This is a genomic window from Wujia sp., from assembly GCF_056872695.1.
In genome coordinates this window covers 1-50,465 of record NZ_DBMFCD010000015.1, presented here as the reverse complement: position 1 = coordinate 50,465, position 50,465 = coordinate 1, and the positions used below count along the sequence as shown (strand labels likewise).

The following is a 50,465-nucleotide window of genomic DNA, read 5'->3' as shown; positions in this document are numbered from 1 at the left end:
TTTCGGATTCTGAAGAAAAAAAGTCAGCATTTTCAACTCCGTTTTTGTCAGACTGATTTCACGACTCTTTATCAGGACTTTCATTTCTCCTGTGATAAATACGATATCTCCCGAAATCATCTTTCCGGCTTCCGTTTTCTCCTGTCTGCGACGGAAATATGCTTCTATTTTCAAAAGAAGTACCGAAAGACTAAACGGCTTTGTAATATAATCATCTGCCCCTGCTTCATATCCCATAACCTGATCCATCTCCTGATCTAGTGCTGTAAGGCAGATAATGTATGTATTATAATTGCATCTCATCCACCTTACCAATTCCAGTCCATTCCTATCCTGAAGATTCACATCACAAATGGTAATATCCACATGATTATCACTTGCAATTCTTTTCGCTTTTTTCACTGATTCTGCTGAAAATACCTCATATCCGGATTTTTTCAGTGAAAATGTAATCCCACGATTTAAATTTTCATCATCTTCAACCACGAGTATACCTGGCATAGCATATGCACCTCTCTTTATTAACTATATATTTCCATCGGTAAGCTTCGTCTATTTGTGTTGCCATGTCATTACATAATCTTTTTCTCCGGTAGCCTCATCGAAACCACTATGCTGAATCTCAAATCCTTCTCTCTTATAAAAGGATATTGCCCGTGCGTTCTTTTGGTATACGTTCAAGAGCAACTTATTCCTTTTATCCTTTGCATAATTCAGCAGAATTTTACCTATACCTTGCGATTGCATTTCACCAGAAACAAAAATGCCCTCAACATATTCATCATTTAATCCTATAAAGCCTTGTATTTCTGTATCACACTCATACACATAAACCTCTGCTAGTGACAGTGCTTCTTTTACTGATTTGAAATTGCCTTTCCAGTATTCGGCGGGGATAAAATTATGTGCCTTTATATTTGTATCCAACCATATATCTGCTACTTTATTTATATCATCCATTTGAAATTCTCTAATCATAACGGTGACTCTCCATAAACTTCATTTTCCTATGCATGTTTTCCATTTCAAAACTCTTCGTCTTCATCGATTTCTTCATCCGGTTGAATCTCACAAACAAATTCAATATTTCTTTTGCCGAATACATCTGTCAGATAAGTAATCTCTTCTTCATTCATTGTAAAAAATGGCCATTCATTCTCGCTGACAGTTATTTTCTCCTGTTCTGTTGTCGTTACCTCCAAAGTGATAACGTTCATGCTTCCCTTCACTGTTTCAAACAGTCTTGTCAATTGTACCTTTGCCAGATCCAGCACAGTCAACTTTCCACCATATACAGATACAAGGAAGCTCTTTGTCAAATAAATTCTAAAATCATTTAACCAAAGAGCGTCCGGCTGATTACATTCTTCGTCAATCTGCTCTGCCAATGGATGTCTGTATTTTTCAATCGCACGCACCTGTGTTAATACAAGCAAAATTCCAATCAATATTAAGATGCCTCCGATATCCAGATTCACAAAATATCCTTCCTTGAGTATTTTTCCATAGGTAAGCTTCGTCATACGTATAGCAATAAATTTGTGATTGATATACTCACTTACTATTTTTTTTACATTCTCGTCAATCACAACTTTCGTCATACCTTCCACTCTTGCCGTACCGTTCTCTTCCACTCTCTGCTTCAAATCTACGAACTGTTCCGGTTGCATCTCAACAATATAGCTTTCCTCAGCGGTTGTTACAAGGTAATATCCTTCATATTTATTTTCCGCCAACTTCTCCGGTACCCGAATAATATCAATATATGCTGTCTGATTCGCAGGATTAGATTCTTCCTGTAATACCTGCTCAAATGGTCGGACACACTCCATCTTTCTCTTTGTCTGAATCAATCCAAATCCCACCAATAATATTCCTATCACTAAGAGGATCATTCCAATTGTCCGCCCTATTTGATTTAATTTGTATTCTTCTTTTATATGCTTATTTGTATATTTCATGTCATGTATCCTCCTACACTTGATTTTTCAGTCCGGCAAAACGGAATTATAAATACTTCATATATTGTCGCTCCTTCAAACTTCGATTGTTAAACTTAATTCATTTATTATACCATATATCGGCAGCTTTGCATATCCATATCTTATGTCATATTTCTGCGATACAAAAGAACTAATTTATGAAAACGTGCGACACTGTTGCACGTTTTCATAAATCTAGCATATTAAATACAGCTATCATTCCTCACAAACTCCATATATAATACCCTCGCACCGGCTGCTTGATCACGTTTCGCCGTTCCAGCTCATACAACACACTGATTGTCGTCGATACACCAAGTCTTGCCTGTGCGATCACATCATCCACATGTACCGGATCTAAGCCTAGAAGGTCATATACGGTCCGTTCTGCGGTTGTCAGGTTATCCCGTGTTTCACTTTGTTTTTCAGCACTACCGGATGCAGCACCGCTAACATCATCCATATTCAGGCGTTCCTCCCCCCACAGATCAAGCAGGATATCCTTCGGTCTTGTCACGCACATCGCACCCATCTGAATCAGGTGGTTTGTACCCTCACTGAATGCATCTAATACTCTGCCCGGCAGAGCGTACACCTGTTTTCCCTGATCAAGTGCCAGATCTGCTGTAATCAGAGAACCGCTTTTCTTCTTGGCACAGGATACTAAAACACCATCCGACAGTCCGCTAATGATCCGGTTTCTGAGCGGGAACTGAAACGCAAGCGGCGGTACATCCAGACAATATTCGGACAGAATCAATCCCCGTTCTTCAATCTGCGCGAATAATTCGATATTCTCGCGCGGATATGTGACATTGATCCCGCAGCCAAGCACTGCAATCGTATAGCCACCTGCTTCCAGACAGCCGCGATGTGCCTGACCATCGATACCCCTGGCCAGTCCACTCACAATCTGGATTCCCGCCTTCGCAAGCTCCCTCGCAAAGATACGTGTCGTTTCTTTACAGTATGTATCTGCATTGCGTGCACCCACAATCGCAACCGACTGATTATAATAATTGATGCTCTCCCGAATTTTGCCACGCGCAAATAAAATCTCCGGTTTATCGTAGATATTTGTAAGCTTCTCCGGGTATAACGGATGCCCCGGATATAAGATCCGGATGTTTCGTTCCTTTAATCGTCCGTATACTTCATCCAGATAATTTGAATTTTTGCGAAGTAAAAGCGTCTGATATTCCGCCGGTTCAAATTGCTTCGCCAGCTCCTTCTCAAGCTCCGGTACCGATTGCTCCATAGCCTGCTCGGCCGTACCGTACCGTAGAATCAAATAATATTTTACTTTTGATGATATCTCATGATTTCCATATAGCCAAAGCCTTGCCATCTCACTTCTAGTTTCCATACAGAACCCCCTTTGCAAATACATCCTGATTGCGGTAAAATGCCGCTTCCTGCAGATGTGCATTTTCAATCTCTTCACTGCCAGCCAGATCCGCGATTGTGCGGGCAAGCTTCAAGACGCGGTGCACACCTCGCACAGATAATTCCTGTTCTTCAAAAAGCTGAAGCACCAGCCTTTTTCCTTCCTCCGATAACGTGATATATTCCTCCAGATTCTTTCCATCAAGCTGTGAATTAAACAACAGTCCGGTTCCAGCAAACCGTTCCTTCTGCATCTGTCTTGCCTGTTCCACCCGTGCCCGGATTGTCTTTGAAGATTCCGTTTTCTGTTTGGAGAAAAGCACCTCCTGCTTTACGCCTTTAACCTCCATCCGGATATCGATCCGGTCAAGCAACGGTCCGCTTACCTTGCTTTGATAACGGCGGATCTGCTGTTCCGTGCAACTGCATCTACGATAATCCGGGTAGTTTCCACACGGACAAGGATTCATCGCCGCCACAAACATAAAATCCGCTGGGAATTCATACGACGCCTGCACTCTCGATATCCGGATTCTACGGTCTTCCAAAGGCTGGCGCAGCACTTCCAACACGGGTTTGGAAAATTCCGGAAGTTCGTCCAGAAACAGCACCCCATAATGTGCAAAGCTCACCTCCCCTGGTGTCGGAACCCTGCCGCCACCGATCAGTGCATATTCCGAGATTGTGTGATGTGGTGCCCGGAACGGACGTCTGTGTATCAATCCCCCTTCCGGCGGTAACATTCCTCCGACACTGTATATCTTTGTCACTTCCAAACTTTCTTCGAAGCTCATCTGTGGCAGGATCGTCGGCAGACGCTTCGCGAGCATGGATTTCCCTGCGCCGGCAGCACCGGTCAACAACACATTGTGAAATCCTGCCGCAGCAATCTCCATCCCCCGCTTGATGCTTTCCTGTCCTACTACATCAGAAAAATCAATATCATACAGATATTCCGATGTATCCACAGCCGGTTTTCTGACATTCGTATTGTCATATTCTTTTATTCCCTGGATATACTCCATGGTCTCCTGCAGGCTTGAAACACCTATAACCGATATCCCTTGCACCAAAGCAGCCTCCTGCACATTTTCTTTTGGAACAATGCAGCTTGTCATACCTTCTTCTCTGGCGCAGATAACCATCGGAAGAACGCCCGGAATCGCTTTTATCGATCCGTCCAGGCTCAGTTCTCCGAGCACCAACGTCTGTTCCATCGGTAATTCCGCTGTTACGCCAAGTGACAGAAGCACGGCTGTTGCAATCGCAAGGTCATATCCGGAACCATCTTTTCTCATATCTGCCGGGGATAAATTGATTGTGATGCGCTTCGGTGGCAAATGAAAGCCTGAATTCTTAAGCGCAGTCCGCACGCGTTCCGATGCCTCCCTGACAGACGATGACAGATATCCAACCATGGTAAATACAGGCAGACCATCATTCACATCTGCCTCCACATCGATCATCCGTCCGTCCACACCGTGAACCGCACAGCTTTTTACTTTACTAAACATATTCGCTCCCTTCTTCTCCAAGGGCGCTGACCAAGTTTATAGTATAAAAGAAAAGAACATCTGTCAACGAACAAAGTCTGAAACTTTTGTGAACGTTGCAAATGTTCTTTTCTATGATAGGTACCACTATTTATCAATACTTATTTCTTTTTCTGTACACTGTATCCGAATTTGCCAACATAATCACCAAGCGTAAAATACTGTCCGTGGGAATATGCAATCAAATCTGTCTTATTCAGGTCAAACTTTCCTGTCTCATCCATATATTTCTCATCCGCAAGTACGGCTGTTACCTCAGCTAAGAACATATCATGGGAGCCAAGCTCAATTACCTGTGTGACCTTACACTCAATATTGACCGGGCTTTCTTCAATGACAGGTACCGACACTGTCTGTGCCTTGCCCTTCGTCATCTTCATCTCCGCGAATTTATCTACATCTCTGCCTGATTTCACACCACAATAGTCCATCGCATAGCACAGATCCTTCGTCACTAAATTAATGACGAACTCTCCGTTTTTCGTGAGTAATTCATGTGAATATCTTGACTTTCGTACAGAGATCGATACCATCGGTGGATCGGAATTGATGGTTCCCGTCCATGCGATCGTGATAATGTCATCGATTCCTTTTCCATCACCGGTTGTCACCATAACCGCCGGTACCGGATACAACATATTTCCCGGTTTCCAAACCTGTTTTGCCATTTTCTGCCTCCTGTTTTTTTATCTATTCAGGTTAATCAAAATACAATCATTCCGTTATTCCAGCAGACTCCGGATCTCCTGCATCTTGTAGTCCATCGCCGTAATCGTATCTGCGCACTTCTTTAACTCCTTCGCAATAATCTCCGGATGCTTCAGATTGTCCTTCTTATACTTGAGCTTATGATCAAGACTCGCCCAGAAATCCATCGCGATTGTCCGGAACTGCACTTCGACTTTCATATATTTTTTCTCATTTGACAAGAAAATCGGAATTTCCACGATCAGATGCAGACTGCGGTATCCGTTTGGCTTTGGATTCCGTATGTAATCCTTTACACATACAACCCGGATATCGTCCTGCTTTGTCAAAAGCTCTGATACCGTATAGATATCCTCCGGGAACGAACAAATCACACGTACACCTGCGATATCCGTCAGGTTTTCCTCGATATTTTCTATCGAGATTTCCAGACCTTTCCGTTTCATCTTTTCCACAATGCTAAGCGGTTTTTTCAACCGGCACCGGATCGACTCAAACGGATTTCGATTGTACTGTGATGCAAATTCCGTATTCAATACCTTCAGTTTTGTTTCTATCTCCATCAAGGCACACTCATAGTGCATCATAGACTCTATAAATGGCTGCATCGTCTGCAGCACCTTCTCCGGGTTGTCGGAGTTCATCAGAAGCTCCATACTCATATCTGTACTCCCGTTCATGTTACACACCTCTATTCTTACGAATCGTCTTCATAAATAATTCTTTTAATTTCCGGTCATAGTCCCTGCCAATCTTATTCAGCGCTTCATGGCTGACAAATCCGCCTGCCATCGCAGCATGTCCACCACCGGAACCGATTCCATCCAACGCCTGATAGATTAGTTTTCCTGCATCCACATCTTCCCGTTCACTGCGCACAGAGAACTTAATACCATCCGAATTGATTGAATACACAACCGCTACATCCACCACATCCAGCGACAATATAAAATCCGATATAATCGCAACTAAGGAATTCGGACACTCAAACGGAATATAGGTGAATCCAACATAATCGAACACTTCAATATGCTCGATTGCTGCACCATACGCCTTTAAGTCCTGAAACTCTATCGTGGAATTGTACATACTGTTCAGTTTTTCCGTACTGATATAATCGAACAGATATGCCATCATATCCATATCAAACGCAGTTGTCCCGCGCACAAAATCCGCCGTATCCATCTTGATACCATAAGCAAGTGCGGTCGCTACATCCTCATCCATCGGCACACCGCTTGTCTGAAAATACGACGCAACAATACTGGCACACGCACCTACGATCCGGATATCCTCGTACTTGTAATCTTCTGTCTTCACAAACACCGGATGATGATCAATACACGCCACCTCATTGCCCGGAAGATCTGCCGTATTTGCATTCGGTTTCTGACAATCGACATGCACGATATAGTCCTCTGCCTGCATGTCCGGGATATCGTCATACGAATAAATCTCAATTCCGAACGTATCCATCATTTTTCTTGTATTAAACCGGTCAATACTGCCAACATAACAGATTGTTGATGCAATCCCATAATGTTCCAGATACCGCTTCAGACCAAACGCACTCGATATTGCATCCGGATCCGGGAAATTATGTGTCTGTAAATATACTTTATGTCCTCTCAGAAGTTCAACTAAAGCCTTCTGTTTTTCTTCTGCCACTTGCGCCTCCCGTTAACAATCAAAACACAGCAATACATACGCTAATATAAGCATTGCCGTCACTAAAACAAACTCACAAAAACCACTGACAAAATACGAAAGTATCATGCCAATCGCCATAAATAAAATTGAATATCCAAATAATGCCTTCAATGCCGCCTCTTCATCATATTTGTTCTACTACATACTATGAGACAAACGGAGTGAAAAGACGTAATTTCGTTCAAATCCTAGTTATTCTCACTTGCCTGATCAATCGCTTCTTTGATTTCTGGGCTGTCAATATCCACATCTGCTTTCTTACCCATGGCTGTTGCAATCTTATCGACAACCTCTGGAATCATGTCGATCACCTTGCTTACCGTGTCACCCTGCTTGACTGGAATCATCTTCGCATGTCCGTTCTGGATCACAAGTACCGCAGTTGGAGACATCTTACCGCCCATTCCGCCTCCAGCAGAGTTGGAACCGCCGTTTTTGCCAAATGCACCGGCAGCTACACCAAAATTCACATCCACCAATGGTAAAATAATTGTATCGCCTACCTTCGTTGGCTCGCCAACAACTGTCTTCGTTGTAAGCAGGGAATCCATCCCCTGAAATAAAGAACCAACTGTCTGATTAAAATCATTTGCCATCACTCATTACCTCCAATTTCTATATTATCTTACTGATTCATTACTTTCTTTGCAACTTTTAGTGTCCTCCAGATATTGATATTCAAGACAATCCGGAGCAGATATCCAAGCCGGATTCGGCCTTTCAGCTTCACATCCAGTTCCAACACCTTCTGTTCAAAATCCGGCTGCATTGACAGCCCTTTTTGATATACAAACGGCAGTAAGCTCAAATATCCGGTCACCTGCCCGGTCTTGTATGGCTCATCCATGCCGTAATGCACATAGCCCTTTACCTTGCGTGGCAAAATATGTTTCAATGTCCGCGGAATATATTTTTTCAGATATTCACGTGTCTTTACCGTACACGACAGATTCCAGAACTTCTGCAATCGCCGGAACTTTTTCTTCGCAGTCGCTGTCTTTTTCTCGATCTTGTCAGTCACACGCTCTGCGACCTTTCCTGGTGTGTGATTTATCACAAATGTCCAGACTTTCTTAATCTTCTCCCACACCTTCCGGCACAATATCTTCAATCTGCCCGATTGCTTCTTTTCTTCTTCCGACAGATCGTCCGGTTCGTCCAGATCAAAGATTTCATGCTCTGGTGCTTCCTCTGTCTTTGTTTCTATATCATCCTCATTTATGTCTGTCTCTGGAAGTGGTATCGTCGGAATCTCTGTAATAGTCCCATCTGACTCATCCGTTTTCTCCGATTCACTTATTATCTTCTGTGAACTATTTTCTATACTATCCTTTCGCTTTACCGGTTTCTCACAGATTGCATCATCGTCCTCATCCACGTCGATATCATCCCACGCGTCGTCGAATCCCTCATCAGCGAGATGTTCCACCTCACGCTCTGCTTCTTCTGCCTTCTTCTTTCCAAGCCTAAACCATAACAGCCGTATCTCCTGTTTCAGTTTATCCTTCTCCCGGCTCTGGTCATACAACACCCGGACACTTAAGATCAGATACCGTACCTTTGCTTTTGCCTGTAATGTCTTCCCACCCTGATACGAGATATCTGCCTGATACCGGATCGGGCAAAATAAAATCAGCATCACAAGCAAGAGAAGCATTCCTATGATACCAAGGAGGATCCATCCGATTATTTTTAAAATAAGTAACAATACATGCAGCATTCCTTACCTTACTCCTACCTGTGGTTCTTTCACTTCTATCAAAAGAAAAAATCCTCTACCTTCCATTCTTCCCCGGTTTCATCATACATATCCTGTATGATCTGCAATACGAGCTGTTCTGCCACTTCTTTGCCTCTTGCAAAGCCGACAACCCGTATCCGGGAATCCAGCTTCCTATATGGTTTTTGTAACAACTGATTATATGGATAAATCTCCAGCAATCCATCCTGCAATAACGGCAACACGATCACATACAGATTCCGGACAGGCTTATGCCGCCTGATTCTTTTCCTGATCCGTGCCTGTTTTCGCTCTGTAAGATTGTATGTATAACATTTATCAGCAAAAATCACGATTACTCCTCTATCATCTCTGAAATCAGCTTATTACATGCCATAAGTTCGCTGTCATCCTTACAATTCTCAATTACATAATCAAAATAATCCCGGATCTCCTGCTGTGTATTCATGAAGATCGGCATTGCAGCAAGAAGCTTACACATCATACTACGGTAAACCGGTCTCTTCACACTCGAAAACAAATCGCCAAGTTCCTTTACAAGTGCTTCCTTCTTTGCTGTGATATACGCATGATCTGCGGTTTCTGTCTTTCTAGAAACCTTGTCAAGATCAATAAACAAGCTTGTAGAAAGCAGCTTGCTTACCTTATCCAGACGGTCAAATGTCTCTGTCAGTGCAAGGCTTTCAATCTGCTCGGCTTTTCCAACGCGAATCTCATCCAGCACTGCTTCCAATATCACGATAGATTCATACACGCGCTCCTGCACACCTTCGATTGTGAAAAACTCATCCATCACCTCATCCGGTAACTGATCGATCGTCTCTGCCTTTACACACGCCTTGATAATGCGAAGTGCTGCTGCATACCCCGGTACATCTTCTTCGTTCTTCTCATATGCTGCATCAATCGTAAGTAGGATCGTATACACATCATTTATGACTTCCTGTAACAGCATAAACGCTGACACTTCGTTGTTGATGATCGTCGCAGCCTGATTCAGACGCTTCGTCAGATCTTCAAACTCCGGCAGCGTGAGTGCCGCATAATCAGCCTCTGCAAGATCGGTATAAACATGATACAAAAATGGATACTCCGTCTCAAATCCCTTTGGCTTCTTCAAAAGCACTGCACTGCGCAGCATATCAACAAACTCATCCACAGAGGTTGTCTCGCCCTCCTCATAGATATTGAGTGTTGAATTGACAATATCATAAAACTTATTCTTCGTCATACGAACCGGAAGCTGCGCCATCAGAAGCTGTAATTTACTGTTTATAACAACCGTATCATTCTCTGCAAATACATAGGCAAACATCTTCTCAGAAAGCCCTTTTGCATCAACCGGTGCCACTTCATCACGCACGGCAGCCTCCACACGGTTTAACACATACTCATAAATCTCATATGCATCCGTGTAAGCGGTCAGAATATGCATCTTATATTCTACATTGCTACGAAGCTGTGCGATTGCTTCCATAGAATCTTCGTCCACTGCCTCGCGCTTAACCAGATGACGGTCTAACAAGCCTGTCAGAAGTGCAAAATATTTGCAGACATCCGTGTTCTTGTCATCCTGCTCATCACAGACTTCCTTCATCGTGTAATAATTCATGCTTCCTTTTACAGTCGCATAGCAGTTATACTGTCTTCCAAGCAGTTCTGCATATTCTGGAAGTTTCTTGTCTAAGTCTTTGTCTCTCTGTATATCTGTCACTAATTTCTTACATGTTGCTATCATTATATCAGTCTCCTATTTCACATGCTCATGCGTAAATAAATGTTCGTTACAATACTCATAATTTCCGTTACATTTTGAGCAGAACCGAAACTCCAGATCATCGCCATCCCGCTCCGTTCTTCCACAGATTGCACATTTGTGCTTCGTGATGTTCGATGGATATCCCATCTGCTGTGCCTTGTGACGCCGGTCTGCCTCTCCGTTTACCTGTCGAGAGAGATTCTCCACGCGACGATCATAATCCCGTTTTCTTCGTTTCGCTGCCGCCTTGCTGTTCGAGCTTCGCATACCGACACCCCGCCCCATAATCAGGTAGAATATAAAGAAATTCACCAGATACGCAATGATGGAACCACGGTTCAACGTACTTGTGGTTGGCCGCATAAATTCATATGCCATCAATCCCATATCTATAACTGCGACCCAGAAAGCACGGATTGGAATGAAAAACATAAACAACACACGTGCATCCGAATACATCAGTGCAAACGCTAAGAACAATCCATAATCAAAGTAATACATTGCCCATATTCCAACATCCATCATGCCAAGAATGGAACCATTTGCATAATAGTAAATACTGATGCCTAACATGATGACCGTATTCCAGAACCATGCACCAAATATATAAAGGTTAAACATAAATGTTCCCATGGCCTGTTCGATCTGTTGTCCAAACAAAATCAATATAAATATCATCAGTATTCCAACTAAATTCAAATCTCCCGGTGGTGAAAATACCCATGTAAACAACCTCCAGAACTCATGCTGTTCCAAAATCGCATATGGTGAAAAAACAAGCTTGAATGCAAACGTCGGAACAAACGCCCACAAAACATACGAGATTGCCATCACAACCGCAATCTTGATTGGGAGATTGCGGATTGCGAATCTTCCAAATTTTTTTTCTAACTTTGCAAAAAAACTCAAATTAAATTTTCCTCACTTTCACTTTGCATATCAATTCGATATTATACCCTATATACATAAAAAAAGCAATCGCCACGCGCGGATTCTCCGTCTGTGGCAATCACTTTTCTCATACACTTCTATCCCATTTTCACCAATCTGTTTCTATGACTGTTTTTCTTTCTCCGGCGGGATCCGGATGATCGTTCCAAGCGGCACCCGCAGATCGTAAAGCTCCCGGTTATACTGCATCAGATCCGCAATATCCGTATCAAATTCCTGGACTAAACTTCCAAGTGTCTCCCCAACCTTCGCCGTATAATAACGCCTCTCTTCTTCCTCGTACACCTCTGTCGGAATACAGATTTCATCTCCCGGCTGCAGATTATAGACATTGACATATGGATTCTCTTTCAGGATATCAATCAGGCGGACACCATACAGTTTTGATAATTTGTACAGTGTATCTCCGGCAACGACTTTGTGTACCGTTCCCTTGCATTCATGCTCCATACCGCATATCTCCATACTCATTTCTGATTATTTTATTCTTAATAGGTAGAAAATGTTCACAATTTTTCTGTTGAAATTCATGATTCTTTCCTATATAATGTCAGATGTCGAAAAATACAGAAATATGAAATGGGAAATAGTAAAAGAGGTAATTATTAAATGAAGAGATTAGGAATCGATATTGGTTCGACCACAGTCAAGGTTGCTGTGATTGACGAAGAACATAACATATTATTTTCGGAATACAAGCGTCACTTTGCAAATATCAAAGAGACATTAAAGGAGCTTGTAGAACATGCCAGCAAGGAGCTTGGAAATGTTGAAGTTGCTCCTACGATCACCGGTTCCGGTGGACTTGCATTGGCACAGGTCATCGGGATTCCGTTTGAGCAGGAAGTTATCTGTGTATCGGAGGCTCTGACCGACTATGCTCCACAGACGGATGTTGCCATCGAGCTTGGCGGCGAGGATGCCAAGATCATTTATTTTACAAATGGTGTGGAACAGCGTATGAATGGTGTATGTGCCGGCGGTACCGGTTCCTTTATCGACCAGATGGCATCCCTGCTCCAGACGGATGCTTCCGGACTGAATACATACGCGAAGGACTATGATACGATCTATCCGATTGCTGCGCGTTGTGGTGTATTTGCAAAGACAGATATCCAGCCGCTCATCAACGAAGGTGCAACAAAGCCAAACCTTGCAGCTTCTATCTTTCAGGCGGTTGTCAACCAGACGATCAGTGGTCTTGCCTGTGGTAAGCCGATCAAAGGAAATGTTGCATTTTTAGGTGGTCCTCTCCACTTCCTCGACCAGCTCAAGGAAGCATTTGTGCGGACACTGAACCTGACACCGGAACATATTATCGCACCGGGACATTCGCATCTGTTCGCGGCTGTCGGTGCAGCACTTCAGGCAAAGGAAGAGACACACTATACATTGGATGAGATCAGCGGAAAGCTCACAGCCGATCTTAAGATTGCTGTGGATGTTGACCGTCTCCCACCACTGTTTGCATCGCAGGAAGACTACGACGCTTTCATCAAAAAGCAGGAGAAAAATAAAGTATTACGTTCCGACCTTGCCACCTACAAGGGGAAATGCTTCCTCGGTGTCGACGCCGGTTCCACAACAACCAAGGTCGCACTTGTCGCTGAGGACGGCAGTCTGCTCTATGATTTTTACAGCAGCAACGATGGCAGTCCGCTTCGTACAACCCTGCGCGCCATGAAAGATATCTATACAAAGCTCCCGGATGACGTGGAGATTGTAGCCGGCTGCTCTACCGGATATGGAGAAGCCTTAATTAAGTCTGCTCTCATGCTTGACTATGGTGAGGTAGAAACAATCGCCCACTACACTGCCGCTGCATTCTTTGATCCGGACGTGGACTGTATCTTAGATATCGGTGGTCAGGATATGAAATGTATCAAGATCAAGAATGAAGTCGTCGACAATGTCATGCTGAACGAAGCATGTTCCTCCGGCTGTGGCTCTTTCATTGAGACATTTGCCAAGTCGTTAAATTACGATGTGAAGGATTTCGCAAAGATTGCACTTTTTGCTGAAAGTCCGATTGACCTCGGAAGCCGTTGTACCGTATTTATGAATTCTAAGGTAAAGCAGGCACAGAAGGAAGGCGCAAGCGTCGCCGACATCTCTGCAGGTCTTGCTTATTCCGTTATCAAAAACGCCCTTTTGAAGGTAATCAAGCTGACTGATCCGAAGTCACTTGGCAAGAATATCGTCGTACAGGGCGGAACCTTCTATAACGATGCGGTTCTTCGAAGCTTCGAGCTTATCTCCGGCAGGGAAGCCATCCGTCCGGACATCGCCGGTATCATGGGTGCCTTCGGTGCAGCCCTGATTGCGAGAGACCGTTACGAGGAAGGCGACCAGACGACCATGCTCTCCAAGGAGGCGATGGAAGCACTCACCTACGAGACGAAGATGGCTCGTTGTAAGGGATGTACGAACAACTGTCTCCTTACGATCAACCGTTTCACAGGCGGCAGACAGTTCATCACAGGTAACCGTTGTGAACGCGGTCTTGGTTTAAAGAAAAACCAGCACAACATGCCGAACTTATTTGAATACAAATTCAACCGTTTGTTCTCCTACGAGCCACTGACCGAAAGTGAAGCATATCGTGGTGTCATCGGTATTCCACGTGTCCTGAATATGTATGAGAACTATCCGTTCTGGTTTACATTCCTGACGAAGCTTGGCTACCGGGTACTGCTCTCTCCGAAGTCATCGAGAGACATCTATACCCTTGGTATCGAGTCTATCCCAAGTGAGTCGGAATGTTATCCGGCAAAAATCTCACATGGTCATGTTATGTGGCTGTTGAAGCAGGGAATCAAGACGATCTTCTATCCTTGCATTCCTTATGAGCGCAATGAGACACCGGATGCAAACAATCACTACAACTGCCCGATCGTCACAAGTTATGCAGAGAATATCAAGAACAACATGGAAGAGGTTTCCGCACCGGATGTCACCTACATCCGTCCGTTCCTTGCACTCGATAATAAAGAGGCATTAAAGGATCGTCTGCTACGTGAATTCTCGAAATATACAAACGTCACAAAGGAAGAAATAAACGATGCAGTTGAGGCTGCTTATGCAGAAGCAGATGCCGTCAAAGCGGACATTCAGAAGAAGGGCGAAGAGACAATTGCTTATCTGGAGAAGACCGATAAGCTCGGTATCGTGCTTGCCGGTCGTCCATACCATCTGGATCCGGAGATCAACCATGGACTTCCAGAGCTTATTAACTCGTACGATATCGCTGTTTTAACAGAAGACTCTGTTGCTCATCTTGCCAAAGTAGAACGTCCTTTGATCGTATCCGATCAGTGGATGTACCACTCCCGTCTGTACAAGGCGGCAAACTACGTCAAGTCAAGCAGGAATCTGGAGCTGATCCAGTTAAACTCCTTCGGCTGTGGTCTGGACGCTGTTACAACGGACTGTGTCAACGATATTCTGACAAACTCCGGTAAAATCTATACCGTATTAAAGATTGATGAGGTCAGCAACTTAGGTGCGGCACGTATCCGTATCCGTTCGCTGATCAGTGCAGTCAATGTCAGAAGAAAGCATAACTTCACACCATGTCCGATGCCAAGCAATTATAACCGTGTAGAATTCACAACAGATATGAAGGATTATACCGTATTGGTACCACAGCTCTCCCCAATTCATTTCAATGTATTGGCTCCGGCAATGCGCCATATGGGATTAAATATTGAGATTCTTCCGGATGCAACTAAAGAAGTCATTGATACCGGATTAAAATATGTGAACAATGACGCCTGCTATCCTTCTTTGATCGTTGTCGGTCAGATGATGCATGCCATCACATCCGGCAAATATGACATCAATAAACTGGCACTTATTATGACACAGACCGGTGGCGGCTGTCGTGCAACAAACTACGTTGGCTTTATCCGTCGTGCACTTGCGAAGGCCGGCTACCCACAGATTCCGGTGATTGCACTCTCGGTACAGGGCTTTGAGAACAACTCCGGTTTCGTATGGAATATGAAAACGGTCAAATGCGCGATGCAGGCACTTGCAATCGGTGATCTGTTCATGCGCGTTGTCTACCAGACTCGCCCATACGAGAAAGTAAAGGGTTCTGTCAATAAGCTGCACCGCAAATGGGAGCATGCAGCCATCCGTTGCATGGAAAATGGCGGTCGCGGATTCAGTAAACTGGTACATGATATCGTCAAAGATTTTGACAACGTACCTTTGAATGAAGATGTCAAGAAGCCACGTGTTGGTATCGTTGGCGAGATTCTTGTTAAGTTCCTCCCATCTGCCAACAACCACTTAGTAGAGCTTCTGGAGGCAGAAGGTGCAGAGGCAGTTATGCCGGATCTGCTGGACTTCTTCCAGTACTGCTTCTACAACAACAATTACAAATACGAATATCTTGGAAAGACGAAAAAATCTGCAAGAAATGGTAATCTCGGTATCGCTGCACTTGAAGCACTACGCCATCCGGTAGTTAGTGCCTTAAAGAAGAGTAAGCGGTTCCATCCACCTGTACATATTAAGACTCTGGCAGAATATGCCCGTCCGATTGTATCCATCGGTAACCAGACCGGTGAAGGCTGGTTCCTGACCGGTGAGATGGTTGAGCTTATAAAGAGTGGTGCCAGCAACATCGTATGCTGCCAGCCATTTGCCTGTCTTCCAAACCACATTGTCGGTAAGGGTGTTATCAAATCCCTGCGGCATGCATATCCGGATGCGAACATCGTTGCAATTGATTACGATCCGGGGGCATCAGAAGTTAACCAGGTAAACCGTATTAAGCTGATGCTTGCAACGGCAAGAAAGAACATGGAAGAAAACGATAATAAATAAAGCACAAAAAAGAAACGGTTTTCAAATCGAAAATCGTTTCTTTTTTGCTTAAAATATGACAAAGACTCTCTCTTCTATCACAGTATATTTACATTCCAATATCTACAATCACGAATCTAACAGAAAATCCGCTAATATCACATTGCTTACATCAATACCTGCATCTGTCAGATAAATCCGGTCACCTTCGACCGCCATGAATCCCTCGCTGATATATTTATTCAGAACGCTTCCGTATACCTCATAAATATCTTTGTTAAAACGCTCCTTAAAATCCTCCCGGCTCACGCCACAGGTCATCCGGAGCCCAAGGAACATGAATTCTTCCATCCGTGAATCTATGTATATATTCGTCACATTCTCCCGCAACATCCGCGTCGTGTCGTTATACAATAGTTCCATGTTATCTGCTTCAACAAACTTATCAGACAGATTCTCCATCAACTCAATATACTTGAAGATATCGCGCATGTTATTAAACCGTTTTCCCTGGAAATATGAAGATGCACCGATACCAAGACCAATATACTCTCCACCTGTCCAGTAAACCATATTATGTTTACACTCATACCCCGGCTTTGCATAATTGGAAAACTCGTACCGATCATAGCCATGTGCTGCCAACAATTGTTTTGTAATCTCATACATCCGGCGATCCACCATCTCGGGTGGCAGTTCACTTAAAATCTGTGGATCTTTTGCAAACGGAGTTCCCTCCTCAATACTTAGGGAATACGCAGATATATGCTCCGGGCCGAACTCGATCACGCGGGACAATGTATCAACATAGGTATGGATTGTCTGCCCCGGAAGTCCGGACATGATATCAATATTAATATTCTGGAATCCTGCACGTCTCGCCGCATTGTAGCTTGCCACAAACTGATCGAAATTATGGATCCGTCCAAGCTTTTTCAGCATATCGTCGTCGCAGGACTGTAACCCGATGCTGATCCGGTTAATGCCTGCCGCCTTATAGCCATTTAACTTCTGATGGCGCAATGTTCCCGGATTTGCCTCGATTGTCACCTCAGCATTCTTCTCCACATGGAAATACCGGCGGATAAATGCCATAATATTTGTAATCAGGGATTCATCTAACAATGACGGTGTTCCACCCCCGATAAAGATACTTCGCACCCCATAATCTGCAACGATTGGCGCATACATCTTGATTTCCTGACACAGGCAATCAACATAGCGAAGCATCGTTCCATAGCTCTCCCCATCAAACGACAGGAAATCGCAGTATTTGCATTTTACGACACAAAACGGTATATGAACATATAAGCTCACATATTTTTTCATTCGTTATCCTACTCCTCATCTAACTTCAGTACACTCATAAACGCCTTCTGCGGAATCTCTACATTTCCAACCTGACGCATACGTTTCTTTCCTTCCTTCTGCTTCTCCAAGAGCTTTCTCTTACGCGAGATATCGCCACCATAGCACTTTGCAAGCACATCCTTACGCATCGCTTTCACTGTCTCTCTTGCAATAACCTTAGAACCGATAGCTGCCTGAATCGGAATCTCGAAGAGCTGTCTCGGAATTTCCTCTTTTAACTTCTCACACATCTTTCTGCCTCTCTCATAAGCGGTATCCTTGTGTAGGATAAAGGAAAGTGCATCAACCTCTTCTTTATTGATCAGGATATCCAACTTGACAAGATCCGAACGCACATAGCCCTTCATCTCATAGTCAAACGATGCATATCCACGGGATCTGGATTTTAATGCATCAAAGAAATCATATATGATTTCATTCAATGGCAGATCATATTGTAAGAGTGCCCGCGTCGTCTCCATATATTCCATGCTCTTGTATACACCACGGCGTTCTTGACAAAGCTGCATGATCGCACCGACATATTCCGTCGTTACCATAATCTCTGCACTGACAAATGGCTCCTCCATATATTCGATCGTCGAAGGATCCGGCAGGTTCGATGGATTTGTGAGCTCCATTACCTCGCCATCCGTCTTATGCACACGGTAGATAACGCCCGGTGCTGTCGTCACTAAATCCAGATTGTATTCACGCTCTAAACGCTCCTGAATGATTTCCAGATGAAGCAGTCCAAGGAATCCACATCGGAAGCCAAAACCAAGTGCAATCGAAGTCTCCGGCTCATAGCTTAAGGATGCATCATTTAACTGTAATTTTTCCAGAGCATCTCTCAAATCCGGATATTTTGCCCCATCCGCCGGGTACAGACCGCAGTAAACCATCGGATTTACCTTCTTGTAACCCGGAAGTGCCTCTGCACATGGGTTGTCCGCATCGGTAACAGTATCACCGACTGTTGTATCCTTTACATTTTTCAGACTGGCGGTAATATATCCAACCATCCCCGCTGAAAGTTCATCACACGGGATAAACTGTCCGGCTCCGAAAATACCGACCTGTACAACCTCTGCCTCCGCTTCGGTTGCCATCATACGGATATTCGTTCCTTTTTTCACTGTACCGTCGAACACACGGCAGAAAATGATAACGCCCTTATAGGCATCGTATAAGCTGTCAAAGATCAGTGCCTTCAAAGGTGCATCCGCATCGCCTTGTGGTGCAGGAATCTTTGTTACAATCTGTTCCAATACTTCCTCGATATTCGTACCATTTTTGGCTGAAATACGAGGGGCATCGTGTGCCTCGATTCCGATTACATCCTCGATTTCCGCTACAACACGGTCCGGGTCCGCCGATGGCAGGTCGATCTTATTGATGACCGGCATGATTTCCAGATTGTGATCGACTGCAAGATAGCAGTTTGCAAGTGTCTGTGCTTCAATGCCCTGTGCAGCATCGACGATCAGAATCGCACCCTCACAGGCTGCCAGACTCCGAGATACCTCATAGTTAAAATCCACATGTCCCGGTGTATCGATCAGATTGAAGATATATTCCTCTCCATCCTCTGCTTTGTAAACAATACGCACAGCCTGCGCCTTGATCGTGATTCCACGTTCACGCTCCAGATCCATGTTATCCAGCACCTGATTCTGCATCTCCCGGCTTGTCAAAAGCCCGGTCTTTTCAATAATCCGGTCAGCCAGTGTTGATTTACCATGATCAATATGTGCTATAATACAGAAATTTCGTATTTTGCTCTTATCCAAATGTGCCATGTACTTTTATAACCTCATAATTTCCGATTTTCTGTCACCACAGAAAATGTGATGACCTTCCTGCGCATCAATGCGCTCTTAATTGTCAAAAGTATACCACACTTTCCTACTCCTGTGCAATCAACACTTTATAGAGAATTGCCCCAAGCGGCCGCATCGCATTTTTTGCTTCTGCAACCGTATTCGTCTGTGCTCCAACCTCAATCAGTGATGAACGCGGCATTTTATTCAGGTTAAAACAATACCCCCGCACATAGATGCGCCGCATCAGATCTCCATACATTGCTTTACCTGCAAGATGCATCTGAAGGCTGAATGCCAGATTATCTATTTTATATGGATTATATAAATAATCAATATCTCCGTTTTCATTTGTCCGGCTCACACCATTTAAAAACATGATCTGTGCTGTTGGGACACCATCAATATCACGCACAAGCCGTACGTCATTCCGCACTCCATCCCGGTGAATATCAAGTACAACCTCTATGGACGGATACTGTTGCAAAACTGCATCCACGCCGTCACTTGCATAATCATATGCAAGACTTCGATCCTCCACCCCATCCACAACATCATATACGGTACGATCATGATATACCGGTATTCCATAATCTTCCTCTAAAATCCGTGTCAGTTCATCCCCCAGTCCGATTACTGTATCCTCGGTCACCCCCGGCCGGCTGTCCGAAAATGTTTCGCTTCCATGTGTATGATAAATCAGAATCTTATACCCACCAGAATCTGGATCAATATGCAAATCCTTCGACAGCAATGTATTCGCGGCTAATTCCTCATCTGTCACATTGGTTGAACTATCAATCGTATAACAGTTTCCTACCAGAAAATCCCGGTTCTGTAATTGTTCCATCGAATATGTAATGCCACCAGAAATCGATAACGGTTCTGCCATAGTTTCTTCTGTCACTGCGTCTCCCTCGGAAGCAACAGGTACCTGTTGTTCTGTGGTTACATCTGGTTCCAAATCTCCTGTCTCACACGAAAACGCTGTCTCTGTATCGATTCCTGTCGAAATCGCAACCTTATCCCACCGATTTTCCATCGTATCGGTTTCCATATCCGCAAGCACTGGTACAAACAGATCACGCAGTCCGGAATCAACAGATTCCACATGCAATACAGGAGCGACCGTTTCCTTGAAAAAAGTCTGTGCTTTTCCGGACAATGCCATTGTATCCATACGAACCAGCACGCCCAGACACAACGCACAGACAAAGCATGACAATATAATTTTTACATATTTTCTCTTCATACCATAAATATATGCACTTACACCGGTATATTATGTTAGAAAACGATTGATTGCCTCCGATATCGTATAACTGACTCTTCCTATCAGTTCATCAATATTTTTCGGTGTCACAAACATAGAAGAAACAGTTGGTGTCTGGATAAATTCTACAATTTCCCCCTCATACTGCTGAAGAATGGATACGGGTAATTTTTCCAACAGACCTTCCATGGCATGACTGATCATTGCAGGCATGGAAATTACTGTCGGAACACCAATTGCAATCACTGGAACGCCCAAAGATTCCTCATTTAATGACAACCTTCGATTTCCGACTCCAGCCCCTGGTGTAATGCCTGTATCACATACTTGGATTGTCGTATTTAAACGTTCTGCTTCTCTCGCAGCAAGTGCATCAATACAAATTACAATATCCGGACTAATCTCCCTGCACAGCGATTGAATGATTGTACTTGTTTCGATTCCAGTCTGTGCCATGACACCCGGACAAAGTGCAGAAATCTCCATAGAATGATCCACAAATCCCTCGCGAAGCAGATGTCTTGTAATATAAAGATGATCTACAACACTTGGTCCAAGTGCATCCGGCGTAATATTCCGGTTCCCCAGACCAATCACAAGAATATGGTCTGCCCCATGAAACAACTCTTTTAAGACATCATGCAGTGCCAGCACAAACGGCATATGGATATTTTCATCCTCCGAGCAAAGTTTCGGACTTTCCAATGTAATATAATTGCCAATCGGTTTACCAAGTACATCCGCGCCTGCTTGATTCAAAACACGAATATGTGTCTTTGTCAATCCATATTCAATATCTTCATATGTTTCTACACACACACCCGGAATATCATTTTTCTCTGAGATATCTTCCTTTAATTCCAGGGCAAGATCGGTTCGTACATAATTTTCCAGCATAAAAAATACTACTCCTTTTTTCTGAGTAGTATTTCCATTTTGATATAACTTATGTACGCCATATTCTTAACAAGACTGAACCGGATTGTCTACCGCAAGCGCAATCGCCTGCACACACTCCTCCATTGTCTTTCCATCACAAGGGATTGTAAGCTGTGCATATTTCTCATAATATGGTTTGCGCTCTGCATACAGATCTGCCAGTGTCTTTCCCGGCTTCATCGCGATACCACGCGTCGAGATATTGTTCACACGACGGATGATTTCCTCGCAGCTTACATCAAGATATACGATCAGCCCCTGCTCGCCTAGGTGATTCATAGCTTCTTCCGAAAAAATAGCGCTCCCTCCCGTCGCAATCACGGATGCTTCCGTGTTGATATCCCGCAGCACCTGATTCTCAATCGCAAGAAATGCATCGATGCCTTTCTCATTGATGATATCAACCAACGTCTTTTCTTCCTGTCTCTGGATCAGCAGGTCTCCATCAATAAAATGATAATTGATTGCCTTTGCGAGCAGTACGCCGATTGTACTTTTTCCACTTCCCGGCATACCGATTAATACTATATTTTTCTTCATCTTTTTTTCCTTTCAATTTAATGTCTGTTTATCAGGCAAATAAATAAGCCGCTCTGCCTGCAAGCAGTCTCGCTGCTTATTTACTTGCCTGAATTATTATGTCACATCTGATGCCTTACAACCCGATACTCATCGCCGTTCTTATAATAAGGGCAGGTATAATGGCTGTCCCCATACAACCGTGCAATCTCATCCTCGTCCATACTCACGTCACAGACATATTCCTCATATTCCTCGTCATAGATCAGATACGCACATGTATCGCAGCTCGTCTGTATCTCTGTTTTTTTCTTCTTATTCTCCATTATGCAAACACCACCTGTTCATCTGTAATCCGGCAGATTTCTTCCCAGCTGTCCTTTGCCACATCATCATAAACCGCAACCGTCACGAATCCGGCTTTCTTCGCTGTATACATAGCCCGCAGACTGTCCTCAAATATCACACAATCCATCGCAGCGATCTGCATATTTGCACAGGCAAGCTCATAAACTGCCGGTGATTCCTTGCTTGCCCCCGCCATCGTACAGCTGACGATCGTATCAACATCCGCCATAAGTCCGGTACGCTCTAATACCATCTCACTCAAATTGATTTCATTTGCCGTTGCAACCGCCACCTTATAACCATCCCGTTTCATCCACTTCACAAGCTCGTAGGCATATGGCTTTAGCGGAATCGTATCCCGGTATTCCTCGATCACCATATTCTGAAAATCATCAAAGATTTCCTCAGCGGTCTTCGGAATGTCAAACCGTTCTTTAATAAAATGCGCCGCCTGAATGAGTGTCATCGTTGCCACCTGATGATGAAACTCCGCATCCGGGCAGATACCATATCGACCGATATACTCCACATCCAGCGTCCGCCACATCGGCATACTGTCAATCAGCGTCCCGTCCATATCAAAAAGCACACCCTTCTTACCTTGTAAGAGTGGTGTCAGTTTCTTGTATAAAGCCTCAAACTGTTCTGTCTTTTCAAGCATCTCCTGCACCTGTGCCTTAAGCGCTTTGGTCGCTGTCTCAATCTCTTCCTGTGCGAAGATTGCGGATACCACCGCGACACCTGCCACATCACAGCCAACTAATTGATCGATATTCTCTGCACTGACACCTCCGATTGCCACAACCGGAATCCGCACAGCACGACAGATGTCCCGCAACGTCTTCAAAGAGAGTGCTGTTACATTCCTCTTTGTCGTTGTTACAAATACTGAACCGGAGCCAAGATAATCGGCACCCTGTTTTTCGGCAAGCAGTGCTTCCTCTACATTGTGTGCGGATACACCGATGATTGCCGCATCTCCAAGGATAGCACGCGCCTCTTCGACCTGCATATCGCCCTGTCCTAAGTGTACGCCATCTGCCTGACAGGCTTTTGCAAGTGCGACATTATCGTTGATAATAAGCGGAACACCGTATCTCTGTGTCAGTTTCTTAATCTCCGTTGCCTCCGCAAGAAATGTATCTTCGGAAAGTTCCTTTTCCCGCAGCTGTACGATCGTCGCTCCACCCTTGATAGCCGCTTCCACAGCATCACACAGGGTTGCATATCGTTCTTTCCTGATTGGTTTTGTATCTGTTACAGCATAGACCTGTAACTGTTCTTTATTTATCTTCATTTTATGTTTATTCTCCAGATTTTTACCTGACTTTTCTCTTTTACTCTCACGCCATTTTCCCGTAAAAATCGTTATAAAGATCTGACGTTTTCCTGTATCTGCCATCCATGGTCGATTGGTCCACTCCCTCTGCCGAGATCAAGACCTGACGAAAGTGCGCCACTAAGATAACTTTTGGCATAGCTGATACTCTGCGCAACCGAATATCCTTTTGCCAGTCCACACGCTATTGCAGAGGATAAAGTACATCCGGTTCCATGTGTATTCGGATTGTCGATGCGTGAACCGTGGAACCAGACCACTTCGGTTCCAACTAACACATCACTGGCATCCTCAACTGCATGTCCGCCCTTAATCAGCACCTGGGAATGAAATCTGTCATACAGGCATCTTCCCGCCTGTTCCATATCCGCTTTAGACTGAATGGTCATTCCGGTAAGCAGCTCTGCTTCCGGGATATTCGGCGTAATCAGTGTCGCAAGCGGAAGAAGCATCTCCGTCAGACAGGAAATCGCATCTTCCTTTAACAATCTGCTTCCGCTTGTCGCAACCATCACCGGATCCACAACTATATTTTCCGCATGCCAATCATTCAATGCTTCTGCAATCGTTTTTATCAGGGCTTTATCGGATACCATACCAATCTTCACAGCTTTCGGCGGAATATCCAAAAACACTGCGTCAATCTGCTTCCGCAGAAATTTCGGTGTCACATCCATAATACCGGTAACTCCCATCGTGTTTTGCGCAGTCAGCGCTGTGATGGCTGACATACCATAGCAGTCATTTGCAAGCATCGTCTTTAAATCTGCCTGTATCCCCGCACCACCGGAGCTATCCGAACCAGCAATAGAAAGCACTGGCGCAAGGCTCCGATTGGTTAATTTCTTTTCATCCATCTATTATATTACTCCTTAAAAAATAGAGCTGTCTACGACAGCCCTATTATTATACACGATTTATGCGCCTACGACAAATGTAAGTTCTGCCGTCACTGCAACTTTTCCATCTACCTTTGCGACAGCCTTTCCGGAACCGATCGGTCCCTTCTGGTCTATAATCTCACATTCCATCTCGATTACATCGCCCGGCGTGATCTGTTTCTTGAATCTTGCATTCTTGATACCACCGAAAAATGCAGTCTTTCCTTTGTGTTCTTCCTCGGACAAAATCGCAATCGCACCAACCTGCGCAAGTGCCTCGATCACAAGTACGCCAGGCATGACATGCTGTGTTGGAAAATGTCCCAGAAACTGCATCTCATTCACGGATACGCATTTCACACCCTTCGCCCATTTGCCCGGTTCAAAATCTGTAATTCGGTCAACTAACTGGAACGGATAACGATGTGGCAAAATCTCCTGTATCTGATTTGAATTTAATTCCATCTTCTTCTCCTTTGTCCTGCAATCTACGTCTCAAACTTCTTCAGCAGAATACTTGCGTTATGTCCACCAAATCCAAGAGAGTTTGAAAGTGCATATTCTACCTGTACATTTCTGCCTTCATTTGGAACGATATCCAGATCACATTCTTCATCCGGCACCTGATAGTTAATCGTTGCAGGAATAAATCCATCATGCAATGCAAGTGTTGTGATAACCGCTTCTACCGCGCCACTACCGCCAAGCAGATGTCCGGTCATAGACTTTGTAGAGCTTACCATCAGCTTATATGCATGCTCACCAAATGTTGTCTTGATTGCCATTGTCTCACCTGCATCATTTAAGTGTGTGGATGTACCATGTGCATTGATATAGCCAACCTGCTCCGGCTTGATTCCTGCATCCTTTACTGCCATTGCCATACACGCTGCTCCGCCTGCTCCATCCGGACATGGTGCTGTGATATGGTATGCATCACAAGTCGCACCGTATCCGACAACCTCGCCGAGGATTTCCGCACCACGCGCCTTCGCATGCTCATACTCTTCTAATACAAGGGCACCGGCACCTTCACCCATGACGAATCCGGCACGCTCCTTATCAAATGGAATCGAAGCACGATTCTTATCCGTTGTTGTATTCAATGCCTGCATCGCTGTAAATCCACCGATTGCCATATCCGTGATTGCTGCCTCAGAACCGCCACAGATCATGACATCTGCATATCCATCACGAATATAATGGAAGCTGTCACCAACTGCATTATTGCCGGATGCACAGGCAGTTACAACGCAAGTACAGATACCTTTAAATCCAAAACGGATTGCGATATTTCCGGCACCCATGTTCGCGATTGTCATCGGAATATAGAATGGGGAGATCTTGTCGAAACCACGTCTCTCACCAGTCTGGTAGTTTTTCTCTGTGACTTCCATGCCGCCGATACCGCTGGAGAAGATGACTCCACAGCGTTCCGCATCTTCCTTCTCCATATCCAGTCCACTCTGCTTGAATGCCTCATCCGCCGCAACAACAGCGTACTGCGCATAACGGTCCATACGTCTGGCATCCTTCTTGTCGATTACGGCTGTTACATCCAGATTCTTTACCTCTCCGGCAAGCTTCACTGCATGGTTTGTCGTATCAATTCTTGTAATCTCATCAATTCCGCAGACACCTTTTTTTACATTTTCCCATGTGGTCTCTACGTTATTTCCCAAAGGGTTTACAGTTCCTAAACCTGTAATCACAACTCTTCTGCTCATTTTTCCCTCCTACATTGCCATACCGCCATCTACACAGATGACCTGACCGGTAATATAACTTGCATCATCACTTGCTAAAAACCGGACAAGATTTGCAACATCTTCTACCTTGCCAAGCTTCTTCATCGGAATACTCTTTAAGTTCTCTTCCACAACAGCCTCCGGCAGATTTGCTGTCATATCTGTCTCAATAAATCCCGGTGCCACCGCATTTACGGTGATGCCACGGGAACCGATCTCCTTCGCAACAGATTTTGTCATACCAATCAGTCCTGCCTTGCTGGATGCGTAGTTGACCTGTCCGGCATTTCCACGGACACCGACCACGCTGCTGATGTTGATGATATGTCCGCGCTTCTGCTTGAGCATAATCTTCGATACATGCTTGATGCACAAAAATGCACCCTTTAAGTTCGTATCAATGACCTGCTCGAAATCTTCCTCTGTCATCTTCAGCATCAGATTATCCTTCGTGATACCTGCATTGTTCACTAAGATATCAATACTTCCATATTCTTCCTTTACCTTTGCTACAAGTGCCTGCACATCTTCATTTTTTGCAACATCCGCCTGAATCGCAGATGCCTTTACACCATAGGTCTCACACAACTTTACTGTCTCTTCGGCACCGGCTGCGCCATGTGCATAACAAGTTACGACATTGGCACCTGCCTGTGCAAGTGCAACACAGATTGCACGTCCGATTCCACGGCTGCCGCCTGTGACAATGGCTGTTTTATTCTCTAATGTCATAGATTCCTCCATCTTTTATTACCACTACGCGAAGTACAATAACCTGCACGTATATCCGCGTACCGCTTATTTCCCAAGTGCTTCAAGCACCGCATTTAATGAATCAATATCTTCTACAGAATACGTAGCAAAACTGCGGTCGATCTTCTTCACGAATCCGGAAAGTGTCTTTCCCGGACCAACCTCGATGAAAGTGTCGACACCCTGCTCAATCATATACTTAATAGAATCCTCAAAATATACACTGCTCTGTACCTGTGTCTCAAGCATCTGAGGAATTGTCTTATCTGCTGCAAGCTCCTTACCGGTTGCATTGAACAGTACCGGGAACTTCATCTCTCCGAAATGCTCGTTCTTAAAACGCTCCGCAAGCTTATCCCCCGCCGGCTTCATCAAGGATGTATGGAATGGTCCGCTGACTGCGACAGGCACAATTCTTCTTGCACCCTTCTCCATCATCAGCTCTCCGGCTCTTGTGATAACCGGTGTATCACCGGATACAGTTACCTGAACCGGTGTGTTATAGTTTGCAACCTCAGCGATATGGAACTCGCTGTCTGCAAATTCATCCTCAGCCTGCTTGCAGCATGCCTTAATAGTCTCACGGTCGAGACTCATAACAGCGATCATACCGGTGTCTCTACCGGTAACTGCCTCTTCCATCGCTTTACCACGGTATGCAACAAGATCGATTACCTGCTGTTCCTCGAATACACCTGCCGCATAGAGTGCAGAATACTCACCAAGCGAAAGTCCGGCTGCAATCTCCGGTACGATGCCCTTTGCTTCCAGAATCTTTGTCACGCCAACCGCAAAGGCTACCATACATGGCTGCGTGTATCTTGTCTGTCCAAGCTTCTCAATTGGACCATCAAAACAACACTCCTTCACATCAAAATCCAGCTTTACATTGTCAAATACTTCGCGGAACTCCGGATATGCCTCATAGAGATCTTTTCCCATTCCAACATGTTGTGCACCCTGGCCAGCATATAAAAAACCGATTTTCATAATTTCCTCCTGCTTATCTTTCACAATTCTGACTAATTCAGATTCATATTTTATAAGATCGTGCGGGACATAACATTTGTCCCTCTTTTCATATTTTTATTAGATTCCCTCCTTTGCAAGCTTTGCAAGCTCTGCAAGAGAATCCTCGTACAATCCCTTCAGAATCTCAGCTACCGGCTTGATCTCCTTTACAAGACCGCACACCTGACCAGCCATCAGGGAACCATTCTTTGTATCGCCATCTAAGACAGCCTTACGGAGAGAACCAAGAGTAAGCTGCTCTAACTCTTCTCTTGGAACGCCCTTGCCTTCCATCTTCAGATATTCACGCGCCATCTGGTTTTTGATCACACGTACCGGAGCACCACTGGATCTTCCGGTCACCGCTGTACCATTATCCTTCGCCTTGATAACTGCCTCTTTATAATTGATATGAATCGGGCACTCTTCACTGGCAAGTAATACAGTTCCGATCTGTACGCCGATTGCGCCAAGTGCAAATGCAGCAACCATACCTCTGCCATCTGCGATACCACCAGCTGCGATAACCGGGATATTGACTGCATCAACAACCATCGGTACAAGTGTCATTGTTGTCATCTCACCAACATGTCCGCCACTCTCGCCGCCTTCCGCGATCAGGGCATCTACACCCATACGCTCCATACGCTTTGCAAGAGCCACACCGCTGACAACCGGAATCACCTTTGTGCCAACCGCTTTCCAGTCCGCCACATATTTCTCCGGACTTCCGGCTCCGGTTGTGATCACATCTACCTTCTCCTCGACCAGCATCTTCGCGATATTGTCGACATCCGGATTCATCAGCATCAGATTTACACCGAACGGCTTATCTGTCAAAGCACGGCACTTCTTAATCTCCTCACGGATACGCTCTGCGTCAAATCCACCGGATGCAATCAGTCCGAGTCCACCGGCATTGCTGACAGCGGCCGCAAACTCGCCAAGTGCGATGTTCGCCATTCCACCCTGAATAATCGGATACTTGATTCCAAGAAATTCATTTAATCTCATCTTTATCCTCCTCACACTATGCCCAATTTTCTATTTCATAATTGTGCTACGCATAAGCACAGTACCTTCTATAATTGATCTGAAACAAATTTTATCAAAATTCCAGATACGCACCGCCCCAGGTAAGACCGCCGCCAAATCCTACGCAGATCATCTTCATGCCCGGCTTGATCATGCCCTTCTGGTTCATCTCGGAAAGTGCGATTGGAATACTTGCAGAACTTGTATTTCCATACTCATCCAGATTGATATAGAACTTGTCCATGCTCTGTTTACATTTCTTTGCCACAGACTCAATGATACGCTTATTCGCCTGATGACAGACATACAGATCAATATCATCCGCTGTCACACCAGCCTTATCTAAAAGCTGCATGACGGTCTTTGGAACTGTGCTGACTGCAAACTTAAATACTTCACTTCCAAGCATACTGACATGACGAGGCTGTAAATCCTCGTTGCTGCACTCAAGGACAGAATCATCCCCCTTTGCGCCAAGAATTCCGAAATACCGGTGTGTATCCGAAAGCTCAACAACGGCAGCACCCGCACCATCTCCAAACAGAATACAAGTACTTCTGTCATTCATATCAAGAATCTTGGATAAGGTCTCACTACCGATAACCACGCCATATTTCTTGTCACTCTGAAGCAACATACCTCTTGCAATCTGTACACCATACATAAATCCCGAGCATGCTGCATTGATATCAAAACAAGGAATATCCTGTGGAAGTTCTAATTCCTTTTGTACCATACATGCCATCGAAGGTGTCATATGATCCGGACGAATCGTCGCTACAATCACAACACCGATCTCAGACTTGTCAATGCCTGCATCCTCGATTGCCATCTTTGCAGCAGCAATCGCCATATCCTGATTCTTCTCTTCGGTAATAAAATGTCTTCTGCGAATACCGGTACGGCTGGAGATCCACTCATCATTTGTATCTACAATCTTACTTAAATCATCATTTGTCACTACGTGTTCCGGGGCATAATGTCCCATACCTACAATATGTAAGCCTTCTTTCATCTCATCTTTCCTCTTACTCTCTGTCACTCTCTTTCTGCAGATTTCTCTTAGATTACATGCAGATATTTATTGTCGATCGTTCTGAATTTCTTATAACGATGCTTCGCAACTTCATCCGGGTTCATCTTGATGTATTTGTCAAGCTCTTTCTTGATTGCACGATCAGTTGCCTTGAATACAACCTTATGATTCAGATGTGCACCGCCGATTGGCTCCGGAATGATATCATCGATTACGCCGAACTCTTTCAGATCCTGTGCAGTAAGCTTCATCATCTCCGCTGCTTCCTCGCTCCGCGAAGAATCTTTCCACAGAATCGAAGCATAACCTTCCGGGGAAAGAATGGAATACACCGCATTTTCAAGCATCAACACACTGTTTGCCACACCGATGGCAAGCGCCCCGCCGGAGCTTCCCTCTCCGGTTACAACTGCGATTACCGGCACCTTCAGTGCACTCATCTTCGCAAGATTTACTGCAATGGCACTACCCTGTCCATTGTTCTCTGCTTCTAATCCCGGATACGCACCCGGTGTATCGATAAATGTAATGATCGGTCTGCCAAACTTCTCTGCCTGTTTCATCAGACGCAGTGCCTTGCGGTACCCTTCCGGTCCCGGCATACCGAAATTACATTTCATATTCTCTGCAAGATCATTTCCCTTACGATGTCCGATGACCGTCACAGGGATTCCATGATAGGTTGCAATACCTCCATAGATACTTGCATCCTCCTTGCCAAGTGCATCCCCTTTTTGCTCGAAGAAATCATCAAAGATTGCATCGACATACTCCGTGATCTTCGGACGTTTCTTGTGACGTGCCAGATATACCTTGTCATGGCTGTTCAGGTTCTTACACATATGTATCAGATCATGACGTTCCCGCTTCAGGACATAAACCTTTGCCTCATCTACCAGATCACTTGACATGATCTCTTCGATTTCTTTATCGATTTCCGCAATTCTCTCATCTATCTCTTTAATCATGATTATCTTCCTTTCTTCGCATGCAAACGTAAAATATGGGAGATGACTTCCCGCATCTTATCTCTCGGCACAATCTGATCTACAAATCCATGTGCCATCTGGAACTCCGAACGTTGGAATCCATCCGGAAGCTTCTGACCGATCGTCTGCTCGATTACACGCGGTCCGGCAAATCCGATCAAAGCATCCGGTTCTGCCAGTGTAATATCTCCTAATGTTGCGAAGCTGGCAGTTACGCCACCGGTCGTCGGATGTGTCAGATAGGAAATATATAACCCACCATGTTCACTGAACTTCTCGATTGCCGCACTCGTCTTCGCCATCTGCATCAGGGATAAAATGCCCTCCTGCATACGGGCCCCACCACTTGCAGTAAATATAATAAGCGGAAGATGTTTTTTGTCCGCGTATTCCACTGCATTGGTAACCTTCTCACCGACAGCCATACCCATACTTCCCATCAGAAACTTGCTGCTCATGACAGCGATGACTGCTTCGTTTCCATCAATCTTACCAACGCCGGTATAGACTGCCTCTTCAAGTCCTGTCTTTTCCTGCAGACGCTCGATTTTCTCCTCATACTCCGGCATGTCTAACGGATTGGAAAATGCCACTTTACAGCGAAGCGGCTTAAACGTGCCCGGATCTACCAACAGCCGCACACGCTTCTCTGCGGAAACCACATAATGATATCCACATGCGATACATACATTGTAGTTGTCCTTGATCGCAGACTTCTTGAATTCCTGCTTACACTTTGGACACACCGTTACTTCTTCCTCTGCAGTAACTGCTGTCTGCTCCGGTGCAGCCTCAGCTTCTGTTTTCGATGCTTCTTCTGCTACCTGTGTCTCTGTCCCAACCGCATTATTTTCCACTGATTCCTCTTTCTTCCGAAATAAATTACTCACCTGAAATTTCATCTTTCATCTCCACTTTTCTTTATCTTTTTATCTTTATTTAACCTCTCGCACACACTATCCGGTGATTCCGACTGCCTCCTTCGCAAGGCGGTCTGCCTCTTCATTTCCTTCCACACCGGAATGCCCCTTTACCTTTATAAATGTAACACGGATCTTGTCCCGTACCTGCTGCATATACTCATAATACGCAATCGTTCCGGTCTTGTTCCGCTTCCAGCCTCCGGTTGCCCACATCTCGATCCCAAGATAATCATAATAAATCGCCAAATCTGGTAATTCTTTTTCCACTGCAAGCTTCACTGCCGCCATCGCGCCCAGTATCTCACCTGCTACGTTACGCATGGATGCCATCTCCGGATCATCACCATGTCCCTGCAGGACATACCGCTTGCCATGATCCATCAGGAATCCACCATATCCATATACCTGTGTGGCATTGTTGTAAGAACCATCCACGAACGCATATACCATATTCTCATCGATATGCTTTGATTCTTCCGTCACACTTTCTATGCCCACAAATGCCTCTGCCTCCTGTCTCGTCGGAAAGCTCTTGTATATTGCTCCCGGAAACCCTTTCACAAGCGGTTCGCAGGCAGACCACGTCTCATATACTCCCGGTCGAACACCTCTTTTCACAGCATAAAATTTCTTTACCATTTAATTGCCTTTCTGACCTATCGTTATTCACAATCTTTTACATTATAGTACATTTTCATAATAAATGCACACATTTTTTACTTTGCACGAAAAAAAATGCACAAATACCATCTTTCCATTGAATCTCGTTTTACCATATGTTAACATATTTATTTGACTGAAAAATAATCACAAAGATAAGGAGAACGATTTATGCAATCGAATACAACTGAAATTTTCAGGGATGCCCCGGTTCCAAAAGCCGTGTTAAGTAATGTCATCCCCTCGATCATAAGCATGATCATGGTTTTGATCTACAATCTCGCTGACACGTTTTTTATCGGACAAACAAAAAATGCACTGATGGTAGCTGCTGTGTCTGTAGCAACGCCTGCTTTCTTATTATTCATGGCTGTCGGCATGTTGTTTGGTATCGGCGGAACATCCTTTATCTCCCGCATGCTTGGAGAAGGTCAGGAAGCACGTGCAAAGCATGCCTCTGCCTTCTGCTTCTGGACCGGTCTGGCTGTCGGAATTATATCCATGATCCTGATTGTGATTTTTGCCGAACCTGTCTGTAAAGCAATCGGCGCAAGTGCAGATACGGTAGAATATGCAACACAATATCTCCGGATCGTCGCCATCGGAATTCCGTTTCTGATCATAAGTAACGCATTCAGCAACATCATCCGTTCCGAAGGACGGGCAAAAACTGCAATGTCCGGTATGATCATCGGAAATATGGCAAATGTAATCTTAGATCCGGTCATGATCTTGCTTCTCGGCTGGAATGTTGCCGGTGCCGCGATTGCAACCGTCATCGGAAATATTTTATCCGCGGTCTTTTATGTATCGCATCTTCTATCAAATAAATCACAGTTGTCGATTCGATTACAGGATTACAAAGCAGGGGACAAAATTGCAAGTTCCGTATTTGCCATCGGTATCCCGGCATCACTGAACAGCGTGCTTATGAGTGTCAGCAATATCTTCATCAATAATCTGATGGCTCACTATGGAGACATGGCAGTTGCTGGACTCGGTGTCGCCATGAAGGTTAACATGATCGTTGTCATGCTGTTGATCGGACTTGGTACCGGAATCCAGCCACTCCTTGGCTACTGCTTCGGTGCCAGAAACCGGAAACGGTATTTTGCCGTATTGAAATTTTCCATTTTACTTGCTTTTATATTAAGTGCAATCATGACCTGTGTCTGTTACTTTGGTGCTGACGGATTGGTCAGCGCCTTTTTGGAAGATGCAGACGCATACGATTTTGGATTCCGGTTTTCCCGTATTTACATTCTATCCGGTCCGATCCTTGGACAATTATTTGTATTTATCAACGCAATCCAGTCCACAGGTGCCGCACTCCCTTCACTGATTTTGTCGATCAGCCGGCAGGGACTTTTATACTTGCCAATCCTGTTTATCATCAACGCAACGACGGATTCCGCCAGACTGCTTGCATTGGCGCAGCCGGTCACGGATTACCTTGCAACCGCACTTGCGATTATCCTGTTTGTGATTACGTGCAGGAAATATTTTCCAAAGAGTAAGGCTTCTATACAATAACTAAACACAATAGCAAAACAACAGGATAATCCATTTACAGACATACAAACCACATACATTTAAGCAAAAAGGATGCTGCAATTCCTTACAAATTACAGCATCCTTTTTATTTATCCGAAGATCCCTGTTCCCGTTACAGTTTTTGCAAAACGGACTCTTCAATTTCTATATCCATGCATCTATTCTATGTCTATGCAACACCCGGGAACTCTGCCTTCATATCTTTATTTACTTCATCGATATGTAATCCCAGATAACTGTCCGGAACTACCTCATACGCCTTCCGCATATCGTCGATACAAGCCATCATCGAAAGTGGAACTCCGATGTACATATCGTCTACGGAAATTGCCACATCACCGGTATTCAGAGAGATATTGTTACGGTCTTCCTTATACGGTGGTGCTGTCAGAAGCTTCGTTACCGCCTCACTGAAGAACGGCATGATCGCCGGAAGGGAAATATACTTATGATTTGTAATATTCACTTTAAATCCCGGCTTTAAGATACACAGCTTCTTCTTTGCGGTCTTCTCACTGGCACCTTCGACAAATGCCTTCGCAGCCCGATCCATGATCTCGGCACGCGTCTCATTTGTCGGAGACACAAACATCATATTAAGCTCAGCCAAAGTCGGGCGCTTATCCGCAAACGCAACCGAGATCATCTTCTCCGGTGCATACATACCGACACCGATCAGAATATTCTTATAGACACGTTCCATCTCCTGTTTTACAGGTACGATACGTCCATTATCAATATTGGATTCATTGTCCGCGAGCAGCTTAACAATACCCTTGTACAACTCATCCACACGATCCTGTGTGATATAATCTGACGGCAGATACTCCTGCTGCTTTGCATCCTTCAATAAGAATCCGGTAATCCGCTTTCCGTTTGCTGCGAGATCCTCCACCGCATTCTTTAAGTCCTCATTAAACTGTGCATACAACTCTTCGAGCCGCTCTGCCTTCGCACGGAGAAAACGCACAATATCGCCGAACATATCTTGATCGTTCATTCCATCAATCAGCATATTCCGCTGCAGAGTCAGACATTCTTTGACACATGCATCATAATATCCGTTCTCTGTCTCACGCTTTGCCGACGGGAATGTGAAGAATCGTTTCGCAACGATATCCTTGATTGACTCAATGATACGACTGAACTCTCCGGTTGGCTGGTACTGTTTCATAAGTCCGGAAAGCCGTTCGATATCCGCAATCATGCCACGGTCTTTCTCACTGCTTCCAATACCGCCACAGCCGATAATATCCATCACCGCATATGGGCCTTTCTTCTGCATAAACCACTCGAGTTCCGCATTTAACGTATCAAGTACATGATTCTTCAGAGACTTGATCATAATTGGAATACGATCTTTCATGGATGCAAGCTGACGTCCCATATTCTCGCGCAGGCCATCCTGATTTTTCTTGATCATTTTATAAATCGGTTTCTCAAACTGCCTGATCGGAATAATTCCATTCACCGAAAGCTTGATCTCATCCCCCGGTTGTCCAGACAGGAAAGCATCAAGTTCACCAAACACCTTCTGTCTTGACTCCTTCGCCTGCGGATCATCCTCTGCAAGCTCATGCAGCTTTTTATACGCCTCAACAAAAATCTCATACTCACAGATATTCTCGATCTGCCTGATTGGAATCTTATAATCGGATTCGTTGATAATCTTGTAATAGCCGCGGTCTTCCCCATCGAAAAATACATCACGCAATAGCTTGCCCTTTGCACCATCCTCGCCTTGTCCGACATGTTTCACTGATGCAAGCTTTGTCAGGAAATACGCTACATCACTATAGATAACCCCATCCGGAATATATCCCTGTTCATCCTTCTTTCCGGATATAAGCAGACAGGCATCAAATATATTCTCACGGATCGTAAGTTTGTGTGTCGTGCTTTCAAATGTATAGCGTTCGTCTTTGTCCTTACTTGTAAGCCGCATATAATAATCGACTTCTTTCAGTGTTGCATAGCCATTTGCATTCAAATTTGCGAGCAGATCCGGATTCGATACGATCTCCCGTTTGCTGTAAAGCACATCTGGCATCAGCAGACAGGCTCCGACGCGGACACCATTCCATTTCTTGGAACGGATATAAGCCCGGATATTATAGGTAAGATCTGTCAGGATACCACCACTTGTACCGCCGGCGACGCCCGACACGATAATGATATCGAGCTTGCCTGACTTCGAACGGGTATGTGCCTCCTCAAGCTTATCAAACAGCAGAACACGCATATCCTCATATGCATTGGAAAACATCAATCGTCCAATCTGACGGTTGCCCTTGGCTCCATCCGTATCAATGTTGATCTGTGGGAAGTCCTCACGCATCCAATTCGCAAGATTCGGATGCACCGGATTCTCCTTGATGCCTTTGACCAGAAGATTTTCCAGATTCGGGCGATAGATACTGATAATCTCCGTTGCATTCAGACCGATACCATCCCGGCTTGCCTCAATCATATTCTCCATCGCCGGGATATCGGAATCCACCATCAGATATTGGATGTTATCGTCCGGTGTAATCTCTCCCATCAGCATCCCCTTCATATCGCAGACAACCTGACTGCCCATGCCTCCAAGTCCGATCACAAGCAGATCGCCGTTGTAGCGCTGCTCGTTATCCAGTTTCTCGAAGATACGAATGTCTTTTAACTTTGTAAATTCCTCTTTTTGTGTGTCAATTAAAATCATGTTACCTTCTCCTTTTATATCAACGCTTCTCCCAATATTGATACAACTTTAAACCCCGGATTCACAATTCATTGATTCTCTAGTTCTTGCGGAATTCTTCTAATTCCAGTCCCTCGTTATGCTCCAGCATCAGGCGGATAGACCATTCATTTGCAAACAGCAAAAGTGGATTGTCCTTCATATCCTTGACCTTCTTGCAGTCGCTGATTCTTGACAGCTTATTCAGATCCGTAGAAGGATCCTTTACCCATCGGATATAATTATATGGAAGCGGCTCTAAGCGGATGTCACATCCATATTCATTTTCCAGTCTGTACTTCAATACATCAAACTGCAGCACACCAACCACGCCGACAATAATCTCGGACATTCCAAGTGTATAATCCTGGAACATCTGGATTGCACCTTCCTGTGCAATCTGTGTAACACCCTTGATAAACTGCTTACGTTTCATCGAATCCAAGTGCACCAGTCTGCAGAAATGTTCCGGTGCGAAGGTCGGGATTCCCTCGTACTGGAATTTCTTTCCCGGCGTACATAACGTATCTCCGATAGAGAAAATACCCGGATCGAATACACCGATGACGTCACCTGCATACGCCTCATCAATAACCTTACGATCCTGTGCCATGATCTGCTGTGGCTGGGATAAGCGGAGCTTTCTGCCACTCTGCACATGATAGACTTCCTTGGTTGCATCAAACTTACCGGAGCTGATCCGCATAAATGCGATACGATCGTGATGCGCCTTGTTCATGTTCGCCTGAATCTTGAACACAAAACCGGAAAATGGCTCTGTAACCGGGTCGATCAGACCTGCATCCGACATACGCGGAAGCGGACTCTGTGTCATCTTCAGGAAATGCTCCAGAAATGTCTGCACACCGAATGTTGTCAGTGCGGAACCGAAAAACACCGGAGATAACTCTCCTTTATCCACCTGCTCCTGATCAAACTCATCGCTTGCGCCATCCAGAAGCTCGATTTCATCCATCAGCTGCGCATAAAGCTCATCACCAACGGCATCTTTTAGCGCCGGATCCGTTACATCATAATCAGTTTCTGCCGCCGACTTCGCACCACCGACAGACACTGCCTGAAACATCGATACTTTCTTTGTATCCCGGTCGTAAACGCCCTTAAAACGCTTTCCGGCACCGATCGGCCAGTTGATCGGGCATGTCCGGATTCCGAGGACATTCTCAATCTCATCTAATAGCTCAAATGAATCTCTTGATTCAAGATCCATCTTATTGATAAATGTAAAAATCGGGATATGACGCATCACACAAACCTTGAACAGCTTGATTGTCTGCGCCTCCACACCTTTTGATGCATCAATCACCATGACCGCGGAATCTGCCGCCATCAAAGTACGATAGGTATCCTCCGAGAAATCCTGATGTCCCGGCGTATCCAGAATATTGATACAATATCCGTCATAATTAAACTGTAACACGGAAGAGGTAACAGAAATACCTCTCTCCTTCTCGATCTCCATCCAATCGGAAACCGCATATTTGGAATTTGCTTTTCCCTTTACCGAACCAGCTGTGTTGATCACGCCACCATAGAGCAAAAACTTCTCTGTCAGGGTAGTCTTACCGGCATCCGGGTGGGATATGATTGCAAATGTTCTTCTCTTCTTAATCTCTTCTTCTAATGATGCTCCCATCTGTTCCTCCACCTTTAAACTCACTTCATGCTATTATAGCATTTTAGAGATGGCTTTCAAAGTCTAATCTGAAAGATTTTTCAACTTATTTTGTTTTTTTGCATAAAAATACAGCTCCTGATTGTATGAATTGCACACACCAAACTCCGTACACGGACAATACACCGTCTCACAGGCATCGATCAACGCTTTCGCCTGTGCCAGCATCGTATCCTCCGGCATTGTATAGGCCGGGATTTCCAGTACCTTCGCACAGAGTGCCTTCGCAACCGGATAGTCCCGGTCATGTACAGGTATAATCCCTGCCGCACACGGAATGCCCTGTCGCTGCAGCTTCCGGTAAAGCGGGATTCCATATCCGCCTCCGCCAATCACAAAGGTTTGAACCGTCCCCTTTTGCTTCGGGAACTCAACACTGCCATACGCCGCATCGTAGACGCCATCCTGCATCGCATAGAGCTCCTGTATATATTCTGTCGTCATCACCTCTTCCGGTGTTCCGACCCGGTCGACTCGATGTTCCTTCACACAGACAACACGGTCCGAGATCTTCTGTGCCAGGTCGATCTCATGCAGGGACATCACAACTGCCATCTGCCGTTTCCGCGCAAGTGTCCGAAGCAGCCACAGAAAGTCCGTCTTATAGCGGATATCCAGATAGGAGGTTGGTTCATCCAACACCAAGATCTCCGGCTCCTGACAGATTGCTCTTGCCAGCATCACACGCTGGCGCTGTCCATCGCTGATTCTCTCAAAATCCTGATCCCGAAGCGCTTCGACCTGCACCTGCCGCATCGCTTCTTCGATTTTTTCTTCATCTTCCTTTTGCAGCATCCCCATCTTCCCGGTATACGGATACCGGCCGGTCGCCACAACATCATAACAGGTATATCGTTCCGGGTGAATCCGCTCGGTCATCACGATTGCCATCTTCTTCGCCAGTTCCTTCGGTGCATAGGCAGACAGTTCTTTCCCATCAACGCTGACCGTTCCTGCAATCAGGGAAAGCTGACGGATGATACTTTTTAAGATTGTCGATTTTCCGACACCGTTTGGTCCGATCAGAGTCAGAATCTCTCCTTTTTTCACGTGGAGATTCACATGGTCTATGAGTGTCCGCTTCTGATATCCTACACTTGCCTCTTCCGTAACCATATAATCATTATCACTGTGCATAGCCATGTCTTCGCCCCCTCTCCTTCACCATCATATAGATCACAACCGGAGCTAAAAAGACCGCCGTCACAGAGCTGATGGATAGCTCAACCGGTGCAAATATTGTCCGTGCCAACAAATCACAGAGCACACAGAACACGCCACCGCCAAGAAAGCTGACCGGTATCATCACAACCGGCTTTGTCGTTTTTACCATACTCTTTACAAGATGCGGCACCGCGATTCCGACAAACGAGATTGGTCCTGCAAATGCCGTCACACAGGCGGATAATAAGCTGGATAACAAAATCAGCATCACTCGCAGCGGACGGATCGATACACCGACATTTTGCGCATAGCTTTCTCCCATCTGGTATGCCCCGATTGGCTTGGATAGAAGAAACGAACCGGCTACCGCCACTCCAACAACGATTATCATGATCTTTACATGCGCCATGGATATTCCGGCGAAGCTGCCAAGCGACCAGTTATGCAGATTCACGATATTCGAATCATCTGCAAAGGTTACCGCAATATCCGTGATTGCCGAACAGATATAACCGATCATCACGCCACACACAACCAGCATAGACATCTCCTGCACCTTCTTCGATACCGCCAATACGAAAAGCATCGAAAGGAGCGATCCGATAAATGCCATCGCGATCATAAACCATGAACTCATTGTAAACCCATGTGAGACACCTACGATCATCGCAAGTGCAACAACCAGCTTCGCCCCGGAAGAGATTCCGAGCACAAACGGACCTGCAATCGGATTTCTAAAAAATGTCTGCAGCAAAAATCCCGATACCGCGAGTGCACCTCCTAAGATTGCTGCCGCAAGCACGCGTGGCAGACGGATGGAAAGAATAATCTGCATCGCCTTCGCATCGGTTCCATGTCCGGTTAATACGGAGAATACCTGCCGCGGGGCGATTGATACACTGCCGATATAAAGCGATAGCAGGATTGCACCGAGCAGCAGTGCAAATAATACGATATATGTAATTATAATTCGCGTCTTTTTTGTCTTCATCTGTATTCCATTTTACAATTCATATAGTACATGTTCCATGCATTGATTTCATGATTCTGCTTATTCCTCTGTCAGCTTATAAAAATAATCGCTCTTTATCTCCTGTCCGGTAAATATCGCATGCATATCCGCAATCATCGTACCATATCCGGTCGTCTCCTGAAACATATTTTTTCCGGTTCCGTACACATGTCCTTCCTTAACGGCTTTGAAATCCGCAAATAGTGCATTCTTCTGCAAAAGTTCTGATACACTCGTAAGCTCACTGTCGATCGTACTGTTGTAGATGATATAGTCCGCATCCTTCGCCTTCTCATAGAACGTCTCCATCTGGATCGTCATAGTCGAAAGTGCATTTTCCTCGTCCGAGTCATCGAACGTAATACAGATTCCTCCGGCGAGTTCGATCATCTTCGATACATAATCACCGGACTTACGCACATTGACACCACCGTTTGTCGTCACGTAAAAAAATGCAACGGTCTTTCCGGTCGGTGCCTCGTTCAGAACGTCTGCGGTCTTCGCCGTCTCAGATGCAAACAACTGTTCTGCGGCTTCCTCCGCATCGAACAATGCGCCATAGAATTTCACCCATTCCAGTCTACCAAGCGGATCTGTCTCATAGCTTGAATGTTCCACGATCACAGGGATTCCGCACGCCTCTAACTGCTCCTTTACTTCCGGATTGTGCAAGATCATCGTCGACTCGATAGCAAGATCACAATCCCCGGCAAGCATCTGCTCCACATCCGGCGCATTGTATTTGCCTGCGTAGGCAAGCGTCTGTGCCTGCATCGCCTGCTTTGCCTCCGGGATATACCAGCCATCTTCCTTCGTGCCTGAGAAGGAAAGGTCGTTAAGACGTCCAATCTTCACAACGAAGTCCATGCCGGACGTTGCAGCCAGATATGCGTGCTTCGGTGTTCCATCAATCACTGTAATATCCGAAGGAAGTCCCTCCGGTATATTCTTACCATCCGGTACAAGCAGGTAATCACCGATATCACAAATGGAAATAAGCTTATACCCACCCGTATAATAATCCACAGAAAACTGTGTCGCATAGCTTAAATCCATACTATTTTCTTTTTTCAAGTTATCCCAGCGGATATCTGCATCCGATGCAGATGCGTCTGTCACCGTCTCTTTTGGTCCTGCATCCTCTGTATATGCAACATTCCCCTGTGTTGCACAAGCACAGGGGAACGTACACAACAGGGCGAACAGGAGTAAAAAAAGAATTCTTCTTCCTCGTCTCAAATCCAACACCCTTACTTTATTGTTTTAGAATCAAAATATAATGTATAGTCAATCTCATGTGGCGTACTCATTGCAGTCGTATCCGCAGAAATCGGCATATTGTAGTCAAATCCGGTAACCGGAATCTCAAATGTAGAATTTCCTTCCGTATTGACCGGCAGATACTTCTCCTCGCCGGCAATCATATAATCATAGTTTGAAGAACTCATGATAATCGTTGCAGTCACGATTCCGTTTTCCACCTTGATTTTCGTCGGGCTTTCCACCGTAGCACGACCGGAGCCTCCGGACAGGGTTACCTCAACCGTATATTCACCATCGGCGATTCCTAAATCCTCTGCCGTTTTTATCGCCGGATTATCTATGGCTCCAGCCGGAAGTGAATCGGAACGGAACACCAGCGTCCGCTCATACCATTTTTCCTTTTTGTTGCTGAATGCGGCACAAGCAATGCCCTCATCCAATGCATCCACAGGGACCGTAAATGTATGCGCACCATCTGTATCCTCTACATATGGGATATACTCTGACTCATCTGCAGCAACTGCCTCTTCCCCGGTACCCATATACAGATACCGATAGCCTTTTCCGCCCATTGTCATAACGGCGGTCATCTTACCGTCTGCTACCGTGAGCTTGCAGGCAGTAATGTTGAACATCGAAGAACTTGAATCAACCTCGATGTCATATTCACCATCTGCGACATTCTCTGCCGGAATCGGAACCATCCAATCCTCTACCACGTCACTTGCCGATGCCAGATCCGAACCGGTTGCAATCTGTGCATCTGCTTCGGTTGCCTGCTCTGTTGTCACAGCTTCCGTCGTAGTCGCGGCAGTTGTCTCCTGTGTTGTTGTATCATTTTTTCCGCATCCTGCAAGCAGGCAGGCAAGTACCACGCCTGCTGCAAGACTTACATTCCATTTCTTCACGATTCATTCCTCGCGTTTTTTATTCTATTATTTGTTTAATTTGTCAATAGCTGCCTGTGCATGCTTTACAAAGATATCCTGAATTGCCGGAAGCTCACCAAGACCACGAACGAGACATGTTACATCATAACCCGCATCCTCGAAGGTCGTCTTCCAGGAACCTTCCTCATCACCTGCCATATCGTTGTTTGCATGGTCACCGGCTACGATCATCAAAGGCTCAAGAACAACCTTCTTGTAATCGCCTGCCTGTACCTTTGCAAGCACATCATCCACAGAAGGAGTTGCCTCAACCGTACCTACGAAATAGTTCTCAAAACCGGCGTCTGTCAGCTTATCCTGCATCTTCTGGTATACTTCGTTGCTGTCTGCCTCTGTACCATGTCCCATGAAGCAGATGGCTGTCTCACCATCATCATACTCAGCTGTTGCATCTGTGATAGCTTTTACAACTTCATCGAAATCCTCATCACTTGTAAGAAGCGGATCACCGATTACAACCTGATCAAATGCATCTGCATAATCGCCAACTTCATTTACAACATCTGTATATTCCAGACCATTCATCAGATGTGTCGGCTGGATTACAAGATTCTTGACTCCGTTATCCACCGCGCGGTCGAGCGCTTCTGTCATATTATCAATGGCAATTCCATCTCTGCTCTTTACATGATCAATGATGATCTGGCTTGTAAAGCCTCTTCTGACGGAATAATCTTTACCGAATTCTTCATCAAGCTTACCCTCGATTGCACCGATCGTCAGACGACGGCTGTCGTTAAAGCTTGTACCAAAGCTTACAACAAGCAGTTCGTTGTCGCCGATTTCATCCTGATTACGAACATTATCCAATGATGCATCTCCTGTCTCATAATTCTCATCGTCCTCTGCCTCAGATGCAGTTGCATCTGCAACCGTTGCTTCCGTTGTCGTTGCAGCTTCTGTAGCTGCCTCTGTGGTTGCTTCCGTCGTTGCCTCTGTTGTCTCTGTCTTCTTGTCTCCACATCCTGCAAGCAGAGTTGCTGCCATACATGCTGTAAGGAATGCTACGCTTAATTTCGATTTCTTCATTTTCTGTACCTCTTTCCTTTTGTTTTTTATCCAGACACTTGTTAAGAATCGATTCAGACGCACAGAAAAAAAGCCGCCAGCGAAATCACAAACTGACGGAGTAACGGGCCATAGAACTTAATCTACAACGGTACGACCAATTACTCGTGATCTGGAAATCCTTCCTGTACCAATACACGGCAGGTTTCCTGACTTACCGATCCTCATACACATTCCCCTTCCCAGCCTTGCGGCCAGTGGTTATCTTCCGATATCAAATGTATACTCCCGGCTTACAGTGACGAGATCGTGCAGGACTTCCACCTGCTTCCCTTTTAACACATGTCTGCTTTTCAAAAACAAAAAAGCTCCACGGCACCGTATATTATGAATTCAATTCGTCGCAATAATAACACACGCACACAAAATGTACAAGTACAAATTTCATGTGCGTGATATATTTAAACTATGCTATTCCTATCTTTTAACTATTTTTAAGCAGATCCTGCAGCCGTTTCTCATAGACATAACAGTGTCCATGTGCCTCGATTGCCTTCTCATAGGCTTCAATAGCCTTCTCCCGCTCGCCCATTACCTCATACAGGATTCCAAGCTCATAATAGCCCTCCTCACAGCCATGATACCCACAGCTTGAACAAAGCTTCATCGTAACTGCCTGTTTCAAATATTTCTCTGCATCTGCATAATCACCAATCACCCGACAGTATCTTGCAAGCTTGATATAATCGCGCGGTGCCTTCCGGTCTTCCTCCGGTATCACTGCCTTACTTAAATACTCTGCATACTCAGACTTAATCTCCCCATCCTGCAGATAGAGTGCTTCCAGCAGCTCCCCATAATAATTGATGGTTTTATTTAAGTTAACCGCCTTTTTGTATGCATCAACCGCTTCCGCATATCTGCCACTCATGATAAGCACTCTGCCGTACTTGCTGTAGATGCTCGTATTATCCGGCTTTAACTTTATACCGAGCTGATACATCTGATCCATCATCAGAGTATCGTCCTCTTCCCCGGCAAGCTCCATCAGAAGACTCGCGCAGTCAAACCGCAGGTTTTCATCCGTGCCTTCCTCCGCATAGCTTTCCAGCAGCTGCTCTGCCTCCGGATAGCGGTCTGCTCGCGTGAGTGCGAGACCTGCCTCGATACGAAGCTGCGGATCCATATCATCTCCGTATTTTTGAATTGCATCCATCAGAATCTGGCACCCTTCTGTAATCCGGTTCAGGCAGAGCAGAACACGGGATTTGAAGCGGATGACCTCTGTTTTCCTCTGTATATCCCGGTCTGATTGCTCCGGTGCGATTGCCAGTGCCTGATTGAAATTTTCTAACGCATTCCCGTAATCCCGCCGCTCCCAGTAGATAAATCCTAGATTCGTATAATATGCCGCATGTGGCCGTACCTTAATCTGATCCTCATATGCCTTGATTGCAAGCTCCGTCTCACGAACCTTCCGATACATATATCCCAGATATCCAAACACATCTGGATTTTTCGGATTGATAGACGCAACCTTCTTATATACCGCAATGGACTCCTCATTTCGGTTTGCTTCATCATAGAGATCTGCCAGCTCTAACAACAGATCTTCATAATTCGGCAGATCGGATTCATCCGCCTTGTAATTTGCTTCCACCTTCTCCAAAAGCTTCAACGCTTCCTCTGATTTTTCCTGTGCACGAAGGCTTAATGCCTCATAATAATCCATCGCATCGCTCTCCGGACGGAACTCCCGGTACTGTGCCATTACATTTTCGGCATCCTCATACTGTTCTGCCTGCTGGAAGGTCAGTATCTCCTGTATGTACGGCTCCACACCATATGGATAGATCCGTATCGCCTTCTCCGCCGAATAGATGCATTCCTGCAGATAATCTAACATATAACAGCATTTTGCCCGGTAGCAATGCGCCCAGTATTCATCCTCATAGACCATAGATTCATAATCAATATGCTCTAACATCTCATCGCACGCCTTCATACAGTTGCCATACTCCTGCAGTTCATAGAGAATCCGAAGATTCAGGATGAGTCCGGTGATCTGCTCCTCATGCTCCGTCTCGACCGGAAGCTGTATATATTCCTTCGCTTTCTCGTACTCTTTCAGGTTATAGTAACAGCTTGCGATCAGTGTATGTGCATACGGATACCGCTTTCTGCGCTTGTTCTGTTCCTCTGTATAGCCGCCTTCTTCCGGCTGTATATCCTCAATTGCCTTCTTCCATTTTAAGAACAATGGCAGTGCCTTCTCCGTCTGTCCGGTTGCCAGATAACATCTGCCCTTCGCATTACAATAGAAGAAGATCTCATCGCCCTCCGGTTCAAATGTATCGAACACCTCCAACGCTTCCGGCTCCCGCTGATTCTGATAATAGCACCATGCCAGATCTAACTTTTTCTGATGATCTTCCGGATGCTTGTCCACATCCTGCTTCCATTTGTCAATGATTGCTTCATTTACCTGCTGCAGCCGGGTAAGGTACGCCATATCCCCATAATTGTTATGCATCAGCTCCTCGAAGATATCCTTTGCCTTCTCCAGATCCCCCATCGCATAATATATATCCCCTAAGCAATACTGTGCGTCTTCATAATCCGGATTCTCCGCAAGAATCTCTTCTGCGGTCTGCTTCGCCTCCTCATATCGTTCCAGACGGTACAACATCTCGCTCTTGATAAACTGCGTCATCTCGTCCTTTGGGTATCGCTCAAGGTTCGCATTGATCCTGCTTAAAAGCGCCTCATATACAGCCTCCGCTTCCGCTCTTGGAAGTGGCTGTTCCGCATCCTTTTCCTGCAAACGCGTATCCTTCATCTGCACATAGATCTCCAGCACATCGCCATGTGGATGTGTAAGCGGCAATCTTTTCAGTCGTTCTAATTCCTTGTGGAGCGCCGCCCGGTTCTCCGGTGTCGGCTCATCCTGCTTGTCCATCCGTTCAATCTTCATATACTGCTCAATATAGTCATCGGCATATGTATAATCTCCGGTCAGATATTCATAAGCAAAGCTGTCCTGCTTCCGCGCCGCCATCCCAAGAATATAAGAAATGTAATCCTCCGGAAATTTAACCAGCAAATCATCTTTACGCAGGGCGATATCAAACCGGTCCACAATCTCACGAAACACCGCATCCGGCATCCGGTAATGACCCATTATGAATACAAGCAGCTCCTCTAATGCTTCTGCCTCTGTGTCAAGCGATACAAATGCATCCTCACGAAACAGCTCTCGCCACGCATCCACACGGATTCGGTTCGAATAATCATTGTATAGTTGTTCTAATTTATCGGTAAGCTCCGTCCGTGGCGGCTGTAAGCCTTCTGAATCTTCGTCATCCCTATCATCCGGCAGCGCCTCCTGCCTGTCACAGCTTGCAATCGCCTCCTCGTAGGCATTCCGAAGCTCCATAAAACCATCTGCATCCTCCTCCGGATTTACAGATTTTAACCGTTCGCGATACGCCTGCTTGATTGCATCTTTATCGTCTGTCTGCCCGATTCCAAGTATCGTCCATATGTTCATAACCCCTGCCCTTGTACCTTTCTCGCTTTTTATCACTATCCAGTTTGTGCATAATTTGCACAGACTGATATTCCCACATAAAGAAACTTGTGCAAAAAATGCACAAGTTCATTTTAGCAAATGCAATATAAGAATACAATGATTTCCTACAGATTCTATAATCCTGTCAGATTATTTCTCACGCAATTTCTAAGATTCGCATATGCCCGCGTTTTCTCCATTGCAAGCCGCTTTTCTTCCTCTGTGCAGGCAGCGCTTGCCGCATAGCACTCGGCAAATACACCACTGTCGATACACGCTTGTACATCTGCACCGAAACATCCTGCAAATGCATAGACGGGCACTTTATACGACTTCGCTATCCGCGCTACGCCAATCGGTGTCTTCCCCATCAACGTCTGCGCGTCTAATTTTCCCTCTCCGGTGATAACCGCGTCTGCGTTTTTGATTGCCTGCGCAATCTGTATCTCATCTAATACGATGTCAATGCCCGGCTTTAAGACTGCATGTAAGAACATCAGACACGCATAGCCTAGACCTCCAGCCGCACCTGCACCGGGCGTCATGCGTTTTTTGTCGTGACTCTGCCTGTCGTTTTTATCAACATTCTTGCCTGCTTCATCATAACCGGTCTGCTGATTTTCCATCAGAGTAGGATTTTTCCGGTACATATCTTCCACAATATCAGCATATCGGTTCATCGCCGCATCCATCTCCTGTACCATCTTCGCATCCGCACCCTTTTGTGGGGCAAAGACGGCACTGCACCCCTGCGCACCGACCAGTGGATTCGTCACATCGCATGCAATCCGGAACGTACACGAAGCAAGCTCCGGCATTACATCCTCTGTTGTAATTGCCCGAACGTGTGCCAGCCCTTCCGCGCCATAACCGACTTCTCTTCCCTCTTCGTCCATGAAATGAAATCCAAGTGCCTGCAGCATTCCGATTCCTGCATCATTTGTTGCACTTCCACCAATTCCAAGGATAAATTTCCGACAGCCACATGTAATGGCATCGCGAATCATCTCGCCAACTCCATAGGTCGTTGTATGCATCGGATTTCTTTTTTCTTCCGGAACAAGCGGTAATCCGGCTGCCTGCGCCATCTCCAAAACTGCAGTCCTTTCTCCTGCCTGTCCATAGATTGTGTACCATGCCTGGACTTCCGTTCCAACCGGTCCGGTCACAGAGATTGTCCTTGCCTGCACATGCTCCTTTGCGAAGGTAAGTGCTTCCACCGTGCCTTCGCCGCCATCTGCAACCGGAAAGATCTGCACATCAAAGTCCAGGTACTTCTCTAAGATTCCGTCTCTGACTGCATTTCCTGCTTCCAGCGAAGTAAGGCTTCCCTTGAACGAATCCATCGCAACAACGATTTTTTTCTGACTTTTACTTTTGTTAAAATAATTTACCATATTTATTTTCCCCTCTGTCAACTGCAATTACCTACTTCACATTTTATCACATATCTGCTATGATGAACTACAGAATTATTGGATGTATTTGTAAGATAGGATGGGACTTATATGAATTGTCAAAAATCATATCGCAGATTGCTTAATTTCATTATTTCCATCATAATTCTGTTCTCTGGTCTGTACTTTAACCAGACGGAAGCAGATGCTTTTTTTGATGCGGCAAAGCCTACCGCCCAGTCGACGGTCAGCGGTGTCGAGCTTCCAATCTCTGCGAATACACAGATCAATACAAGCGAGCTTCTCCTTGCTTCGAGAACCTCTTATATAAAAGAAGTAAAACAGGGACCTGCACAGGCAGAAACATCTGTCCGGTTTATCGCAGCACTGCCAGATACACGGGAGCTTTCTTCCTTCCGCTATTCTATCTTTTCAGAACCGATTCTGTCGAAAACAATTATCAGTCAACAGAAGATCCTATGCTATATCCATGCACAGGACGGAAAAAAATCCAACCATTTTTCAGTTTAATCAAGACTAAACGTGGGACTATGGATGCACATAGTTTTCTTTGCGTACTTAAAAATTGAAAAATGGAGGACTTAATCTATGTTTATGAATATTCTTGTTGGTATTATGGCTGCAATTGCAATTCTCGCCGGAGTCTGGGGCTTCTGGGTCGATCACAGAAAGGATAAGGATCTAGCAGATGAAACATCTGCTGCAGGCAACGCAGATACAAGCAGTAAAAACTAAACAAAGTAACACGAAATGCCGGGACAGACATCCCGGCATTTTCTTGTATAGACAGAAAAATAAACCACCTGCTATGCAGGTGGTTCCCAGTGAGCTTTAGCTTCAAGTAAAGAAACCTCCATGATAATATAAAGTGTAGGTTC

45 protein-coding genes and 1 riboswitch are annotated in these 50,465 nt (G+C 45.2%); of the genes, 4 read left to right on the top strand and 41 right to left on the bottom strand.

What is annotated here, in order from left to right; genetic code table 11:
- From ACZQK9_RS12200 to ACZQK9_RS12130, 15 genes are all read right to left on the bottom strand, one after another.
- On the bottom strand, window positions 1-501 hold a 501-nt coding region (locus ACZQK9_RS12200; protein ID WP_483270743.1), incomplete at its 3' end, for a response regulator transcription factor.
- 51 nt (window positions 502-552) lie between these two features.
- Complete coding sequence (locus ACZQK9_RS12195; protein ID WP_483270742.1) at window positions 553-978, bottom strand: GNAT family N-acetyltransferase; 426 nt, start codon at window positions 976-978, stop codon at window positions 553-555.
- 47 nt (window positions 979-1,025) lie between these two features.
- The gene (locus tag ACZQK9_RS12190; RefSeq protein ID WP_177981705.1) at window positions 1,026-1,961 is read right to left on the bottom strand and encodes a hypothetical protein; all 936 of its coding nucleotides are present in this window, start codon (window positions 1,959-1,961) and stop codon (window positions 1,026-1,028) included.
- 244 nt (window positions 1,962-2,205) lie between these two features.
- On the bottom strand, window positions 2,206-3,348 hold the full coding sequence (gene dprA / locus ACZQK9_RS12185; protein WP_483270741.1) for a DNA-processing protein DprA: 1,143 nt from the start codon (window positions 3,346-3,348) through the stop codon (window positions 2,206-2,208).
- On the bottom strand, window positions 3,338-4,882 hold the full coding sequence (locus ACZQK9_RS12180) for a YifB family Mg chelatase-like AAA ATPase (RefSeq protein ID WP_483270740.1): 1,545 nt from the start codon (window positions 4,880-4,882) through the stop codon (window positions 3,338-3,340). The genes dprA and ACZQK9_RS12180 overlap by 11 nt, the downstream gene beginning before the upstream one ends.
- A gap of 140 nt (window positions 4,883-5,022) precedes the next feature.
- Complete coding sequence (locus ACZQK9_RS12175) at window positions 5,023-5,589, bottom strand: flavin reductase family protein (protein WP_483270739.1); 567 nt, start codon at window positions 5,587-5,589, stop codon at window positions 5,023-5,025.
- Between the two features lie 54 nt (window positions 5,590-5,643).
- Window positions 5,644-6,309, bottom strand: coding sequence for a GTP pyrophosphokinase (locus ACZQK9_RS12170; protein WP_021984462.1), 666 nt, complete (start codon window positions 6,307-6,309; stop codon window positions 5,644-5,646).
- Between the two features lies 1 nt (window position 6,310).
- The gene (locus tag ACZQK9_RS12165; protein ID WP_483270738.1) at window positions 6,311-7,297 is read right to left on the bottom strand and encodes a DHH family phosphoesterase; all 987 of its coding nucleotides are present in this window, start codon (window positions 7,295-7,297) and stop codon (window positions 6,311-6,313) included.
- A 12-nt stretch (window positions 7,298-7,309) separates the two neighbouring features.
- Window positions 7,310-7,450 carry a hypothetical protein gene (locus tag ACZQK9_RS12160; RefSeq protein WP_178017149.1) on the bottom strand — a complete coding sequence of 47 codons (141 nt, stop codon included), beginning with the start codon at window positions 7,448-7,450 and terminating at the stop codon, window positions 7,310-7,312.
- Window positions 7,451-7,527: 77 nt separating this feature from the next.
- The gene (locus tag ACZQK9_RS12155) at window positions 7,528-7,935 is read right to left on the bottom strand and encodes a GerW family sporulation protein (RefSeq protein WP_021984460.1); all 408 of its coding nucleotides are present in this window, start codon (window positions 7,933-7,935) and stop codon (window positions 7,528-7,530) included.
- Between the two features lie 29 nt (window positions 7,936-7,964).
- Complete coding sequence (locus tag ACZQK9_RS12150) at window positions 7,965-9,059, bottom strand: hypothetical protein (protein WP_483270737.1); 1,095 nt, start codon at window positions 9,057-9,059, stop codon at window positions 7,965-7,967.
- A 38-nt stretch (window positions 9,060-9,097) separates the two neighbouring features.
- Window positions 9,098-9,412 carry a hypothetical protein gene (locus ACZQK9_RS12145; RefSeq protein WP_021984458.1) on the bottom strand — a complete coding sequence of 105 codons (315 nt, stop codon included), beginning with the start codon at window positions 9,410-9,412 and terminating at the stop codon, window positions 9,098-9,100.
- Between the two features lie 2 nt (window positions 9,413-9,414).
- Window positions 9,415-10,818 carry a hypothetical protein gene (locus ACZQK9_RS12140; RefSeq protein ID WP_196019762.1) on the bottom strand — a complete coding sequence of 468 codons (1,404 nt, stop codon included), beginning with the start codon at window positions 10,816-10,818 and terminating at the stop codon, window positions 9,415-9,417.
- A 12-nt stretch (window positions 10,819-10,830) separates the two neighbouring features.
- Complete coding sequence (locus ACZQK9_RS12135) at window positions 10,831-11,748, bottom strand: hypothetical protein (RefSeq protein ID WP_483270736.1); 918 nt, start codon at window positions 11,746-11,748, stop codon at window positions 10,831-10,833.
- Between the two features lie 144 nt (window positions 11,749-11,892).
- Window positions 11,893-12,240, bottom strand: coding sequence for a LysM peptidoglycan-binding domain-containing protein (locus ACZQK9_RS12130; protein WP_483270735.1), 348 nt, complete (start codon window positions 12,238-12,240; stop codon window positions 11,893-11,895).
- Window positions 12,241-12,399: 159 nt separating this feature from the next.
- On the opposite strand from ACZQK9_RS12130, the gene ACZQK9_RS12125 reads away from it, so the two are divergent.
- Window positions 12,400-16,626, top strand: coding sequence for an acyl-CoA dehydratase activase-related protein (locus ACZQK9_RS12125; RefSeq protein WP_483270734.1), 4,227 nt, complete (start codon window positions 12,400-12,402; stop codon window positions 16,624-16,626).
- A gap of 108 nt (window positions 16,627-16,734) precedes the next feature.
- On the opposite strand, the gene hemW is transcribed toward ACZQK9_RS12125, so the two are convergent.
- The 17 genes from hemW to ACZQK9_RS12040 form a co-directional block, all read right to left on the bottom strand.
- Window positions 16,735-17,934, bottom strand: a complete 1,200-nt coding sequence (gene hemW, locus ACZQK9_RS12120) for a radical SAM family heme chaperone HemW (protein WP_216507215.1) — start codon at window positions 17,932-17,934, stop codon at window positions 16,735-16,737.
- 8 nt (window positions 17,935-17,942) lie between these two features.
- Window positions 17,943-19,757: a translation elongation factor 4 gene (gene lepA / locus ACZQK9_RS12115; protein WP_216507216.1), complete on the bottom strand. Its 1,815-nt coding sequence runs from the start codon at window positions 19,755-19,757 to the stop codon at window positions 17,943-17,945.
- A 106-nt stretch (window positions 19,758-19,863) separates the two neighbouring features.
- Window positions 19,864-21,030 carry a stage II sporulation protein P gene (locus ACZQK9_RS12110; RefSeq protein WP_483270733.1) on the bottom strand — a complete coding sequence of 389 codons (1,167 nt, stop codon included), beginning with the start codon at window positions 21,028-21,030 and terminating at the stop codon, window positions 19,864-19,866.
- Between the two features lie 30 nt (window positions 21,031-21,060).
- Entirely contained in the window at window positions 21,061-21,948 is an 888-nt protein-coding gene (gene gpr, locus ACZQK9_RS12105) for a GPR endopeptidase (protein ID WP_483270732.1), read from the bottom strand.
- 66 nt (window positions 21,949-22,014) lie between these two features.
- Window positions 22,015-22,530 (bottom strand): shikimate kinase, encoded by a 516-nt coding sequence (locus ACZQK9_RS12100; RefSeq protein WP_178017158.1) that lies wholly within the window; start codon window positions 22,528-22,530, stop codon window positions 22,015-22,017.
- A 101-nt stretch (window positions 22,531-22,631) separates the two neighbouring features.
- Complete coding sequence (locus ACZQK9_RS12095) at window positions 22,632-22,835, bottom strand: DUF6472 family protein (protein WP_177981689.1); 204 nt, start codon at window positions 22,833-22,835, stop codon at window positions 22,632-22,634.
- Window positions 22,835-24,154: a thiamine phosphate synthase gene (gene thiE, locus ACZQK9_RS12090; RefSeq protein WP_483270731.1), complete on the bottom strand. Its 1,320-nt coding sequence runs from the start codon at window positions 24,152-24,154 to the stop codon at window positions 22,835-22,837. Before thiE ends, ACZQK9_RS12095 begins: the two co-directional genes overlap by 1 nt.
- Window positions 24,155-24,225: 71 nt before the next feature.
- The gene (gene thiD, locus ACZQK9_RS12085) at window positions 24,226-25,053 is read right to left on the bottom strand and encodes a bifunctional hydroxymethylpyrimidine kinase/phosphomethylpyrimidine kinase (protein ID WP_483270730.1); all 828 of its coding nucleotides are present in this window, start codon (window positions 25,051-25,053) and stop codon (window positions 24,226-24,228) included.
- 60 nt (window positions 25,054-25,113) lie between these two features.
- Complete coding sequence (fabZ, locus tag ACZQK9_RS12080) at window positions 25,114-25,542, bottom strand: 3-hydroxyacyl-ACP dehydratase FabZ (RefSeq protein WP_118373356.1); 429 nt, start codon at window positions 25,540-25,542, stop codon at window positions 25,114-25,116.
- 23 nt (window positions 25,543-25,565) lie between these two features.
- Window positions 25,566-26,804: a beta-ketoacyl-ACP synthase II gene (gene fabF, locus ACZQK9_RS12075; RefSeq protein ID WP_483270729.1), complete on the bottom strand. Its 1,239-nt coding sequence runs from the start codon at window positions 26,802-26,804 to the stop codon at window positions 25,566-25,568.
- A 9-nt stretch (window positions 26,805-26,813) separates the two neighbouring features.
- Window positions 26,814-27,557: a 3-oxoacyl-[acyl-carrier-protein] reductase gene (fabG, locus tag ACZQK9_RS12070; protein WP_178017162.1), complete on the bottom strand. Its 744-nt coding sequence runs from the start codon at window positions 27,555-27,557 to the stop codon at window positions 26,814-26,816.
- 66 nt (window positions 27,558-27,623) lie between these two features.
- Entirely contained in the window at window positions 27,624-28,568 is a 945-nt protein-coding gene (gene fabD, locus ACZQK9_RS12065) for an ACP S-malonyltransferase (RefSeq protein WP_216507221.1), read from the bottom strand.
- A 99-nt stretch (window positions 28,569-28,667) separates the two neighbouring features.
- Window positions 28,668-29,603, bottom strand: coding sequence for a DUF561 domain-containing protein (locus ACZQK9_RS12060; RefSeq protein WP_177969620.1), 936 nt, complete (start codon window positions 29,601-29,603; stop codon window positions 28,668-28,670).
- Window positions 29,604-29,697: 94 nt separating this feature from the next.
- A complete protein-coding gene (locus ACZQK9_RS12055) occupies window positions 29,698-30,639 on the bottom strand; it encodes a beta-ketoacyl-ACP synthase III (protein WP_178017164.1) in 942 nt (313 codons plus the stop codon).
- A gap of 47 nt (window positions 30,640-30,686) precedes the next feature.
- Window positions 30,687-31,628, bottom strand: a complete 942-nt coding sequence (locus tag ACZQK9_RS12050; protein WP_177981682.1) for an acetyl-CoA carboxylase carboxyltransferase subunit alpha — start codon at window positions 31,626-31,628, stop codon at window positions 30,687-30,689.
- Window positions 31,629-31,630: 2 nt separating this feature from the next.
- The gene (accD, locus tag ACZQK9_RS12045; RefSeq protein ID WP_216507222.1) at window positions 31,631-32,551 is read right to left on the bottom strand and encodes an acetyl-CoA carboxylase, carboxyltransferase subunit beta; all 921 of its coding nucleotides are present in this window, start codon (window positions 32,549-32,551) and stop codon (window positions 31,631-31,633) included.
- Window positions 32,552-32,605: 54 nt separating this feature from the next.
- Window positions 32,606-33,211: a ribonuclease H1 domain-containing protein gene (locus ACZQK9_RS12040; RefSeq protein ID WP_483270728.1), complete on the bottom strand. Its 606-nt coding sequence runs from the start codon at window positions 33,209-33,211 to the stop codon at window positions 32,606-32,608.
- A 192-nt stretch (window positions 33,212-33,403) separates the two neighbouring features.
- On the opposite strand from ACZQK9_RS12040, the gene ACZQK9_RS12035 reads away from it, so the two are divergent.
- Window positions 33,404-34,765, top strand: coding sequence for an MATE family efflux transporter (locus ACZQK9_RS12035; RefSeq protein WP_216507224.1), 1,362 nt, complete (start codon window positions 33,404-33,406; stop codon window positions 34,763-34,765).
- A 190-nt stretch (window positions 34,766-34,955) separates the two neighbouring features.
- Here ACZQK9_RS12035 and ACZQK9_RS12030 read toward each other — a convergent pair whose 3' ends face one another.
- The 9 genes from ACZQK9_RS12030 to ACZQK9_RS11990 all read right to left on the bottom strand — a co-directional run bounded on the left by ACZQK9_RS12030 (window position 34,956) and on the right by ACZQK9_RS11990 (window position 49,566).
- A complete protein-coding gene (locus ACZQK9_RS12030) occupies window positions 34,956-37,487 on the bottom strand; it encodes a tubulin-like doman-containing protein (protein WP_483270727.1) in 2,532 nt (843 codons plus the stop codon).
- A 79-nt stretch (window positions 37,488-37,566) separates the two neighbouring features.
- On the bottom strand, window positions 37,567-39,162 hold the full coding sequence (locus ACZQK9_RS12025) for a peptide chain release factor 3 (RefSeq protein ID WP_483270726.1): 1,596 nt from the start codon (window positions 39,160-39,162) through the stop codon (window positions 37,567-37,569).
- Window positions 39,163-39,225: 63 nt separating this feature from the next.
- Window positions 39,226-40,344, bottom strand: coding sequence for an ABC transporter ATP-binding protein (locus ACZQK9_RS12020; protein WP_483270725.1), 1,119 nt, complete (start codon window positions 40,342-40,344; stop codon window positions 39,226-39,228).
- Window positions 40,328-41,356, bottom strand: a complete 1,029-nt coding sequence (locus tag ACZQK9_RS12015) for a FecCD family ABC transporter permease (protein ID WP_483270724.1) — start codon at window positions 41,354-41,356, stop codon at window positions 40,328-40,330. Before ACZQK9_RS12015 ends, ACZQK9_RS12020 begins: the two co-directional genes overlap by 17 nt.
- 60 nt (window positions 41,357-41,416) lie before the next feature.
- A complete protein-coding gene (locus ACZQK9_RS12010; protein ID WP_483270723.1) occupies window positions 41,417-42,616 on the bottom strand; it encodes an ABC transporter substrate-binding protein in 1,200 nt (399 codons plus the stop codon).
- 11 nt (window positions 42,617-42,627) lie between these two features.
- Complete coding sequence (locus ACZQK9_RS12005) at window positions 42,628-43,548, bottom strand: hypothetical protein (RefSeq protein ID WP_483270722.1); 921 nt, start codon at window positions 43,546-43,548, stop codon at window positions 42,628-42,630.
- Window positions 43,549-43,575: 27 nt separating this feature from the next.
- Complete coding sequence (locus ACZQK9_RS12000) at window positions 43,576-44,619, bottom strand: sirohydrochlorin cobaltochelatase (RefSeq protein WP_483270721.1); 1,044 nt, start codon at window positions 44,617-44,619, stop codon at window positions 43,576-43,578.
- Between the two features lie 161 nt (window positions 44,620-44,780).
- A riboswitch (cobalamin riboswitch) is annotated at window positions 44,781-44,996 on the bottom strand.
- A gap of 86 nt (window positions 44,997-45,082) precedes the next feature.
- On the bottom strand, window positions 45,083-48,148 hold the full coding sequence (locus tag ACZQK9_RS11995; protein ID WP_483270720.1) for a tetratricopeptide repeat protein: 3,066 nt from the start codon (window positions 48,146-48,148) through the stop codon (window positions 45,083-45,085).
- A 155-nt stretch (window positions 48,149-48,303) separates the two neighbouring features.
- A complete protein-coding gene (locus ACZQK9_RS11990) occupies window positions 48,304-49,566 on the bottom strand; it encodes a glycerate kinase family protein (RefSeq protein WP_483270719.1) in 1,263 nt (420 codons plus the stop codon).
- Between the two features lie 111 nt (window positions 49,567-49,677).
- On the opposite strand from ACZQK9_RS11990, the gene ACZQK9_RS11985 reads away from it, so the two are divergent.
- Window positions 49,678-50,097: a hypothetical protein gene (locus tag ACZQK9_RS11985; protein WP_483270718.1), complete on the top strand. Its 420-nt coding sequence runs from the start codon at window positions 49,678-49,680 to the stop codon at window positions 50,095-50,097.
- Between the two features lie 78 nt (window positions 50,098-50,175).
- A complete protein-coding gene (locus tag ACZQK9_RS11980) occupies window positions 50,176-50,322 on the top strand; it encodes a hypothetical protein (RefSeq protein ID WP_178017174.1) in 147 nt (48 codons plus the stop codon).
- Window positions 50,323-50,465 lie beyond the last annotated feature (143 nt).

Coding starts and splice junctions, on each gene's coding strand:
- ACZQK9_RS12195 (WP_483270742.1), bottom strand. CDS start 978: ATGATTAGAGAATTTCAAATGGATGATATAAATAAAGTAGCAGATATA.
- ACZQK9_RS12190 (WP_177981705.1), bottom strand. CDS start 1,961: ATGAAATATACAAATAAGCATATAAAAGAAGAATACAAATTAAATCAA.
- dprA (WP_483270741.1), bottom strand. CDS start 3,348: ATGGAAACTAGAAGTGAGATGGCAAGGCTTTGGCTATATGGAAATCAT.
- ACZQK9_RS12180 (WP_483270740.1), bottom strand. CDS start 4,882: ATGTTTAGTAAAGTAAAAAGCTGTGCGGTTCACGGTGTGGACGGACGG.
- ACZQK9_RS12175 (WP_483270739.1), bottom strand. CDS start 5,589: ATGGCAAAACAGGTTTGGAAACCGGGAAATATGTTGTATCCGGTACCG.
- ACZQK9_RS12170 (WP_021984462.1), bottom strand. CDS start 6,309: ATGAACGGGAGTACAGATATGAGTATGGAGCTTCTGATGAACTCCGAC.
- ACZQK9_RS12155 (WP_021984460.1), bottom strand. CDS start 7,935: ATGGCAAATGATTTTAATCAGACAGTTGGTTCTTTATTTCAGGGGATG.
- ACZQK9_RS12150 (WP_483270737.1), bottom strand. CDS start 9,059: ATGCTGCATGTATTGTTACTTATTTTAAAAATAATCGGATGGATCCTC.
- ACZQK9_RS12140 (WP_196019762.1), bottom strand. CDS start 10,818: ATGATAGCAACATGTAAGAAATTAGTGACAGATATACAGAGAGACAAA.
- ACZQK9_RS12130 (WP_483270735.1), bottom strand. CDS start 12,240: ATGGAGCATGAATGCAAGGGAACGGTACACAAAGTCGTTGCCGGAGAT.
- ACZQK9_RS12125 (WP_483270734.1), top strand. CDS start 12,400: ATGAAGAGATTAGGAATCGATATTGGTTCGACCACAGTCAAGGTTGCT.
- hemW (WP_216507215.1), bottom strand. CDS start 17,934: ATGAAAAAATATGTGAGCTTATATGTTCATATACCGTTTTGTGTCGTA.
- lepA (WP_216507216.1), bottom strand. CDS start 19,757: ATGGCACATTTGGATAAGAGCAAAATACGAAATTTCTGTATTATAGCA.
- ACZQK9_RS12110 (WP_483270733.1), bottom strand. CDS start 21,030: ATGAAGAGAAAATATGTAAAAATTATATTGTCATGCTTTGTCTGTGCG.
- gpr (WP_483270732.1), bottom strand. CDS start 21,948: ATGCTGGAAAATTATGTACGAACCGATCTTGCCCTGGAATTAAAGGAA.
- ACZQK9_RS12100 (WP_178017158.1), bottom strand. CDS start 22,530: ATGAAGAAAAATATAGTATTAATCGGTATGCCGGGAAGTGGAAAAAGT.
- ACZQK9_RS12095 (WP_177981689.1), bottom strand. CDS start 22,835: ATGGAGAATAAGAAGAAAAAAACAGAGATACAGACGAGCTGCGATACA.
- thiE (WP_483270731.1), bottom strand. CDS start 24,154: ATGAAGATAAATAAAGAACAGTTACAGGTCTATGCTGTAACAGATACA.
- thiD (WP_483270730.1), bottom strand. CDS start 25,053: ATGGATGAAAAGAAATTAACCAATCGGAGCCTTGCGCCAGTGCTTTCT.
- fabZ (WP_118373356.1), bottom strand. CDS start 25,542: ATGGAATTAAATTCAAATCAGATACAGGAGATTTTGCCACATCGTTAT.
- fabF (WP_483270729.1), bottom strand. CDS start 26,804: ATGAGCAGAAGAGTTGTGATTACAGGTTTAGGAACTGTAAACCCTTTG.
- fabG (WP_178017162.1), bottom strand. CDS start 27,557: ATGACATTAGAGAATAAAACAGCCATTGTCACAGGCGGCAGCCGTGGA.
- fabD (WP_216507221.1), bottom strand. CDS start 28,568: ATGAAAATCGGTTTTTTATATGCTGGCCAGGGTGCACAACATGTTGGA.
- ACZQK9_RS12060 (WP_177969620.1), bottom strand. CDS start 29,603: ATGAGATTAAATGAATTTCTTGGAATCAAGTATCCGATTATTCAGGGT.
- ACZQK9_RS12055 (WP_178017164.1), bottom strand. CDS start 30,639: ATGAAAGAAGGCTTACATATTGTAGGTATGGGACATTATGCCCCGGAA.
- ACZQK9_RS12050 (WP_177981682.1), bottom strand. CDS start 31,628: ATGATTAAAGAGATAGATGAGAGAATTGCGGAAATCGATAAAGAAATC.
- accD (WP_216507222.1), bottom strand. CDS start 32,551: ATGAAATTTCAGGTGAGTAATTTATTTCGGAAGAAAGAGGAATCAGTG.
- ACZQK9_RS12040 (WP_483270728.1), bottom strand. CDS start 33,211: ATGGTAAAGAAATTTTATGCTGTGAAAAGAGGTGTTCGACCGGGAGTA.
- ACZQK9_RS12035 (WP_216507224.1), top strand. CDS start 33,404: ATGCAATCGAATACAACTGAAATTTTCAGGGATGCCCCGGTTCCAAAA.
- ACZQK9_RS12030 (WP_483270727.1), bottom strand. CDS start 37,487: ATGATTTTAATTGACACACAAAAAGAGGAATTTACAAAGTTAAAAGAC.
- ACZQK9_RS12025 (WP_483270726.1), bottom strand. CDS start 39,162: ATGGGAGCATCATTAGAAGAAGAGATTAAGAAGAGAAGAACATTTGCA.
- ACZQK9_RS12020 (WP_483270725.1), bottom strand. CDS start 40,344: ATGGCTATGCACAGTGATAATGATTATATGGTTACGGAAGAGGCAAGT.
- ACZQK9_RS12015 (WP_483270724.1), bottom strand. CDS start 41,356: ATGAAGACAAAAAAGACGCGAATTATAATTACATATATCGTATTATTT.
- ACZQK9_RS12000 (WP_483270721.1), bottom strand. CDS start 44,619: ATGAAGAAATCGAAATTAAGCGTAGCATTCCTTACAGCATGTATGGCA.
- ACZQK9_RS11995 (WP_483270720.1), bottom strand. CDS start 48,148: ATGAACATATGGACGATACTTGGAATCGGGCAGACAGACGATAAAGAT.
- ACZQK9_RS11990 (WP_483270719.1), bottom strand. CDS start 49,566: ATGGTAAATTATTTTAACAAAAGTAAAAGTCAGAAAAAAATCGTTGTT.
- ACZQK9_RS11985 (WP_483270718.1), top strand. CDS start 49,678: ATGAATTGTCAAAAATCATATCGCAGATTGCTTAATTTCATTATTTCC.
- ACZQK9_RS11980 (WP_178017174.1), top strand. CDS start 50,176: ATGTTTATGAATATTCTTGTTGGTATTATGGCTGCAATTGCAATTCTC.